Source organism: Archangium violaceum (assembly GCF_016887565.1).
GTDB lineage: Bacteria > Myxococcota > Myxococcia > Myxococcales > Myxococcaceae > Archangium > Archangium violaceum_B.
On sequence record NZ_CP069396.1, the window covers coordinates 12,292,044 to 12,349,714 of the forward strand.

At 68.4% G+C, this 57,671-nt stretch carries 43 protein-coding genes, 2 tRNA genes and 5 pseudogenes (2 of these 50 cut by a window edge); 21 read left to right on the forward strand and 29 right to left on the reverse strand.

All coding sequences use genetic code 11. The features are described 5' to 3' along the window. Together JRI60_RS49055 and JRI60_RS49060 are read left to right on the forward strand one after the other, a co-directional pair. Nucleotides 1-254: the 3' portion of a hypothetical protein gene (locus JRI60_RS49055; protein WP_204223005.1), read on the forward strand. 643 nt of this gene lie to the left of the window's left edge; only the last 254 of its 897 coding nucleotides appear in the window; its start codon lies off the left edge, out of view; the stop codon is at nt 252-254. A 17-nt stretch (nt 255-271) separates the two neighbouring features. Next, complete coding sequence (locus tag JRI60_RS49060) at nt 272-1,615, forward strand: ATP-binding protein (protein WP_204223007.1); 1,344 nt, start codon at nt 272-274, stop codon at nt 1,613-1,615. A 265-nt stretch (nt 1,616-1,880) separates the two neighbouring features. On the opposite strand, the gene JRI60_RS49065 is transcribed toward JRI60_RS49060, so the two are convergent. Together JRI60_RS49065 and JRI60_RS49070 are read right to left on the reverse strand one after the other, a co-directional pair. Next, nucleotides 1,881-2,153, reverse strand: coding sequence for a hypothetical protein (locus JRI60_RS49065; RefSeq protein WP_204223009.1), 273 nt, complete (start codon nt 2,151-2,153; stop codon nt 1,881-1,883). Nucleotides 2,154-2,332: 179 nt separating this feature from the next. Beyond that, the gene (locus JRI60_RS49070; protein ID WP_204223011.1) at nt 2,333-2,980 is read right to left on the reverse strand and encodes a TetR/AcrR family transcriptional regulator; all 648 of its coding nucleotides are present in this window, start codon (nt 2,978-2,980) and stop codon (nt 2,333-2,335) included. Between the two features lie 63 nt (nt 2,981-3,043). On the opposite strand from JRI60_RS49070, the gene JRI60_RS49075 reads away from it, so the two are divergent. Further along, nucleotides 3,044-3,646 (forward strand): DUF998 domain-containing protein, encoded by a 603-nt coding sequence (locus tag JRI60_RS49075; protein ID WP_204223013.1) that lies wholly within the window; start codon nt 3,044-3,046, stop codon nt 3,644-3,646. A gap of 19 nt (nt 3,647-3,665) precedes the next feature. On the opposite strand, the gene JRI60_RS49080 is transcribed toward JRI60_RS49075, so the two are convergent. From JRI60_RS49080 to JRI60_RS49100, 5 genes and pseudogenes are all read right to left on the reverse strand, one after another. After that, nucleotides 3,666-3,818: a hypothetical protein gene (locus tag JRI60_RS49080; protein WP_204223015.1), complete on the reverse strand. Its 153-nt coding sequence runs from the start codon at nt 3,816-3,818 to the stop codon at nt 3,666-3,668. A gap of 220 nt (nt 3,819-4,038) precedes the next feature. Then, on the reverse strand, nt 4,039-4,191 hold the full coding sequence (locus JRI60_RS49085) for a hypothetical protein (RefSeq protein WP_204223017.1): 153 nt from the start codon (nt 4,189-4,191) through the stop codon (nt 4,039-4,041). 38 nt (nt 4,192-4,229) lie between these two features. Further along, nucleotides 4,230-4,787: a dihydrofolate reductase family protein gene (locus JRI60_RS49090; RefSeq protein ID WP_204223019.1), complete on the reverse strand. Its 558-nt coding sequence runs from the start codon at nt 4,785-4,787 to the stop codon at nt 4,230-4,232. Nucleotides 4,788-4,898: 111 nt separating this feature from the next. Then, nucleotides 4,899-4,994 (reverse strand): annotated as a pseudogene (locus JRI60_RS55280) (hypothetical protein); the annotation flags it as partial. Nucleotides 4,995-5,292: 298 nt separating this feature from the next. Beyond that, a complete protein-coding gene (locus tag JRI60_RS49100; RefSeq protein ID WP_204223021.1) occupies nt 5,293-6,591 on the reverse strand; it encodes an alpha/beta fold hydrolase in 1,299 nt (432 codons plus the stop codon). Between the two features lie 423 nt (nt 6,592-7,014). On the opposite strand from JRI60_RS49100, the pseudogene JRI60_RS55005 reads away from it, so the two are divergent. From JRI60_RS55005 to JRI60_RS49125, 7 genes and pseudogenes are all read left to right on the forward strand, one after another. Further along, nucleotides 7,015-7,206: pseudogene (locus JRI60_RS55005) on the forward strand (transposase); the annotation flags it as partial. A 138-nt stretch (nt 7,207-7,344) separates the two neighbouring features. Further along, the gene (locus tag JRI60_RS54140) at nt 7,345-8,082 is read left to right on the forward strand and encodes a CHRD domain-containing protein (RefSeq protein WP_239470923.1); all 738 of its coding nucleotides are present in this window, start codon (nt 7,345-7,347) and stop codon (nt 8,080-8,082) included. Further along, nucleotides 8,070-8,164, forward strand: a tRNA-OTHER gene (locus tag JRI60_RS49110). The genes JRI60_RS54140 and JRI60_RS49110 overlap by 13 nt, the downstream gene beginning before the upstream one ends. A gap of 606 nt (nt 8,165-8,770) precedes the next feature. Beyond that, nucleotides 8,771-8,980, forward strand: a pseudogene (locus JRI60_RS55285) (PQQ-dependent sugar dehydrogenase); the annotation flags it as partial. Between the two features lie 83 nt (nt 8,981-9,063). After that, nucleotides 9,064-9,774: a PQQ-dependent sugar dehydrogenase gene (locus JRI60_RS49115; RefSeq protein WP_204223025.1), complete on the forward strand. Its 711-nt coding sequence runs from the start codon at nt 9,064-9,066 to the stop codon at nt 9,772-9,774. A 663-nt stretch (nt 9,775-10,437) separates the two neighbouring features. Next, nucleotides 10,438-11,424 (forward strand): peptidoglycan-binding protein, encoded by a 987-nt coding sequence (locus JRI60_RS49120; protein ID WP_204223026.1) that lies wholly within the window; start codon nt 10,438-10,440, stop codon nt 11,422-11,424. A 378-nt stretch (nt 11,425-11,802) separates the two neighbouring features. Next, complete coding sequence (locus JRI60_RS49125; RefSeq protein WP_239470185.1) at nt 11,803-12,738, forward strand: LysR family transcriptional regulator; 936 nt, start codon at nt 11,803-11,805, stop codon at nt 12,736-12,738. Between the two features lie 47 nt (nt 12,739-12,785). On the opposite strand, the gene JRI60_RS49130 is transcribed toward JRI60_RS49125, so the two are convergent. Continuing rightward, on the reverse strand, nt 12,786-13,664 hold the full coding sequence (locus JRI60_RS49130; RefSeq protein ID WP_239470186.1) for a protocatechuate 3,4-dioxygenase: 879 nt from the start codon (nt 13,662-13,664) through the stop codon (nt 12,786-12,788). A gap of 183 nt (nt 13,665-13,847) precedes the next feature. After that, nucleotides 13,848-14,750: a LysR family transcriptional regulator gene (locus JRI60_RS49135; RefSeq protein ID WP_204223029.1), complete on the reverse strand. Its 903-nt coding sequence runs from the start codon at nt 14,748-14,750 to the stop codon at nt 13,848-13,850. Nucleotides 14,751-14,849: 99 nt separating this feature from the next. Here JRI60_RS49135 and JRI60_RS49140 point away from each other — a divergent pair, with 99 nt between their 5' ends. Both JRI60_RS49140 and JRI60_RS49145 read left to right on the forward strand, forming a co-directional pair. Then, nucleotides 14,850-15,833 carry an SDR family NAD(P)-dependent oxidoreductase gene (locus JRI60_RS49140; protein ID WP_204223030.1) on the forward strand — a complete coding sequence of 328 codons (984 nt, stop codon included), beginning with the start codon at nt 14,850-14,852 and terminating at the stop codon, nt 15,831-15,833. Between the two features lie 52 nt (nt 15,834-15,885). Further along, nucleotides 15,886-16,419, forward strand: a complete 534-nt coding sequence (locus tag JRI60_RS49145) for an SRPBCC family protein (protein ID WP_204223031.1) — start codon at nt 15,886-15,888, stop codon at nt 16,417-16,419. A gap of 811 nt (nt 16,420-17,230) precedes the next feature. Here the strand turns inward: JRI60_RS49145 and JRI60_RS55010 are convergent. From JRI60_RS55010 to JRI60_RS49205, 10 genes and pseudogenes are all read right to left on the reverse strand, one after another. Continuing rightward, nucleotides 17,231-17,953, reverse strand: coding sequence for an immunity 52 family protein (locus JRI60_RS55010; RefSeq protein WP_204223032.1), 723 nt, complete (start codon nt 17,951-17,953; stop codon nt 17,231-17,233). Then, nucleotides 17,950-18,783, reverse strand: a pseudogene (locus JRI60_RS49165) (Tox-REase-5 domain-containing protein); the annotation flags it as partial. The gene JRI60_RS55010 and the pseudogene JRI60_RS49165, both read right to left, overlap by 4 nt. Before the next feature lie 271 nt (nt 18,784-19,054). Continuing rightward, nucleotides 19,055-19,672: pseudogene (gene sitA5 / locus JRI60_RS49170) on the reverse strand (SitA5 family polymorphic toxin); the annotation flags it as partial. A gap of 315 nt (nt 19,673-19,987) precedes the next feature. Beyond that, the gene (locus JRI60_RS49175; RefSeq protein ID WP_204223033.1) at nt 19,988-20,575 is read right to left on the reverse strand and encodes a thioredoxin family protein; all 588 of its coding nucleotides are present in this window, start codon (nt 20,573-20,575) and stop codon (nt 19,988-19,990) included. Between the two features lie 42 nt (nt 20,576-20,617). Next, nucleotides 20,618-22,885 (reverse strand): protein-disulfide reductase DsbD family protein, encoded by a 2,268-nt coding sequence (locus JRI60_RS49180; RefSeq protein WP_204223034.1) that lies wholly within the window; start codon nt 22,883-22,885, stop codon nt 20,618-20,620. A gap of 168 nt (nt 22,886-23,053) precedes the next feature. Continuing rightward, nucleotides 23,054-24,295: a vWA domain-containing protein gene (locus JRI60_RS49185; protein WP_204223036.1), complete on the reverse strand. Its 1,242-nt coding sequence runs from the start codon at nt 24,293-24,295 to the stop codon at nt 23,054-23,056. Nucleotides 24,296-24,348: 53 nt separating this feature from the next. Beyond that, entirely contained in the window at nt 24,349-25,992 is a 1,644-nt protein-coding gene (locus JRI60_RS49190) for an AAA family ATPase (protein ID WP_204223038.1), read from the reverse strand. Between the two features lie 132 nt (nt 25,993-26,124). Next, on the reverse strand, nt 26,125-26,286 hold the full coding sequence (locus JRI60_RS49195) for a hypothetical protein (protein WP_204223040.1): 162 nt from the start codon (nt 26,284-26,286) through the stop codon (nt 26,125-26,127). A 288-nt stretch (nt 26,287-26,574) separates the two neighbouring features. Continuing rightward, on the reverse strand, nt 26,575-30,612 hold the full coding sequence (locus tag JRI60_RS49200) for an ELWxxDGT repeat protein (protein WP_204223041.1): 4,038 nt from the start codon (nt 30,610-30,612) through the stop codon (nt 26,575-26,577). Nucleotides 30,613-30,753: 141 nt separating this feature from the next. Then, entirely contained in the window at nt 30,754-32,196 is a 1,443-nt protein-coding gene (locus JRI60_RS49205; RefSeq protein ID WP_204223043.1) for an ELWxxDGT repeat protein, read from the reverse strand. Between the two features lie 281 nt (nt 32,197-32,477). Between JRI60_RS49205 and JRI60_RS49210 the strand changes: the two genes are divergently transcribed. Beyond that, nucleotides 32,478-34,676 carry a (Fe-S)-binding protein gene (locus JRI60_RS49210; RefSeq protein ID WP_204223045.1) on the forward strand — a complete coding sequence of 733 codons (2,199 nt, stop codon included), beginning with the start codon at nt 32,478-32,480 and terminating at the stop codon, nt 34,674-34,676. 70 nt (nt 34,677-34,746) lie between these two features. Here JRI60_RS49210 and JRI60_RS49215 read toward each other — a convergent pair whose 3' ends face one another. From JRI60_RS49215 to JRI60_RS49230, 4 genes are all read right to left on the reverse strand, one after another. Further along, entirely contained in the window at nt 34,747-35,721 is a 975-nt protein-coding gene (locus tag JRI60_RS49215) for an LpqB family beta-propeller domain-containing protein (RefSeq protein ID WP_204223047.1), read from the reverse strand. Between the two features lie 131 nt (nt 35,722-35,852). Beyond that, on the reverse strand, nt 35,853-36,386 hold the full coding sequence (locus JRI60_RS49220; RefSeq protein WP_204223049.1) for a non-proteolytic archaemetzincin-like protein: 534 nt from the start codon (nt 36,384-36,386) through the stop codon (nt 35,853-35,855). Nucleotides 36,387-36,455: 69 nt separating this feature from the next. Next, nucleotides 36,456-36,529 (reverse strand) — tRNA-Gln (locus tag JRI60_RS49225). Between the two features lie 130 nt (nt 36,530-36,659). Further along, nucleotides 36,660-38,774: a sensor histidine kinase gene (locus tag JRI60_RS49230; protein WP_204223051.1), complete on the reverse strand. Its 2,115-nt coding sequence runs from the start codon at nt 38,772-38,774 to the stop codon at nt 36,660-36,662. Between the two features lie 102 nt (nt 38,775-38,876). Between JRI60_RS49230 and truB the strand changes: the two genes are divergently transcribed. Continuing rightward, nucleotides 38,877-39,776, forward strand: a complete 900-nt coding sequence (truB, locus tag JRI60_RS49235; RefSeq protein ID WP_204223053.1) for a tRNA pseudouridine(55) synthase TruB — start codon at nt 38,877-38,879, stop codon at nt 39,774-39,776. A gap of 12 nt (nt 39,777-39,788) precedes the next feature. On the opposite strand, the gene JRI60_RS49240 is transcribed toward truB, so the two are convergent. Further along, nucleotides 39,789-43,610 (reverse strand): serine/threonine-protein kinase PknK, encoded by a 3,822-nt coding sequence (locus JRI60_RS49240; RefSeq protein WP_204223055.1) that lies wholly within the window; start codon nt 43,608-43,610, stop codon nt 39,789-39,791. Between the two features lie 300 nt (nt 43,611-43,910). On the opposite strand from JRI60_RS49240, the gene JRI60_RS49245 reads away from it, so the two are divergent. The 6 genes from JRI60_RS49245 (at nt 43,911) to JRI60_RS49270 (ending at nt 50,728) form a co-directional block, all read left to right on the forward strand. After that, complete coding sequence (locus tag JRI60_RS49245) at nt 43,911-44,654, forward strand: energy transducer TonB (protein ID WP_204223057.1); 744 nt, start codon at nt 43,911-43,913, stop codon at nt 44,652-44,654. Between the two features lie 34 nt (nt 44,655-44,688). Then, on the forward strand, nt 44,689-45,444 hold the full coding sequence (locus JRI60_RS49250) for a MotA/TolQ/ExbB proton channel family protein (RefSeq protein ID WP_204223059.1): 756 nt from the start codon (nt 44,689-44,691) through the stop codon (nt 45,442-45,444). Next, nucleotides 45,428-45,838: an ExbD/TolR family protein gene (locus JRI60_RS49255; RefSeq protein WP_204223061.1), complete on the forward strand. Its 411-nt coding sequence runs from the start codon at nt 45,428-45,430 to the stop codon at nt 45,836-45,838. Before JRI60_RS49250 ends, JRI60_RS49255 begins: the two co-directional genes overlap by 17 nt. A gap of 12 nt (nt 45,839-45,850) precedes the next feature. After that, on the forward strand, nt 45,851-46,291 hold the full coding sequence (locus tag JRI60_RS49260; protein ID WP_204223063.1) for an ExbD/TolR family protein: 441 nt from the start codon (nt 45,851-45,853) through the stop codon (nt 46,289-46,291). A gap of 98 nt (nt 46,292-46,389) precedes the next feature. Then, entirely contained in the window at nt 46,390-49,320 is a 2,931-nt protein-coding gene (locus tag JRI60_RS49265) for a TonB-dependent receptor (RefSeq protein ID WP_204223065.1), read from the forward strand. A 34-nt stretch (nt 49,321-49,354) separates the two neighbouring features. Next, complete coding sequence (locus tag JRI60_RS49270) at nt 49,355-50,728, forward strand: hypothetical protein (RefSeq protein WP_204223067.1); 1,374 nt, start codon at nt 49,355-49,357, stop codon at nt 50,726-50,728. A 129-nt stretch (nt 50,729-50,857) separates the two neighbouring features. Here JRI60_RS49270 and JRI60_RS49275 read toward each other — a convergent pair whose 3' ends face one another. The 5 genes from JRI60_RS49275 to JRI60_RS49295 all read right to left on the reverse strand — a co-directional run bounded on the left by JRI60_RS49275 (nt 50,858) and on the right by JRI60_RS49295 (nt 55,787). Next, the gene (locus tag JRI60_RS49275) at nt 50,858-51,439 is read right to left on the reverse strand and encodes a hypothetical protein (protein WP_204223068.1); all 582 of its coding nucleotides are present in this window, start codon (nt 51,437-51,439) and stop codon (nt 50,858-50,860) included. Beyond that, nucleotides 51,436-52,683, reverse strand: coding sequence for an AAA family ATPase (locus JRI60_RS49280; RefSeq protein WP_204223070.1), 1,248 nt, complete (start codon nt 52,681-52,683; stop codon nt 51,436-51,438). Before JRI60_RS49280 ends, JRI60_RS49275 begins: the two co-directional genes overlap by 4 nt. A gap of 139 nt (nt 52,684-52,822) precedes the next feature. Next, nucleotides 52,823-53,341, reverse strand: coding sequence for a hypothetical protein (locus JRI60_RS49285; protein WP_204223072.1), 519 nt, complete (start codon nt 53,339-53,341; stop codon nt 52,823-52,825). A 200-nt stretch (nt 53,342-53,541) separates the two neighbouring features. After that, entirely contained in the window at nt 53,542-54,642 is a 1,101-nt protein-coding gene (locus JRI60_RS49290) for a metallophosphoesterase family protein (RefSeq protein WP_239470189.1), read from the reverse strand. Then, entirely contained in the window at nt 54,639-55,787 is a 1,149-nt protein-coding gene (locus tag JRI60_RS49295; protein WP_204223074.1) for a hypothetical protein, read from the reverse strand. The genes JRI60_RS49290 and JRI60_RS49295 overlap by 4 nt, the downstream gene beginning before the upstream one ends. A 202-nt stretch (nt 55,788-55,989) precedes the next feature. Here JRI60_RS49295 and JRI60_RS49300 point away from each other — a divergent pair, with 202 nt between their 5' ends. After that, nucleotides 55,990-57,671, forward strand: partial view of a protein kinase domain-containing protein gene (locus tag JRI60_RS49300; RefSeq protein ID WP_343213379.1) — the 5' portion only. Its footprint extends 961 nt past the window's final position; 1,682 of the gene's 2,643 nt are visible here — the first part of the coding sequence; the start codon lies at nt 55,990-55,992; its stop codon lies beyond the right edge, outside the window.

The window sequence follows — 57,671 nt, forward strand, 5'->3', positions numbered from 1 at the left end:
GGCTAGCGATCGAACTCGATGGTGCTCACCCGGAGACCAAAGCAGAGGAAGACGCCCAGCGCAACGCTGATCTGGCTGCATACGGCTACAGCGTTTTCCCTGTGCGGCCAACAGAGCGGGGCTACATGGAAGAAGTGCGCCGACTCGTAGAGCGTGTGGAGGCCGAGATGGAACTGGCCGAAACGGACCTGTGGAAAGTGGCCGTGGAGGCCAAGGTCACACGCACCACACCCCCTAGCGACATTCCTTTCTAGTTCATGGATATAGTCAAATGTTCTTCGACAACATCAAGATATCCAACTTTGGACCGTTTCCTGAACTAACTCTTCACTTCAACCCCAAAGGCGTCAACGCAATAATAGGCCCCAATGCTTCTGGGAAGACCCAGTTGATTGGAGCCATCGCAATTTCGCTGTTCGGGAAGGGAGCCAAAGCAACTTCAGAACGCACTGGAGAATCGACATTGCGTCTTGAAATAAGAAATGGAGAAAACCATGAGACGATCAATACCAAGATTGAAAAAAATTCACATCCCCTGAAGCTTAGCAGATCTGTTGACGCGTCCCTGCAACAACAGGTCTCCACAGGTTTCAGTCAGCAACTATTGAAGATGCTGGCAGACATTGATGGTCCGAATCTATTTCTCAGTCGCGAATCCATGTCGCATCCAGCCCCCATGGCCGACGATGACATTGAGCGCATCGACCAGATTTTCGAAGGCGACCAGTCACTAATAACTTTAAGGCCCCAGATCAGGGATGCCTTAAAGAGCCGGTCAAAGCGGAATCATTCGATCGGCATGTCGTGGCTCTTGACTCTCATCAATGAATACCTGTTGCGCGAACGCTCGGGAATCTCAATTCCCCTGATTGTTGATGATGCGGGCTCGGTCTTTGATACGCCAGCTTGGGTGATGGCACTCAGAATGATCAGCAGGGTAGGACAAAGGGATCAAGTCATTCTAACTACGGCACGTCCATTGGCCTCAGGTTTTGAGGCGAAGACCCATGAACTGAGCATCCCAAGAGCCTCACCAGGATCAGCAATTTACTTTGACTATTCTTTCCTGAGCAAAATGGAAAAGTCAAGGCGAGCGCGCGTCAAGCAACTTGCCGTCCGTCCGTTTTTATTGGGAAAGCAATTCACGCACGAAGAGAGCAGGTATTGCGAATTCAAAGAGGTAAAAGGAAACAACCCAATCGGATCAATCCATAGTTTGGCAGATCAGTATGTGGTTGCGTATTTGAACGCAGAAGGTCGCGGGAAAGTGGGGCGGATTTTATGGGGCATAAAAGATGATGGGGTTGTTGTCGGTGTGAAGCTGACGCAGGGCATGCGCGATGAACTGCGTAGAGTCATAACCGAAAACCTGCTCAAGATAGAACCCCCTTTGGCGCCTACCGAATATCGGATCGATCTTCATGCCGTTTACGAACAAGACAGAAGAATTCAGGACCTGTTTGTTGTGGAGATAGTCGTCCCAATTGCGACGCACAAGTACTTGTACTCAACAGGAAATGGAGAGGTCTACATCAAGACCGATGCAGGCAAAAAGAGGCTAAGGCCAATCGAAATCCAGGAAGAAATCCTCAAGCGCCACAAAGTAAAGTCGTAGTGCAAGCATCGAGATGAAGATGAGCCCCGAACCGCAGAACTCGAGCCGGCTATAGGCCGGAGTTCTGGGGGAAATACCTATTTCTCCCGCGCGCGGTTGCGCCCTTCTTCCTCCGCGTGTGACGCCGCTGCCGTCACAGCATCGTCATCGACGGATTACGCAGAAGCTTCCATGGGTTCGGGCTCGCGCGAGTCCGACCCTTCCCGCTTCTGCGTCCTGCCTCGGCGATCTGGGTGCTCACGAAGGGCGTAGTTCGTCAGGAAGTTCAGTACGCGATCTTCGCCTTGTCCTGTGAGTCCGGCCTCTTCAGCACCGAGTTCGGCTGCAATCCAGCACGCGATGTTTCCTGCCGCCTCCAGAGCATCTGGCTCATCTTCGCCAGTGAGGAATGCTGGAGCGTCTCGTAGAAGTTCGAGGCGCTGCTCAGCGCGTCGTCGGCCCCGCGCTGCGCGCAGACGCGGTGCATGGACAGGGCGCGCGCCTGCGAGCCCAGTGCCGAGAGGCTGTTGCAGTCCGGGTGCAGGCCCCTGCCGCGCACCTCATGGGAGGGCGGCCTGGGCCAGCGTGTACCCCAAGGGGCAACGCGGCTTCTCCTCCCGCCTGGCTCACTGCTCGGGCGGGCCCCCGTCAGCGGCCCTCCTCGCCACCTGTCGTCATGATTGGCTCGTCCTTCCTCGCGAGCCGCTTCATGGAAGGGCGGAATCGGGGCGAACCCACTCACGCGCGGGAGCGGCCCGGGAGGGGTGCGACGAGCGCGGCGAGCAGTGTCTGGGCGAGCCAGGTCTCGTACTCCTCGGGGGTAAAGCCGCCTTCGAGCACGAGGAGCCGGTAGACGTCGCGGCTCGTGTACATCCACAAGAGACGGCGGGCCTTCTCGAGCGAGAGGTCTTCCCTCGCCCTGCCCGCCTCGAAGAGGCGACGGACGCGCGTTTCCTGGAGCGCGAAGCGCTTCTCCTCCAGCGTGGCTTCCAGACGCCGGAGCGCGAGTGAGAAGCTGGAAGCCCCCCGAAGCAGTCCGAGCTCGGTGGCCTCGCTCTCGTAGATGCTTCGCGCCACGGAGGCCGTCATTCGAATCTGCTCCACAGGATCCGCTTCCGCGTCGAGTCGCGCGCTCGCGGCTCGGTAGCCCCGCCCGAAGAGCGCCTCCTGGGTCAGGGCCAGCAGGAGCCCTTCCTTCGATTTGAACAACGCGTAGACGGACGAGCTCGAGACGCCCGCGCGCTCGGCGATCTGGGAGATGGTCACCGCATCGATTCCGCGGCGCGCGAAGAGCGTCCTGGCCGCGTCGAGGACGCGAGACCGGGTGACGGCCGCGGCCTCGTCCCGCCTGGGCGATGCATAGGTGCGTTTGCGTCGGGTTGCCATATTCGGTGTAGTAGACTATACCGAATTCAAGATATGACCACCCCATCCGCTCGAGTCGCCGTCGTGGCAGCCTCCGTCGCGCTTCTGGCCCTTCTGCTGCTGCATGTGCTGCGGCCGGATCTCGCGCCGACGTCCCACATGATCAGTGAGTACGCGATCGGCCCTTACGGTGTCGTGATGGGGATCTCGTTCGGAGCCTTCGCGTTGGCCAGCCTGGCGCTCCTCGTGGCGCTCGTGGGCCCGGCACGGGGTTGGCTCGGCCGGCTGGGGCTCGTCTGCCTCTTCCTGACGGCCGTCGGGCTCGCGATGGGAGGCGCCTTCCCCATGGACCCGACGACGGCGGATCAGTCCAAGATGTCCTTCTCTGGAAGGATGCACGGCGTGGGGTTCATGATCGGCGTGCCGGGTGAACTGCTGGCCGTGCTCCTCGTGTCGCTCGCGCTGCGGCGACAGGCGCCCTGGTCCGGGGCGCGCCTGCTCCCCTGGGCCGCCGCCGTCTGGTTGAGCATCGCGATCATGGTCCCCCTGCTCATGCAGATGCGCTACTTCGGGATTCCCAACCGGACGTTCATGCTGGCGTACGGCATCTGGGTGATTCTCGTCGCGCGGCCACTGACACGAACGTCCCAGGTGGCGGCCCGCTCGAGCGGCCTCATCGCGAGCTGAGAAGCCGTCGCGGCTGTGCTCAGGCCGCCACCGCGGACACGAGCAGGTACTCCGCCTCCAACCGGACCGCTCCGCCGTCTGGCGCCGCCACGCGCTCGAGGGCCGTGAACAGCTCCCCAGCAAGGCCGCGCGCCGCGCCGGTGCACGGGACGGTGCAACCCCTTGGGAGCACACCCCTGCCCTGGCCGCCCTCGCTCGAGCAGAGAGGCAGGCAGTTGGGGCGTGTGGACAGCGGCTACGCCAGGGTAAGCACCACGCCCGCTGGAGTGGTCCCCGGGCCGGGGCCCGCTTCAGGGCCTGCGTGGCAAGTCCCAGGTGCTCCCCTATCGAGCGCACCCCAGCGCGGGCCGTCACATACCCCTGCACCTTTCGCCTGGCTCCACAGCCGGCGGTCACTTGGCGGCTTGCCGTCCCGCGCGCAGGACGGCCAGCCGCTTCGTACCGTCGAACACGACCGACACGCCCGGGAGGGTCCGGCCGAGCTCGCGCGCGAGCGTGGTCTTGCCCGCGCCCGCCTTGCCGCAGATGAAGTGGAGAGTCGCCATCGGGGGCGTCCTCTTTCCGTGGGTCTGAACGTACTGCTCTACTTTGCGTCGACCCGGCGGTGATGCAGCGCCATCGCGCCGGATGCGAGGCGCTTCGTCGAGAGGAGCTCGAGGCGCCGCGAGCGCTCGAGGCCCTGAAACAAGGTCGGGCCATGGCCGGCGAGAACCGGGTGGACGACGAAGCGATACTCATCGATGAGCCCCAGCCGCTCGAGCTCGGTCGCGAGCATGGGGCTGCCCACGAGGACGCCGCGCGGGGTCTTCTCCTTGAGCTGCGTCACGGCCTCGTGCAAATCCCCCGCGATGCGGAAGGTGTTGTTCCACGGAAAGTCGTGTCGCGAGGCCGAGACGACATACTTCGGCTTGGCATCCAGCTTCTGCGCCCACTCCCGCATCGCTCGGGGGGCCTTCTCGTCGCGCGCCACCGCCGGCCAGTAGCTCTCCATCATCTCGTAGGTGGTGCGCCCCCACAGCATCGCCCCGGCCGCGTCCATGAGCTGCGTGAAGTAGTCGTGCAGCTCGTCGTCCGCGATCCCCTCCCGATGGTCGCAGCACCCGTCCAAGGTCACGTTGAGCGCGAAGGTCAAGACCCCCATGGGATTCCTCCAGTCGTGATTGCAAACCGCAACCAGTTGCAAAATACTATCGGTAGACCTGTCGAGCAAGCCGGCACTTCGGCTCGGCTGCCCGGCGCAGGGTACGGGAGGTCAGAGGTCCTCGATAGCCCTGCGCGCGACCGCATTCGCCGCGGCGATCCTCCTCTTCGCGGTCGCGAGGGAGCAGTTGCACCTCGCCGCGACCTCCTGGAGAGATCTCTCCTCGACGTACCGGAGGACCCATGCGGTCCTCTCCTTCGCGGATCTCGATCTCCCGCCGGGTCAGCTGGCTGGACTCCTCACCCCCCTGTGGGAGACCTTCCTCGCCAGGCGCGCCACCGTGCGTGACCAGGAGGCGGCGCGGGAGCTGCGGTGGGCCTTCGAGGAGCTCCGCGACGCCCGTGTCGGTGACGGTGGCGAAGGTCGGCGCGGCCCTCGCGGCGCTGCGCTAGAAAGCACCGTACGCCCCTGGTGCTGTCTCCAATTTGCCGCGGTCAATGCGTCCCTATCGCCCTGCCGACACAAAGGCGTTCCGATCGGATGCCGTCGGCTCATCGGGCAGCGGACCCGGCTGCTGCGCCACGAAGCGCACGATCGCCTCGCGTGTCAGGCGTTGCCCACGCTCGTTGCCCCAGGGGATATGTCCAACACCCGGAATCAGGTGACTGCGGGCGATCCGGTAGACATCGAAGTACTCCATCGCCCGGCCGCGCGGGATATAGCTGCATTCGCCGAGCAGCAACAACACGGGAGAGGACATCCCCGTGAGGTCGGGCGTCGGGCTCCCCTGCGCCTCCCGGCTGATGCGGAAATTGGCCAACAGGTTGAATCGCTCTGGCTCGAATGCCTCGAGCAGCCCGGTATCGCCCTTGCAGAACGCGTTGGCTACCAACGCACGTTGCACGTCCGGCGTGTAATGGTTGATGAGCTCTTCCTGCGACACATAGCGCTGATCCGCCGGCAGCGCCAAGGCCAGCAACGCGCGCGGAGCCACGAGCCTGGTCAGCACCGCGGCGCTGGGCGGCCGCGCACCATCCGGCGCGCGCGTGGTCTTTTCCGCCATCATGGGGCTGGAGGAGAACGCCGCTCCGGGAATCTTGCCGGGCTCGGTCAACACGACGTACTTCACGCGATCGCGCACCTCGGCCCGCATCAGCGCGGAGGTGACCAACGTCGCGCCATACGATTGCCCCACCAGCACCACGGGTTTGTTGACGCGCTCGAGCACCGCCACGAGGTCGTTGACGTTGTTCTGGTGCGTGTAGGTGCGCGCATCGCCCAGGGGCGATCGGCCGGCGCCGAATTGGTCGTAGAGCACCACGTCGAAACCGTCGCGGGCGAATTCCGCGAAGAAGCGGCGCTCGAAGTCGCGCACGTAGGCGCCGGGCCCGCCGTGCACGAACACCAGCGCCAGGCCGTTGGCGGAAGCAGCATCGGCGGGCGGATACCGATAGACCGCCACCTTGCGAGCTGGCCCGGTCGGCCAAAGCTGCACCGTCGCGTCCGCCGGCAAGGAAGGCAGCACGGACGACGCCAGCGGGATCATCAGGTATCCCAAGGGCACCAGCGCCAGCAGCATCACCACGGCGCGCCTGACGCTTGTGCCACGCGACCGCTGCCGCCACCCGCGCCACCACAGCGCACCGGCCAGCACGATCGCGCACCCCAAGGCGACATAACCGCCACCTGCCCCTCGGCTGGCCCACATCGCCACGAAGAATGCGAGCCATACCGCGAGGATCCGCGGCAAGCCACCCAATGCGCGAACGAGCTTTTGAAAGATTCCCTTGATGCCGATACGCATGGACCTTCCCGACCGGATGTACAGCAGGATGTCTTCGAAACGCAGGTGCTCTGGGCTTGGACAAAGGCAGTGGCTGCGCCAGGGTTCATATCCCGTCACCCCGAGAGGGTGTCAAAGAACTCGAGCGACACGATTCGGCACGACACGTGGCGGGAAGGAGAAGAGAGGAAAGCGGGCCGAGAAGTCCCCCTGCCGCCAGCGCGCTGCTGCTTCTCGGAATGTCGAGACGAAAGCACGGTACTGCTCGCGCAACTCCCGCAGGGCCTGGCGCGTTGATGTGAGGTGGAGCGACTGCTGCGGGTGGTGCGTCACCGGGTGCTGCGCCTTCTGGACAAAAGAGGGACCCTCCCCGCACAAGGGCCCGAGGACGCGCTGCTGGCATACCAGGCGCACTCGCTACAGCAGCGGCTGCGCTGGCCGGAGGTGGACGTCCGGCCTCCTCCCAGCAAGCAACCCCGGTGTGCCTTCCTGGAGGGATTCTCCCTGCATGCCAACACGCACCTTCACGCGAACGACAGGCAGGGGCTGGAGCGGCTGTGCCGCCATGGAGCACGCGGAGCGTTGGCGCTGGAGCGTTTGTCACGAGCGGAGGACGGCCGCATCGCCTATCGGATGAAGCGCCCGCTGCCGAACGGAACCACGCACTTGCTCTTCACCGGGTTGGAGCTTTTACGGTGCGGAGGAAGCTACTTTCGGCGGTGTTTCCGCACTGATAGGGTCGGAGCTCAGCAACGAAGCGGACAGGGGGGGTCCATGCGTATCGTGCGAGATGCATTCCTGTGTGCGGTGCTGATCGGGGGCGGAGGCGTGGCTTGGGCGAAGGAGCCGCCGGAGTCGGCCAAGACGACCAGGCCAGCTGCCACCCCGACCTCGCCGGTGCTCGACCCATCGAAGGGGACGGAGGTGGGGATGGTGTTCGAGTCGTGGCTGACGCCGCACCAGGAAGGCGACGAGGAGGCGAACACGCCGTCGTCGGTGCCGAAGCAGTTCCGCTCGCAGACGCCGTCGCTGAGCCGGGCGGAGCGCGAGGCGGCGGGCCATCGCGGCCACGGTCAGCTCCGATTCAGCAAGGACCTGAGCCGCGCCTGGGTCGACGTGAAGATCGAAGGCGTCAACACGGCCGAGATCAACATGTTCCACATCCATTGCGGCAAGCCGGGCATCCTCGGGCCGATCCTCGTCGACTTCGCCGTCGCCACCGACCTCAAGAGCAACATCGCCGACGGCATGTTCTCGGTCGAGATCCGCAACGAGCACATCGTCAAGACGACGGAGCACGGCCACGGCAGCGTGATCGGCGCCTTCACCATGGGCTGCATCATCCCGAGCCCGTCGCTGTCCGGCGCGAAGCCGACCAAAGTGCTGACGGTGGCGGGGATGGCCCAGATGGCCCAGTCGGGCGACCTGTACTTCAACCTCCACACGACGGGGCAGACCTACTACGGCGACATCCGCGGCCAGCTCCTCCCGGCCGAAAAGGCCACCCGCTAGCTCGCCCGCGATGAGACTGGAGTGGCCCCTGTCTCCAAAATGTCTCCAAAACAGGAGGCGGGTTCGAATCCCGTCGGGGCCAACCTGGGAAGCCTGGCAATCTCAACGGAGGGCGGCTGGCAGGGGCCGCCCGAGCAGTGAGCCCCGTCGGTGGAGAGGCCGCGCAGCCCGCCCCGCTCCCCCAAGCGGGAGCGGAGGAGGCGAGCGTGGCGCCCCAGGCAGCGGCCAGCAAGGAGCGGATGAAGGAGAGGACGCCGCGAGTAGACTTTCGCCGAGTTGCTCAGGAGGATGTTCGACTTCGACGTGTTGGCCTGCGTGAGGTGTGGAGGCAGGCGGCGAGTGCTGGGGTACGTGAACGAGGCGGGAGGGGTGGGAGCGATTGTGGAGCACCTGGGCCTGCCCACGGCAGGTGCGAGGCTGGCCCCGGCGCACGGGCCCCTCCACGCCTCGTGGTGTTGAAGCTCAAGCCGCCAGCGCCAACAGAGCCAGGCCCCTGCCGCGCACCTCATGGGAGGGCGGCCTGGGCCAGCGTGTACCCCAAGGGGCAACGCGGCTTCTCCTCCCGCCTGGCTCACTGCTCGGGCGGGCCCCCGTCAGCGGCCCTCCTCGCCACCTCCGCTCCTGGCCGCCACCTCTCTACAGGGCTCCTATCCGTCCTATACTTGTGGCGTTCCTCCCCGACGGGCGCATGCTCGTGACGGAGAAGGCCGGACGGTTGCGTGTGGTGGAGAAGGGCCGCCTCCTGCCCGAGCCCATCCGCGGCACCCCGCAGGTCTGGTCCCGGGGGCAGGGCGGCCTGCTCGACGTCGCCGTGCATCCCGACTACGCGAAGAACGGGTGGATCTACCTCTCCTACAGTGACCCGGGCGCGAATGGCTCGGCCATGACGGCCATCGTCCGGGGCAAGCTGCGCGAGGGCCGGTTCGTGGAGCAGCAGTCGATCTTCCGCGCGCCCCCCCCAGGCTGTATCGCACCGCGGGTGTGCACTTCGGCTCGCGCTTCGTCTTCGACGGCAAGGGCCACCTGTTCTTCTCCATCGGCGAGCGGGGCCACAAGGAGGACGCGCAGGACCTGTCGAGGCCCAACGGCAAGGTGCACCGCCTCCACGAGGATGGGAGCATCCCGAAGGACAACCCGTTCGTCGGCCGCGAGGGCGCCCTGCCGAGCATCTGGAGCTATGGCAACCGCAACCCGCAGGGACTGGCGCGGCCCCCGGTGACCGGGGAGCTGTGGGAGACGGAGCATGGCCCCCGGGGCGGCGACGAGCTCAACCGCATCGAGCCCGGACTCAACTACGGCTGGCCGGTCATCACCTACGGCATGAACTACGACGGCACGCCGATGACGGACCGCACCGCGCAGGAGGGCATGCAGCAGCCCGTGCTGCACTGGACGCCTTCCATCGCCGTGTGCGCGGTGGACTTCTACACGGGCAGCCACTTCCCCCAGTGGAAGAACGAGCTGTTCGTGGGCGCGCTCGCGCAGCAGGAGGTGCGGCGCTTGAGGCTCAAGGGCGGCAAGGTGGTGCACCAGGAGGTGCTGTTCAAGGACGTGGGCCGGGTGCGCGACGTGGTGAGCGGTCCGGATGGCTACCTCTACGTCGCCTTCAACGGACCGGATCGCATCGCGCGGCTGGTGCCGGCGCCCGCGGTCGAGCCCGCCTCCGGCAAGGCCCCGGGCGCGAAGCCTTGAGCGGACGCACCATCAGGTGCTTCGGGGCCTTCTTTTTCGGCCGTCGCAGCGCGAGGCAATCTCCCATTTGAAGGCCACCGGTGCATCGGCCGCATACGTTTGCAGTAGTTATTGTCAAAGAGTCGTGAGAGCCTTGCGAAGCTTCACAACCTGGAGGGCACATGCGAGGAATCATCAGGGTCGTGTTGTCTGCGTGCTTGCTGGTGGGCTGTGGTGGTGTCGAAGCAGACATGGATGCCGAGCCGCTCGGTATAGAGCAGCCGGGTGCCCATGAGACAGGCGAGGTCCGTGCCGCGGTGTTGCTCTACTGCCACGAATTGGAGGGTAGCGCCTGCCCAGCGGCTGGAGCCAACCCACGGACGTGCAAGATCGGGGATGTCGGTCACCAAGTGTGCTATTGCGACGAGGGTGTCTCGTATTGGCGTTGTTACTGAGCACCCCGCCCTGAGCTCAGCGGAAGCTGACGCCCACGGAGCTGACCACGTCGTTCCAGGGGCCGCTTGCCCCATTCAAAAGCCCAGCAATCTCCACGGGTTGCTGGGCTTTTTCTCGGCTTTCGTATCGGGGACGCAACCTCGGTCCCCCAAAGTCCGAGAATTCTTCATGTCCAATAGGATTGGTCCCAGAGCTGTCATCCTGAAGGCCGGTTCTCACGGTCCGGCGGTGCGCAAACTCGAGAACGAGCTGAAGGAGCGCGGGCTGCTCAAAGGTCCCGTCGACGGTCACTACGATCAGCGGACGACCGAAGCGGTGAAGCGCTTCGAGCGCCACAACGACCGCAAGGTGGACGGGAAGGTCGGCAGCTGGATCTGGAACAAGCTCAACCTCAGCGATCGCTTCGACGGGCCCAAGGGAAACCCGGACGGCGGCCAGGTGGACGGCGGCAATTCGGGCAATGGAACCAGCGCGCCGAACAACGCGGGTGACACCGGCAAGACCGGGACGTTCCGGACGGTGACCGCCAACATCAAGTCCAACCCGGAGATGCCGCAGCACCAGGTCCTCCACGACGTGCGCAAGGCCGCGGCGCAGGGAGATCTGATCGGCTGGCAGGAGATCTCTCCCCCCCGGTACTTCGACGCCATCAAGAGCCTCGGCAAGGAGTGGGGCCACTACATGCCGAAGGATGGCAACCTCCGCATCCCGAATCCCATCTCCTGGAAGAAGTCCGAGTGGGACCTCCAGGACGCGGGCTTCAAGCGCACCCACAACGGCAAGGCCAAGGTGTCGCCGCACCGGTACATCACCTGGGCGAAGCTGAAGAACAAGGAGACCGGTGAAGAGGTCGTGCGGATCAACACCCACCTCGTCTCCGGCGCCTGGACGAAGTCCAAGTTGGGCCGCCCGACCACCCCCTGGCGGCAGGAGATGTGGAAGAAGCACATGGCGCAGCTCGACGCGATGGTCGAGCGCTTCGAGAAGCAGGGGTGCAAGGTCGTGGTGGGCGGTGACTTCAACCGCAACCACTACAAGGTGCTCGGCAACGACGTGGTCTACGACAACAAGCTCCACGTCGGGACCCACGGCAGCAGCACGCTCGATTACCTGATGCACACCCGGGACCGGGAGTTGAAGCACGTCCGGACGCAGTACGAGCGCGGCCTCCACTCCGACCACGACGCGGTCGTGGCGACCTACCGGCTCAAGTAGTCCGAGGAGAGGCAGGTCATCGAGCCGCCGAGAGGGTGTCAAAGGACTCGACACGCGGGACTCAAGCCCCGGAACGAGACTGGGTATCCCTACGAATCCCCAAGTCTTTCCAAGGACTTGAAGCTGGCTCACCGAATGCATTGGGCCTGGCGACTCGTTCGGCCACTTCGCCGCCTGGATGCGCGGCTCGCCATTCGGCGACGAAGCGGCGGGTCATGTTGCGCGAGATGGACTGGTCACCGCGCGGCCTGGTCTCGACGATGAGAAGCTTGGACATTAGAGGTTTCCTGTCGGTTGCATTTCGTCAACCTAAACGCCGCCTCTCCCTTGCGGGAGTGATTAAATCATGATGATCTCCATCGGCGTGGATGATGGAGCATGATTGGTAACCTCACTCTGGATCAACTGCGTGTCCTCGTGACGATTGCCGACACGGGCAGCTTTTCCGCTGCTGGCCGCAAGCTCCGCCGTGCGCAATCGGCGATCAGCCAGGCCGTGGCGACGCTCGAGGACATGCAGGGGGTGTTGCTCTTCGACCGGAGCGGTCACCGACCGCAGCTGACCGAGATCGGGCGCGTGCTCGTCGAGCAGGCGCGGCTGGTGCTGGCGAGCGCGACCCGGTTCGAAGCGGTGGCGGCAAGCACGCGCGCGGGGCTGGAGCCCGAACTCGCGCTCGCGATCGATCCCCTGGTGCCGACGGCGCCGCTGATCGAAAGTCTGCGCGCGCTCAGCGGCACCTTTCCCGCTCTTCCGGTCAGCTTCTCGACGGAGGGGCTCGGCGGTTCGTTGCGGCGCCTGCGCAACGGCTCGGCCGCCTTGGCGATCTGCCTGCTCCTACCTGCCGTTCCCGACGATATCGTCGCCTACCCGCTGCTCCGGATCGGGTTGCTGCCCGTGGCGGCGCCCGCGCATCCGCTCGCTTCGCTCGGGCGGTCGGCTACGCGGGCTGACCTGGAGCCGCACGTCCAGCTCGTGCTCACGGATCCAGTCGAGCCCGGCGGCGAGAATTATGGGCTTCTAAGCGCGAGACTATGGCGCTTCGTCGATCTTGGACGGCGTCTCGACTTCCTGCTTGCCGGCTTCGGGTGGTGTCGCATGCCCGAGCATCTCGTCGCCGAACCGATCGCTGCCGGCCGGCTGACGCTGCTCCACATCGATCAGGATACGACTCCGCGCGACGGGCTGACGATCTATGCGGCCCACAGACGTGATCGAATGCTCGGTCCCGCCGGGCGCTGGCTGCTCGAGGACCTGAGACGCCGCCTTGAGATCGAGCGAGCCCCTGGCGCTCGACCTGAAGCTCGCCATCGGTAATGGGGGTCGCTCATCCGGGAGGGTGCCGCGCCATGCTCCTATACGCCTCAATTCTCCGGGGAGAGCATTTCGGAGGGGAAGGTGTTTGGGTCCGCAGGATTGACGCCCGACTTCATCAACGCCTTGACGTGTTCGCTGCTGGCATCGCACAAGGGAATGCCCGTCGAGGAGCGGACGATGAATGTCTTCCAGGCCAGCAGCGCACCATCCGACATCTTCCGGGCTTGGAGCACGAAGTCACCCTGTTTGTCGGGTGCCGCCGTCTTGTCGGTTGAGTTGCGCGTGTCGCGTACGCCACGCGTGTTGTAGAGCGCCTGGGTGCTCAGGATGTCGTCGTTGAGCGAGTCCTCGAAGTAGAGTTGAGACGTCACGCTCTCGGTGCCCGCGATCCTGATGGTGAAATGGATATGCACGGTCCGGCTCTTGTACCAGCCAGGAAAGCAGGTATTGAAATCCACCCGGCCCTCGTCGTTCGTTGTCTGCACACCCCGGAACCAATGCGCGGCTCGCGCCTTCTCGTCATGGGGATTGCAGAGCGGGTGCTGATCGTCGCCTGAATAGACGCCCTCGGGTCCAGCATGCCAGATGTCCACGCTCGCCCCCGGAACGGGCTTGCAGGTCTCATCCAATATCCGGAACGCGAGCCGCACGGGCAGCCCCGCGTGACCCTCGCTGATGTCCTTGCGCACCTTCGTGCTCCCATAGCAGGGGCCCACGACCTGCTCGCACGTCAGCTTGCACGCCGCTCCCACCTGGGAAGTGAAGGGATTGGGGTAGGCACTGGCGCCGGTCATCGCGGCGGTTCCTCCGGTGGCCCAGCCCTTCCCCACCTGCTTCGCGGGTTGCTTCGCCCACGCCAGGAAGCGGGTAAGGGGAAGCGCCACCACCGCCAGACCCATCGCGCCGAGCAGCCCCCGGCGCGTCATGCTTTTTGTTTTCGTGCTCATCTGCATTTCGTCAATCTAAACGCCGCCTCTCCCCCACGGGAGTGATTAAATCATGATGATCTCCATCGGCGTGGATGATGGAGCATGATGGGCAACCTCACTCTGGATCAACTGCGCGTCCTCGTGACGATTGCCGACACGGGCAGCTTTCTTCCTACGGAGCTAGCCTCTTGGTTTTCGGTTCTGCATCCGATTGAAGGCAGCAGCGAGGTGATCGAATACCGCTCTCACGCGTGGCACCCGTGACAGGTTCTCATGCGTCACGATCCAGGTTTCCAGCACGTGGACGACAAAATCAGGCAGCACTCGGATCAGGCGCGGATCGGCATTGCCCAGCGGCACATGGCAGACCGCGATCCCAACGCCGGCACGCGCCGCCGCCAGCTGCGACGGGTGACTATCGGTGCGCAGAACGTACCGGTTCGGCTTGAATTGGGGACCGAGGCTTGCAGCGAGGGCCAGATCAACTTGATTGCGGTCCGGCCCGATCAGATCGTGGTGCTCAAGGTCATCGACGTTTTCCGGCACGCCGCGCCGGGCGACGTAATCGGGCGAGGCGAAAAGGCCGAGTGGAATCGCCGCGACCTTCCGGGCCACGAGCGCGTTCTGCTTGGGCGTCACCGTTCTCACCGCCAGATCGACTTCATGCGCCAGGATATCCGCTTGGGCGTTGCTGAGCGATAGTTCGATCCGCAGCGCCGGATGTTGCTCGCGCAGCGTCTGCAACATGGCAGGGATCACTTCGACCCCCATGATATCGGGCACGCTGATGCGAACGGTTCCGGCGATCGTGCCGTGAGGCGCCGATGCCTGGCGCACGAAGAGGTCGGACGCCATGGCCATTGTGCGGGCAGCGTCCCGCAGCGCCTCAGCTGTTTCCGTCGGGGTCAGCCCATTGACCGAGCGGGTAAACAGGACTGTGCCCAGATCGTGCTCCAACGCCTCGAGCCGCGCCCGCACTGTCGGGTGCGAAAGGCCGAGACTGCGTGCCGCACCGGACAGGCTGCCGGTCTCCAACACGGCGAGAAAGACGCGTTGATCGTCCCACGAGATCGTTGTGCTCATAAAAAACCTTACAGCTGCTGTAGGTTGAGTGCAATTCCGTTTCAGCCCGTCGTGGCCCATCTTCGTCTCATCGCAATGCAAACGCGATGGAGCGCGATCATGGAAACCAACAAAACAGCCCTTGTTCTTGGCGCAACCGGCGGAATAGGCGGAGCCATTGCCGGCGCGCTACTGCGCCATGGGTGGAAGGTTCGCGGCATGGCCCGCGACGCCGCGGCGGCTCACAAGCAGAACCAACAGATAGAGTGGCTCAAGGGCGATGCGATGCGCCGCGCGGACGTGGTCGATCATGCCCGTGGCGTTTCGGTGATCGTCCATGCGGTCAACCCGCCGAACTATGCCAACTGGGACAAGCTCGTGCTGCCGATGATCGACAACACGATTGCCGCCGCCCAGGTGGCTGGTGGCGCGCGCATTCTCCTGCCGGGTACGATCTACAATTTCGATCCTGCCCGGACGCCGGTGATCGATGCAAGCACGCCGCAGCAGCCATGCAGCCGCAAGGGAGCCATCCGTGTGGAGCTGGAACGCCGGTTGGAACAGGCCGCCCCTGAGGTCCCCTCGCTGATCCTGCGGGCTGGCGACTTCTTTGGTCCCGGCGCACGCGCGAGTTGGTTCGCCCAGGCCATGGTGACGCCTGGAAAGCCGGTGCACCGGCTCACCGAGCTTACCCGCGGTGGTGGCCATAGCTGGGCCTATCTCCCGGACCTGGCAGAGGCCGCAGCGCGTCTGCTCGATGAAAGCGAAAAGCTTCAACCCTTCGAGCGGGTGCAATTCGAAGGGTATTACGACCAGAGTGGCACCGGCCTCGTCGAGGCCGTCTCCCGTGTCGTCGGACGAAAGGTTGCCACGCGGCACTTCCCGTGGTGGGTGATGGCGCTGCTTTCGCCGTTCCGTGGCTTCCCGCGCGAAGCGGCCGAGATCGCCCAGTATTGGCGCTATCCGATCCGACTGGACAATCGCCGCCTCACCGAGCTGATCGGACCCGAGCCGCGCACGGGCCTCGACGCCGCCGTGCGGACAAGCCTGGTCCATCTCGGCTGCCTGCCGGAGAACGCCGTCAACGTACTTTCCGTGGCCTGACCGTCTCGCCCAAGACTTCCGAGCTTCAACCCGCAGTACAACGGAGATATCGATGAACAGAATAGCTGGCCTTGCCAAGATCCTACTTCTCGCCATCCTCGCGATTTGTCATGTCCAATGCCAGGACCAGGACGTGTCCAGCATCCGAACGGAAATCAATCCGAACGCAGCAACCCTCGCGCGCACCGAACTGCTCATCGACGCACCGCCGAAGGCTGTTTGGTCGGTGTTGACCGATATCGACCGCTGGACCGAGTGGATGCCCGAATTTGCTTCGGCGCGGCTCGAAGGACCCCTCGCACCCGGTTCGGTGATCTTTTGGGAACCTCAGGGCCAGGTGGTGGAGTCTCGTCTCGTTGTAGTGGAAGCCGAGCGCCGGTTGATCTGGAATGGCACGGATGGCGCCGTTCATGTGTGGAAGCTGGTCCCGACGGGCAACGGCACGCTTCTGCGCAACGAAGAATCCATCGACGAATGGAAGCTTGCCGGACAGGGCGACGGAAGCGCAATTCTCACCGAGTCCCTCAATGTATGGAACAGTCGCATTGCCGAGCGGGTGACCCAGCAAATCGATAAAAATCTTTGATCAATCCCAGGTGCTCTGGAGACCAAGTCAGTTGAAGCAGGGGCGGTTGGCCGGACCGTCCCAGGACATTGGAGCAGATCACCTCAGCGCTCGCGCGTGCGGTGTCCCGGCTGTGCGGCGTGGACCTGCCCGAGGAGTCCCTCCGGGCGGATGCCGTGGCGCCGTACCTGCGCATCACGCTCCGGGTGCTCGACGAGCGGGGAAAGGAGCTCGCGCACCTGGTGCTGCTCGAGACATCCTCCGCCGCCGACGCGGTGACGCGCACCGGGGTCCGCCGGCTCCTGATGCTCGCCGCGCGTGGACACGTGGCCGTCAGCGCCGCGCGCATGCCGCTGCCCTTCCCGTCCCTGGACGGTGCTCCGCCCGCGCGGGGCCAGGCCGACGCCTTCCGGGCGCTCGTCCTCGCACGCGGCGTCGACGATGCGTTCAAGCTCGCACCGGGCGCGCCGCTCGCGCTGTTCTATTTCTTCCCTGGGCAACTCGTCTGCCTTCTGGGCCGTGCGCTCCTTCCAGGTGGCATTGGGTTGCTTGCGCCGGTAGCTCCAGCGGTACAGCGTCACTCCGGGCTCTGGCGTGCGCCAGGACAACTGCCAGAGTGCTCCACCGTTCTCGAATTCAAGGAAGAGCGACCCCTCGAAGCCGGTGCCTCCCGTGAGCTTCTTGTCCGGCTCGACAACCTCATTGAGCGCCGCCAGGTAACGCCCCGCCTGTTCTCTCCCCTCCCCGCTAGTGACATGCGGCTTCGTCCGTCCCGTCGGCTTGCCAGCCCACCCGAGCCCGTGTCGTGCGAGGGAGCAACCTACAGTCGCAGTCAACCTGCCGGCCAGGGCTGCAGTGGCCGCAGCAACCCGGCCCGGTCCAGCAACTCGTGGACGCGAGCGGCCAGCGCGACGTGCTCCGGGTTGGAGGCGGTGAACCGCTCGGGAGTGAGGATGACGAGGGTGCCCTTGTCCTCCACAGGCTCGATGCGCACGGGGGCAGGCAGTGGGGGCACCGTGCCTCGCAGCCGCGAGAAGTACATCACCCACCCCACGAAGGTGCCTGGATGTGGGAATCCCTTCACCGCCATCTGACGGTGCGCGTTGGACGTAGCGCTCCCCCATTCCGGCTCCCAGGCCAGGGCCATGGCACGCAACACCTCGGTCATCACGGAAGCAGTCAGGATCCGTTCCCCGACAGGACCTTCATCGAAGGGCTCGAGCAAGCAGTTGGATGGAAGTAGGGTTTCAGCTGAACCGCACGCCGCTCCAGCGGAGGAGGTTTCCTCCTGGCTGTCGCCCGTCCACAGCCGGAACCTGAAGCCATCACCGCTCCGGTGCTTCTCCTGTGCGAACAGCTCTTGGAATCTCGCGGCGTTCGGCGTGAACTGGCGTTTGCGTGCCTCCTCGAAGGAGTCATCCGGCTGATACCAGTGGTTCCACGCCGGATCGCATTGACACAGGAGGTGGAAGAAATGCTCTGCCCGTCGTGCGCAAACCGCGACCGATTCGGACCGGGCGAGCCAGTAGGAGCCCGCGTAATAGGTTTCGATCATTGAACGGCTACTCCTCGTGGAGCCGGAGGAATATGGATGACCTCAATCGGGAGGCCTTCTTTCTCGAAGAGCAGTCTGAGTGCACCCGCGAGTTTCTCTTCAGCGACAATCCATCGGATGGGTGTTCCATTGGCGGCTTTGAACTGGCGCATCGCCTGATCAAGCAGCTGGTCGCGCCCCTGGAAGTTCCCGAAAAATTCCAGCTTCTTATTGATCCACTGCGTGTAGCCAGGGCCCTTGGCCTCGAGGAGAACCCCCTGGTCGAAGCCATCGAAGTCCACTTCCTTGTCACCCGATTTGACGCGGTAGGCGTAGCCCTTGGGCGTCCCGTCCTCTGGGCTTGATAGGCCCGGGCGCTCTCGGACATGTACTCGTCCGTCTGGACCCATTGACCCGGGCCACCGGAGCGGGGCGGCTGAACCGGCGCGCCAGCATCGCTGCCTCCGCTCCCCCGCGCTGCCATGGCCAAGGCGTTTGGGGGCCAGCGCGATGGTGACGCCCTCGGCGCTGAGGGCGACCGACTCCACCTGAGCCAGAGCTGGGGCTGTGAAGCGGATGTTCAGCTGCGTCTCGGCCACCACCGCCGCCTGCCCGGCTCCTGGCAACTTCGGCAGCGTCGCCGCCATCCCCGAAGCCGTGTTCCCCATCGCCACCATCGCCAGCATGACGAACGCTCGGGCCGCCTTCTCCCCCATCACATTCCCGAACTTCTCTCCGGCCGCATGGAGTTCGTCGAAGGAGGTGGCCCCATCCACCTCCTTCATCAACACCAGCCACCCATCAATCAGACGCCACACCGTGTCCCAGCCCAGGTACGCCATGGCCCCTAGTGGAGTGGCCGACAAGTTTTTCAACATAGTCGGGAGAGACATCGGCGCAGCACCACATCGAGGAGAACGCCGGCTGCTCGGCGGCCTACCCAACTCGCGGAGACGATACCGAAGGTAGTGCGCCTTCGAGCCAGAAACCGCCCCAGAGGCACCTTCCGATCGCGCGCTGCTCGAACTGGTCTGACCATCGGACCAGTTGCTTGAACTCGCGCCCGGAGACCGCCTCGTTCTCGCTCCGCGACTATGTTGAAAGACTTGTCGGACACTCCACTAGCGTCAGCAGCGTGGCCACACCCTTGCTCACGGGCTCGGGCAGCGCCAACAGAATGGCGTACATGGTCAGGCCACCGACGACCATGGCCACTACCGCCTGGGGGCTCACCGTCCGCGCGAGCTCTTCCTTCATGGCCCCCAACACCTTGCTCTGAGCGATGGCCATGGCCAGCGCGTACCTGGCATCCCCATCCAGGAAGGGCCTGCCCACCAGCAGACGCAGGCAATCCCCGGCTCCCCACGTCCGCTCGCACCACAGCAGGTAGCAGCGCTTCAGCTCCTCGTCCTCGGGCAGCAGGCGCAGGTTGTGGTGGCTACCCGGCTCCGAGGCCATGAGCCGCTGGCTCCGGCCCTCGTACCAGAACCAGCCGCTTCGCTCGGGCACTCCGAACAGCCTCCCGACGTATTCCAGGGGCCGCTCCACGACGGGCACTGAGGGCGCGTGCTTCGCTACGGCTTGCTTGAACTCCTCTTGGCTCACCTCCACCGGCTCCACGTGGCGGCGCGGGACGTGGACGCTCGGCTTGCCTTGGCCTGTGTCGAGGCGGACGACCTTCGTTGGGGTGCTACACGCCGCGAGGGAGGCGACCAGCAGAAGAACGACCCAGCGCCGCATGTGGAGCCTCCTGGCCATGGCCCCCGCGCGCAGGGAGCACCACCCGAGATTACAGGGGCGCCATGACAGGCTCGTCAATCACGGGGGCATGAGGACACCAGGACCGGATGAAACGCCATCCCATCAAGGGTCACGGTGCGCGTGCCGTCTCTGTCCCAGATACGGAGTAAAACAGTGGAGGCGGCGGGAATCGAACCCGCCGCCTGGCCGCAGCTACTCCTTTCGCTGCCCGGTGAGGCAGACCCCAGGCTCCTGATACACGAAGGCCCCCGCGCCCGACTCGGGACACGAGGGCCTCACCACCACGGCACGGACTCAGCTCTTGTACTTCACCGAGCAGCCGTACGGCTCGCTGCTGGTGGCCGGCACCGGCTTGCCAGAGAGGAGCGCGTCCACCGCCGTCTTCACGTAGTTGGTGGTGCCCTCCTTCTTGTTGCCGCGCGGGTCGTCGTCGATGGCGCCCGCGTAGCGCAGCACGCCCTGCTCATCGATGACGTACATGTGCGGCGTCGTCTTGGCGCCGTAGGACTTGCCCACCGTGCCGCTCGCGTCCTGCAGCACGGAGTAGGTGAAGCCCTTCTCCTTCTTCCAGGCCGCGACCTTGTCCGGCGTGTGGCTCGCCGTGGAGTCCACCGCCAGCCACACCACCTTCTTCGCGTCGAAGCCCGCCAGCGTCTTCTGCATGGTGTTCGCCGTGTAGTGGCGCTGCACAAAGGGGCAGTCCGAGTTCGTCCACTCCAGGACCACGATCTTCCCCTTGTACTGCGCCAGCGAGTGCTCCTTGCCGGCCTCGTCCTTGAGGGTGAAGGCCGGGGCGGGCTTGCCCACCTGGGCGGTGTCGGCGGCGAGCGCCACCACGGGCAACATCACGGCGAGGGCGACTGCACTGATGAGCGTCTTCATCCGGTCAGCTCTCCTTGTGGGGGTACAGCGGAAGCAATCTCGCTACGTCGCGTCCGCCACGCGCTCGGCCGCGCGGCGCACGGCCTCGATGACGGAGTCGGTGGTGAGCAGCTCGGGCAGCACCTCGGGCTTGTCGGGCGCCGCGGGGCTCACCACCAGGTACATGGGCACGCCGGCCCGGCCGAACTCGGCCAGCTTCGCGCTGATGCGCTCGTCCCGACGCGTCCAGTCCGCCACGAAGAAGGCCACCTTGTGCTGCGCGAACGCGGCCCGCACCTCCTCGCGCGTCAGCACCGTGCGCTCGTTGAACTTGCACGTGAGGCACCAGTCCGCCGTGAAGTCGACGAACACCGGCTGGCCCGCCTCCAGCGCAGCGGCCACCGCCGCCTCGTCCCACGGCTGCGCCTCGGCCACCGCCGATGCCTTGCGCAGCGCCGGTCCCGTCTCCTCGAAGCGCAGCGACAGCACGCCGCCCACGGCCAGCACCGCCACCACCGCCACCACGCCCGCGACCTTGCGCCCGCCCTCGGCCCCCTGCGCCAGTCCGTACATCCACGCGCCCAGGCCCACCACCGCGAGGAAGGCCAGCAGCCGCGCCATGCCGTCCACGCCCGTGAGGCCGCCCATCACCCACACCAGCCACACCGTGGTGCCCAGCAGCGCGAAGCCCAGCAGCTGCTTGCCGCGCTCCATCCACGCGCCCGGCTTGGGCAACAGCTTCGTCAGCCCGGGCACCAGCACCAGCAGGCAGAAGGGCAGCGCCAGGCCGAGGCCCAGCATGAAGAAGGTGGCCAGCACCGTGGCCGGGCCCGCCGCGAGCGCGAAGCCCACCGCGGTGCCCAACAGCGGCGCCGAGCAGGGCGTGGCCAGCACCACCGCCAGCACGCCCTCGCCCGCGCTGCGCGCCAGGCCGTGGCTCGAGTCCACCTTCTCCACCAGGGCGGTGCCGTCCGTGCCCACCGTGAAGACGCCGAAGAGGTTGAGGGCGAAGGCCACCAGCACCGCGGCCACCGCCGCGACGAAGAGCGGCTCCTGGAACTGGAAGCCCCAGCCCACGCTGCTCCCACCGGCGCGCAGGGCCAGCACCACCAGCGCCAGCGCCAGCAGCGAGCCGATGATTCCCCCCGCGTACGCCAGCGCGTGCAGCGCCACCTTGCCGCGCTCGGCGTGCACCGTGCGGGTGAAGCCGTACGCCTTGAGGGCCAGCACCGGGAAGACGCACGGCATGAGATTGAGCAGCGCGCCCCCGAGGAAGGCGAAGAGAAGCACCAGCCCCAGCGACAGCGAGGACTCGGACGCCACGGCCGTGCCCACCGTGGGAGGCTTCACCACGGGCGCCGCCTTCACCACCGGAGCGGCCGGGGCGGTCCCGGGCGGTGCGGCCACCACGGGCGCGAGCGCCAGGTCCAACGTCAGCGCGCGGTAGCCCGAGGCCGCCGTGCCCAGCCGCAGCACACCCGCCAGCCGGGGCTCCTGCGCGGGCACATCCTGAGCGACCGTGCCCTCCAGCTTGAAGGTGCCGGGCTTGCCGGCCACGGGCGCGAGCTCCACGCGCGCGATGCCCTTGATGCGATCAGGAATGAAGAAGTCCTTCTCCACCACGGGTGCCGGCTGCCCCTGGGGAGCCGTCACGGTGAAGGTGCCGGTGAAGGGCTGGCCGGCGGTGAGCGGCTTCGTGTCGAGCGCGAGCGACACCACGTGGCCGGCGCTCTCGGGCGTCACCGGCACGCTCGCGCGGGCCGCGTCGAAGGCGGCGGCGAACTCCGGGTCCTTCCGCGTCTCGGGGCCCACCGGGATGTGCCGGGTGAGCATGAGCTGCGCGGGCAGGCAGCGCTGCTCGCACACCAGGATGTCCGACGCGGCCGACAGCTGCAGCGAGCCCGTCATCTGCTCGGACGCGCGGGCCTCGGCGAAGAGGAGCACCTCCTCCGCGTACCCATAGGAGGTGATGAAGCCGTCCGGGCTGCGGAAGGTGATGGGCAGGGGCCACTGCAGCTCGCCCACGGTGGTGCCCGGCGTGTCCCAGACGATCTCCGAGGCCAGGCCCGACTCTCCTGGATTCTTCCAGTAGATGTGCCAGCCCGGGTCCATGCGGAAGCGCACGCCCACCCGGAAGGAGTCACCCGGCTTCACCTGGGAGACATCCGTCAGGAGGGCCGCCTCCACGCGAGGGTTGCCCTGATCCGGAGCGCCCGTCGACACCGCGGTGGCCGGCAGCTCCGCCCGTGCCACACCCGTGCCGAGGACGAGCCCCAGCACCGCGACGAAAAGACCACCCCAGCTCGAACGTCGTACCCGCTGCTGCGTCATGCGCCTCCCGTTAACCCACCGGCTCGCCGTCCGCCAGCCTCATGCCCCTGGAGTGGCGCCCATCAACCCTCCGGGCAGGCGGGCATTCCCGGGTGGAAGTCCCGGTGGTACCAGAGATACGCAGCGGCCCGCCCGTGGGTTACAGCGTGTGGGAGAGCGAGGGGGTGCTCAGTTCCTCGCCTTGCGGACGATGGGGAGCGCGGGCTGGACGATGCTCAGCCCGGTGTGCGCGTCCGCGGCCCTTGCCCGGCGCACCCCGAGCGCCGGCACGTCTCCCGACCGGCGCTCCACCGCCAGCCGCAGGTCCGCCAGCCGATCCACGTGGCGCTTGGCCGGAACCTGCTCCACCGACAGCCGCACCAGCTCGCGCAGGAACTCCTCGGCATGGGCCAGGGCATGCTCGGCCGCCGTCGGGTTGCGCCGCAGCAGCGCCTTCCACGCCGAGGCCTCCGCCGCCACCAGGTCCAGCTCCGCGCCCACCGCGCGCACGAAGCGGCCCTCCGGGCTGTCCGGCAGCACGCGCTGCACCGGCACCGTCACGCGCCGCGTGTCGCCCCGCTCCGCCCAGGACGTCGTCACCTGCAGCGACCACTCGGCCAGCTCCAACTGCCCCGTGAAGAGCGCCCGGCGCGGGAACGCGCTCGACAGCGCGCCCAGCCCCACGCTCATCGAGTCCCCCTCCACGCGCGCCGGGTAGCGGTGGCGGCAGAGCAGCTCGGTGAAGCCAATGGGGCGCACGTGCAGGCGCGCCTCGGTGCCCACCTCGCCGAAGAGCTCGGCCACCAGCGCCGCGGTGGCCACGGGCAGACCCTCGGCGTCGTCCACGTGCGTGAAGCCCGTGCCCGCGGGCCCGGTGAGCGCCTCGAGGATCTCCGGCAGGTAGTGCCGCCCCAGTCCCATCGCGTGCAACGTGATGCCCGACTCGGCCACCTTGCTGCCCAGCGCGCGGAAGTCCGCCAGCGAGCGCCGGCCCACCGACGGCTCTCCATCCGTGAGCACCAGCATCTTCGGGCGCGCCCCGGGGATGAACATCCGGCGCACCGCCGCGGCACCGGATTCCACCGCCTCGTGCAGCGCGGTGCCCTCGCCCGCGTCCAGCGCGGAGAGGCTCTCGGAGAGCTCCGCTCGCGCCTCGGCGTCCATGAGCCGCAGGGGCACGAGCTGCTCGGGGACGCCGTCGAAGGCGAGCAACCCGAGGTAGTCCTTCGGCCCCGCGCGCTCGACGAGCAGTTGCGCGGCCTCCACGGCGGCGCTCAGCGGCGCGCCGCGCATCGAGGCGCTCCGGTCCAGCACCAGGTTCATCGCCACGGGCGCACGGGGCGCGTCCGACTCGGCCTCCACGGTGACGAGCAGGTGAACATCCCGGCCGCGCTCACCGTCGCGCTCGACCGCCCAGGCCGTCAACTTCATTGCTTCAACCTCCGCGCGTGCGCCCCGATGGTGCCGCGTCGCCTCAGTATCGCCTACATGGCCCGTGCAGGCACAGCCCCGTCCACCCCGGCGAACACCACGCGCCCGTCCACCTTTTCCAGTAGGGCCATCTCACCCCCCGAGAATTCCGCGAGCAGCTCGGAAGACCCGGTGGCCACCAGCACCTGGGTCTCGGTGGAGGCCCGCCGCAGCAGCCCCGCGAGCACCGGCAGCACGCGCGGGTGGAGGCCCACCTCGGGACCGTCGAGGCCCACGAGCGGCGGCTTCCGGGGCGACAGGCACAGCGCCGCCAGACAGAGGAAGCGGAGCGTCCCGTCCGACAGGTCCGCCAGCGTCAGCTCGTCCCTCACGCCGGCCTCGCGCCAGACGCCGATGACCGTGCCCGGCCCGCCCCGGGGTTTGACCGAGAGTGAGTGGAAGGAGGGAATGGCCGAGCGCAGGTGCGCCTCGAGCTCGCGCCAGCGCTCGGGGTGCTCCACCATCAGGTGGAAGAGCACGGCGCTCAGGTTGGAGCCATCCAGCGCCAGCAGGGGCTCCGGCTCGGAGGGGACGGGCCGACGCACCGCCGAGCCCCTCCCGACCTCGAAGCCCGGATGGCAGCGCCAGCCGGAGAGGAACTCCCGGAAGCTGGCCACGACGCGCAGGGCGGGGTCGAGCTCCCCGCGCAGCGCGAGCTCGTCCGGAGGCACCGTGCGAGGCACCGGGAGCACGCGGGGCCGGGGCGGCTCCCACATCACGGTGCGAACCGTCCCCTTCCCTCCCTTGAAGTCGAGGAACGTGAACGGCTCCGATTCCCGACCGCTCGCGTCACGCTCCACCGAGGCGAGCCGCTCCGAGGTGACGCGGGGAGCCTCCAGGGGCCCGCCGAGGCTCACCGCGTATCGCAGGCTCCGGCCGGTGCCACTCGTGACGCACAAGGACAGGTGGATGCGCTCGGGTGCACCTGCGTGGAACAGCCGCTGGCCCGTGCCGCGAGGGTCCAGCCCGGGTGGGAGCGGGTGTGCCGCGGCGAAGGAGAGCAGGGCCAGACAGTCGAGGAGCGAGGACTTGCCCGACCCCTGCGCGCCGGAGAGGACGGTGAGCGCACCGAACCGCGCCTCGAAGCCCTCCAGGGCCCGGTACCCATCCACCCGCAGCCCGGTGAGGCGGAGGGGCGGCGCCAGCGGGCCCTGGGCGCCGAGCCGAGCACGGACGGCCGCGAAGGGCTCCAGCTCCATCACCACGGGAGAGAGCTGGATGGCACCGACGAGGCCCGCGTCGTCTCCGAAGAGCGCGTCCGCGATGTCCAGCTCCGAGGCGAACAGCTCCAGGACCTGGGCCACCTCGGCGGTCGGAAGACCGGACAGCGCCCCGAGCTCCTCGGCGCTCCACGCCTGGGCGCGGTTGCGCCGCCAGGCATCCTTCAACGAGGGCAGCAGCCGATCGAAGCCCGCCAGCTCCGCCTCGGGACCGAAGCGCAGGAGCGCGCCGAGCGAGGGCCGGCAGTGCTCGGAGTGCACCCGCAGCAGGCCCATGTCCAGGAGCGCATCGAGCGTCTCCCGCGCCTCCACGTGCTCGAGACGGAGCGCCTCCACCGGGGGCCACGCGCCGTTCCGCCGCCAGGACAGGAGGATGTCCGCGACGAGCCGCCCTTCCGGCGTCGCTTCACGGGTGTTCGATTCGCTCGGGGACTCCACGCGGTGCGGGAGGATACACGGAGCCGCGGATTCCATCCCCGGAACGGGTGCCAGGCACCGGCTCGACAGGGGGCTGCGTCCTTCCGTGTGACTTCGCGCCCCCGCGTCATGCCCGACGCGGGGGCCGTGGTGCTACTCGGCGTCGTATCCGCCGTAGGCCTCGTCGGCGCCCCAGAGACGGCCACCGGTGGTGACTCGCACTGGCACGATGTAGCCGGACTCCTCGTCCTGGCCACCCAGCTCGACGTACTCCATCCCCTCGTCATCCATGTAGGTCGTCTCGTCGTGCACCATGGCTTCTCCTGGACGCGCCTCGTCTGCCTCGGGTCGCCGGCCGTCTCCGGCTCGCCGCCCCGCGAGGGCGCCCCCCCATCGGTCTCCTGGGGCCCACCCCATGTGGTGCCCCTCCGAACGTCATTGACCGATTTACCGAACAGGGTGACCACTGTGGGCCGCCTTGTAAAGCCCTTGGGCAATGGACCAGCCGGCTACGTCGCGTAGTGCACGCCTGCTTGAATTTACACAGAATCTTGTGGCAGCCCGCCCGGAACCCGTTCCTGGCGTACCGGGCGGTGCCCGCGCTCAGCCGCGCCGGGTCCGGGCCCGCCCGAGGGCCAGCCAGGAGAGCAGCGCCAGGGCGCCCCCGAGTCCGGCCGCCGGAGAGCCCCCGGCCGCGCCGCAGCCCAGGCCCTCGTCCACCTTCACCGAGTACTCCGGCGTGCGCTTCACGGTGACGCGGAAGGAGCACGAGGCCGTATTGCCCGCGGCGTCCGTGGCGGTGGCGTCGATGGTGGTGGTGCCCACGGGGAAGAGGCCGCCCGAGGCCTGGCTGTAGGCCACCCGGGGCGCGGCCGTCACGGTGTCACTCGCCGTGGCGGACGGGTACTCCACCGCGAGCCCCTGGGCCTCCCGCGTCTCCACCTCCCTATCCGCCGGGCAGGTGATGACCGGGGCGGTGGTGTCGCGCACCGTCACGGAGAAGGCGCAGGAGGCCGCGTTGCCCGCCGCGTCCTTCGCCTCCACCGTCACGCCCGTCTCGCCCAGGGCGAAGGTGGTGCCCGAGACGTGGCTGTAGGTCACCTCCGGGCTGGCCGTGACGGCATCGTGCACCGTGGCCGCGAAGTCCACCTTCGCCCCGTCCGGACCCGCCGCCTCGACCGTCCGGCTCTCCGGGCAGGTCAGCGCTGGAGCGGCGGAGTCACGAACCCGCACATCGAAGGAGCACGTGGCCGTGTTGTTCGCGGCGTCCTTCGCGCTCACCGTCACCGGGGTGGTCCCCAGCGGGAACTCCGACCCCGAGACCTGGCTGTAGCTCACCGACACCGGGGACACGGAGTCCGAGGACTCCGCCGCGTCATACGTCACGAGGGCGCCGGAAGCCGAGGTGGCCTCCGCCACGACGAGCGCCGGGCACGTCAGCGAGGGCCGGGTGCTGTCCTTCACGGTGACGCGGAAGGAGCACGTCCCGGTGTTGCCGGCCGAGTCCTTCGCCTTCACCGTCACCTCCGTCTCGCCCAGGGAGAAGGTGCTGCCCGAGGCGTGGCTGTACGTCACCGCCGGCATGGCCGTCACCGCATCACTCGCCGTGGCCTCCGCGAAGGTGACCGCGGCGCCCATGGGGCTCACGGCCTCCGCCTCGACGTCCGAGGGACACGTCACCCCCGGCGCGATGGAGTCCACCACCGACACGTCGAAGGAGCACGTGGCCGTGTTGCCCGTCGTGTCCTTCGCCTTCACCGTCACCGGCGTCGTCCCCAGCGGAAACTGCGTCCCCGGGCGGCGGCTGTACGTCACCCAGGGCGGAGAGGTGACGTCATCCTCCGCCGTGGCGCCCGGCCAGGAGGCGAGGGCTCCGGAGGCCGAGGAGGCCTCGACCGTCACCGCCGCCGGGCACGCCAGCACGGGCGCGGTGATGTCGGGGGGCGGCAGCTTCCAACGCCACAGCTCGGAGCCGTGCGTCCCGTCGTCGGCACCGAAGAACACATGATCCCCGTTCCCGATGCGCACGTAGTCGGCGGGATTGCTGGAACGAGGCCCTGGGTTGATGTCCCCGATGGGGCGCGTCCCCGCCTCGGTACCATCCGACATCCACAGCTCCAGGCCACTCACTCCATCCGAGGCGCTGAAGAGCACCACGCCCCGGTCCGCGATTCCCTGGAGGGTGAAAACGTCGCCCATTCCGGTCGTGTAGCCCTCGCGAATCTGCTTCACCCTGCGCGTCCCCTCGAGAGTCCCATCGGAGCGCCACAGCTCGGTGCCATCATCGAAGGTGTCGGCGCCGAAGTAGATGGCCCCGCCCACGGCCACCGCGGTGTAGGAGCTCCTGAACAGGTCCCGGGCGACCAGGGTCGCGTTCGCGGACGTCCCGTCATACGTCCACAGCTCGAGCTTCGCGTTCTGGTTGGCGAAGAAGAAGAGCGTGCCATCGGCGACGACCGTCTCGTACACCGCGTCTCCCACCGCCCCGGGCGCGGTGACGGCGATCTTCCGCTGCTGCCCCCGCTCGTCCACCTCCCAGAGCACCGCCCCCTCCGCGGGGACGTCGTTCCTGCCGCTGAAGACGAGGCGCCCGTTGAGCTCCACCAGATGCCTGGGTTGGGAGTACGCCGGGCCCGGAATGATGTCCTTGATGACCGTGCCCTCGGTCGTCCCATCGGTCTGCCACAGCTCGTAGCCGTTCACGCCATCAATGGCGGCGAAGTAGACGGTGTCGCCCACGGTCACCAGGTACGAGGGCTCCGACGACGACTTGCCCGGGCGCACGTCCTTCAAGAGCCGGGTGCCCTCGGGCGTCCCGTCACTCACCCACGGCTCCCATCCCTCGGCGGTGGTGATGGCGGTGAAGATGAGCTTGCCCCGGAGCTCCACCCCGAGCGGCACGAACGTGTTGTAGGTGTGGAGGTTGATGTCCTTGACGAGCCAGGTGCCCTCCGGCGTCCCATTCGTCCGCCAGAGCTGGGAGGTGGAGGTGGTGGTGGACACCTTGAAGAACACCGCGTCTCCCACGCGCACACTCCACCGGTCGATGCTCTGGAAGCCATCGCGCACCAGGCGGGTGCCCGCATCCGTTCCATCGCTCACCCACAGCGCCCGGCCCGTGTCGCTCCTGGCCGAGAAGAGGAACCTGCCCCCGCCCAGCTCCATCACGGCCCGGGGGGTACCGCCATGCAGCCCCACGTCGAGGTCGCCCAGCGGCACGGTGCCTCCGGGGGTTCCATCCGTCATCCACGGCTCGAGGCCGTGCGAGCCATCATCCGCCCCGAAGAAGAGGGTGCTTCCCGCGGCGCCGAAGGAGCGCATGTACCCCATGAACCCCTCGCTCCAGGAGCCCCTGAGGAAGCCCAGCCGGGTCGTCCCGTCCGCGGTCCCATCGCTCGTCCACAGTTGGTTGCCAGAGAGGAAGTACACGCGGGGGCCGGCCACGGCGAGGGGGCCGGACACGGAGCCGAGCGTCGGCTGGAGGTCCCGGAGTCGCACGGTGCCCTCGTCCGTCCCATCGCTCTTCCACAGCTCGTTGGCGGCGAGGAAGAAGAGGACGCCGCCGGCGTCGCGCGGGTTGGACGGATTGGAGGACCCGTTACCGGGAATGAGGTCCTTCACCCGCAGGGTGCCCTGGGGTGTCCCGTCCGTCTTCCACAGCTCGCGCCCGGCCGCGGTGTCCCAGGCGGCGAAGAAGAGCGTGTTGCCCACGCCCACCAGCCCCGCGACATCCGAGACCGCGAGGCCCGGCGGCACGTTCGTGAGGCGCACGGTGCCCGTGTCCGTCCCATCGCTCTTCCACAGCTCGCGCACGAAGGTCGCGCTCGTGACGGTGAAGTAGAGCGTGTCCCCCACCGCCACCAGCTCGTCGAAAGAGGTGCTCGCGGTCCCCGGAGTGACGTCCTTCACCAACACGGTGCCCGCTTCCGTCCCGTCGCTCTTCCACAGCTCGCGCCCGGTCAGTCCGTCGTCCACGGTGAAGTAGAGCACCCCGTTCACGTTGCGCAGCTTCTCGGGAGCGCGCCCACCCCACGGGTTGGAGGGCGTCACGAGCCGGGTGCCCTCGGGCGTCCCGTCCGTCTTCCACAGTTGGAAGCCACCCGCGTCGGCGACCCCGGGGAAGAAGAGCGTGCCGCCGACGGCCTCCAACTCCGAGATGTAGATGAAACCGTACGGGCTACCACTGGGGATGGAACGGGTGCCCTCGGGCGTCCCATCGCTGCGCCAGAGCTTGTTGGAGGGCGAGTTGTCGTCCGCGATGAAGTAGAGCACCCCGTTCACGTCCGCGAAGTCGCGGGGGGTGGACTCCGACGAGCCGGTCCGGATGTCCTGGACGAGCCGGGCGCTCCCGGGCGTCCCGTCGCTGGCCCACAGCTCACGCCCGTGCAGGGAGTCCGTCGCGGTGAAGAAGAGGGTGTTGCCCACCTGGATGAAGTCCCGAGGGTCGCTCCCCACGGACGACGGGGCGGGGGTGGGCCGCAGGTCCTTCACCAGCTCGGGCGTGCTCGGGGTGAGCGCGCTCCGTTGCTGGCCGGGCGCCCGCGGGGCGGCCTCGGGGGCCCGGGGGTTCGAGTCCGCACAACCCCCCATCGCCGCCAGCCCCAGGGCCAGGCAGCTCACTGCTCCTCGAATGCGTCTCATCTGTCCGGGTTCCCCGGGCGGACGGCATCCCCTTCTGAGAGCGCGTCGCCGGGTCCTTCGAGAGAGCACAGTCGGTGAGAGCGGTCCGGACTGTCAACGTCATCCCAGGCATCGAGAGCCCGGACCGCGAGCGAAGCCCGCTCAGCGGAGCGTCATCCCCGACGTTACGTCCCAGAAGGGCACGGTGCCCTCGGGCGTCCCATCCGTCGTCCACGGCTCCAGTCCGGTTCCGTCGTCCGCATGGAAGAAGAAGGTGTCACCGATGGAGACGGACATGCCCGGCACGCCAGAAATCCCCAGGCCCTCCTGGAAGGACCGCAGCGGCACCGTGCCTTGCGCCGTCCCGTCCGTCCGCCACAACTGCGCCTGCGAGGACCAGAGCTGGGACACACCGAAGTACACCCAGGGAGCACCGCCCCCCACCATGAAGCACTCGGAACCCTCCGATCCTCCCGGGAAGTCCGTGATGCGCACGGTCCCCTCGGCAGTCCCGTCACTCTTCCACAGCTCGCGCCCGGTCTCGTAGCTCCACGCGGTGAAGTAGAGGGTGCCGTTGACGACCCGCAGACCTCGCGGCTCGGACCAGCCCGTGGGGTAGATGTCCGTCACCATCCCGGTGCCCTCGGCCGTCCCATCGCTCTTCCACAGCTCGACGCCGGGCCCGCCCGTATAGCTGGCGAAGAAGAGCGTGTCGCCCATGGCCGTCATCTGGAAGGAGTCTTCGGACCAGGGGAAGGGGTTGCGCAAGACGTCCGTGACATGCACGGTGCCCTCGGGTGTCCCATCCGTCTTCCAAAGGGCGCGCGTGGAGCTGTCCGCGCCGTTGGTGAGGAAGTAGAGCAACCCGCCAACGGCCGCCTTGTCGTAGATGGGGCTGTCCAGGTACTCGGAGATGCGCTTCACCGGCACGGTGCCCTCGGGCGTCCCGTCGCTCTTCCACAGCGCGCGCCCCCCCTCGCCATCGTTCGCGATGAAGAAGAGCGTCCCGTTCACGGCATCCACCATCTGGATGTCGGCGATGTCCCAAGGGAGGATGTCCTTCACCAGCACGGTGCCTTCGGCCGTCCCGTCGCTCTTCCACAACTCGAAGTCGTTGAAGCTGTCGGTACTCGCGGAGAGGAAGAGCGTCCCCCCAGCGGATACGAACTCCTTCACATTGAAGCCCGTGGAGGGTGCCGTGCTCGCGGAATAGAGGGGCCAGGTCCCCCCGGCCGTCCCATCGCTGCGCCAGAGTTGGGAGCTCGTGTAGTAGCCATTGCCGAGGACGAAGAACAGAACCCCGTTCGCCGCCGTGAGCTTCTGGGGGAAGTCGCCCTCGCTGCCAGCAACCAGGTCCCGGACGAGCCGGGTGCCCCCGGCCGTCCCATCGCTCACCCACAGCTCGCGCCCATGGAGGGAGTCCTCCGCGGTGAAGAAGAGCTTGTCGCCCGTCCAGGTGAACTCCCGCGGGAAGCTGCCCCCCTCCCCCGCCAACCGCCCCTCGTGGCGCGCGCTCCGCTCCTCGCGAGCCTGACCCGAGTCCCCGCAGCCCACCGCCGCCAGCCCCAGGGCCAGGCAGCCCACTGCGCCTCGAACGAGTCTCATCTGTCTCGATTTCCCCGGGCGCCGGATGGCCTCCCCCTTTGGAAGCGCACCGCTTCCGGGTCCCACGGGGCTCGCACCGTGCGTGAACAGGGTTGGACCGTCAACGTTTTCGCGCTTGGGCTACGTGCAGGCACCGACTGAGGTAGAAACTCCCCGGACCGCGCCCTGGAAGCGTGCTTGATTCGTGAATCAACCTTGTTAGGGTTGCAGCATTACAGCATTGCCGCAGCGCGGCATCCGGCCCCGGCCGCGCGGGCCTTCGCGAGGTTCACCGAACCGCCATGAGTCCCATCATCACAGGCCTCCTCCTCACCATCGGACTCTCCATCTTCGCCATCACCATGGGAGGGCGCATCGGCGCCCTGCTGGCGATGAAGAAGGAGAACCGGCTGGACAACATCCCCCAGCGCGTCTCGACGCTCCTGCGCTTCGGCCTCGGGCAGAAGCGCATGGTGGACCCGGAGGAGTTCACGCCGGGACTGATGCACGTGCTCATCTTCGCGGCGTTCATGGTGCTGGCGCTGCGCACCATCATGATGTTCGCGATGGGCTTCTCCGAGACGGCGCTCTCGGTGCTCACAGACCTGACGGACCCGTTCTGGGCGGACAAGCAGGCGCTGCTCACGGTGTACCGGGTGTACCTGCTGGCCAAGGACGTGGTGGCGGTGGGGGCGCTGCTGGGCGTGCTCTACTTCGCCTACCTGCGAGCCAGCGTGAAGCCGGACCGCATGAGCCCCTCGTGGGAGGCCTACCTCATCCTGGGCTTCATCGGCGGGCTGATGGTGACCGAGTTCATGTTCGGCGGCAGCCACATGGTGCCCCGCGAGCAGACGATGCCGCTGGCCACGGGCAACTTCGTGTGGTGGGAGCCGGCCACCAGCGTGATGGGCATGGCGATGAAGCCGCTCGGCTACACGGTGGCCCACGTGCTGGGCGCGGCGGGCTTCTGGATCCACCTGACCATCATCCTGGCGTTCCTCAACTTCCTGCCGTGGGGCAAGCACTTCCACGTGATTACGGGCCTGTTCAACGTCTTCTTCCTGCGCATCTCGCCGGAGCAGCGCAACACGCAGAGCTCGAAGCTGCCCACGCCGAACCTGGAGAAGGAGGAGTTCGGCACCGCGACGGTGAGGGACCTGACGTGGAAGCAGGGCCTGGACCTGTACTCATGCACCGAGTGCGGCCGTTGCCAGACGCACTGCCCCACGTACATCACGGGCAAGCCGCTCACGCACAAGGGCGTGAACCAGGACCTGAAGCACTGGGTCTGGGAGAACCAGATGTGGGTGGAGGAGGGCCGAGGCCCGTCCGGCACCACCGAGCCGCTGCCGGAGATCATCGGCAGCGCGCTGAAGGCGGAGACGGTGTGGGCCTGTACGAGCTGCGGCTGGTGCGAGACGGCCTGTCCGGTGTTCATCGAGAACGTGCCGCGGCTCATCGACATGCGGCGCTACCAGGTGCAGGTGAAGGCGGAGTTCCCGGCCGAAATCCAGCGCGTGTTCGAGGGCATGGAGCGCCAGGGCAACCCCTGGGGCCTGGGCCAGGACAAGCGCGACGACTGGGCGGCGGACCTCGCGCTGCCGACCTGGGGTGATGGCGGTGGCCCGTACGAGTACCTGTTCTTCGTGGGCTGCGCGGGCAGCTACGACGACAAGCAGAAGAAGGTGAGCCGGGCGCTGGTGAAGATCCTGCGCGAGGCGGGGGTGAGCTTCGCCACGCTGAGCAAGCAGGAGATGTGCAACGGGGACTCGGCGCGCCGGATGGGCAACGAGTACCTGTACCAGACGCTGGCGAAGACGAACGTGGAGACGTGGAACTCGATGGGGGTGAAGGCGGTCATCACCCAGTGCCCGCACTGCTTCAACACCATCAAGAACGAGTACCCGGAGTTCGGAGGCGAGTACCGGGTCATCAACCACACGCAGCTCATCAATGACCTGCTGAAGGAGAAGCGCATCAAGCTCTCGCAGGTGATGAACGAGAAGCTGACGTACCACGACCCGTGCTACCTGGGCCGGCACAACGGGGTGTACGACGCGCCGCGCGAGGTGCTGAAGGCGATTCCGGGGCTCGAGGTGGTGGAGATGCAGCGCAGCAAGCGAGAAGGCTTCTGCTGCGGCGCGGGTGGCGGGCGGATGTGGATGGAGGAGCACATCGGCACGCGCATCAACCACAACCGGTTGAACGAGGCGGCGCTGACGCTCAAGCACGCGGAGGATCCGAACACGCCGTACCCGTCGGCGACGGACAAGCACAAGCCGGGCCTGGTGGGCGACTACAAGGAGCCGGGAGGCAAGGGCGTGGTGGCGGTGGCGTGTCCGTTCTGCTCGACGATGCTGAAGGACGCGGTGAACGACACGGGCCGCGAGGAGCTCATCAAGGTGAAGGACATCACCGAGCTGGTGGCGGACGCGATGGAAGTGAAGACGGGAGCGGGGACGGTGGCACCGAGCGTCGCGGTGAACGCCAAGCCCGAGTAAGCCCGAGTCACATGAAAAAGGCCCGGAGACCCGCCGTCAGGGTCCCCGGGCCTTCGTCCATCCAGGAGGCCTACGGACCGCCGTAAGCGGGCTCGAGGGCCACGGGAACGACGAGCTGGAGGGCGCCGGAGCCGCGGACGGAGGTAGCGCTCACGCGGTAGACGTTGTCGTTGCCGCCGGCATCGGAGAGGAAGGCGATCTCCGCGAGGCCGCGCCAGCTGGGATAGGTGTCCTCGGAGCCGAGCTTCTCGGTGACCTGGGTGACGTCATAGACCTGGGACTGGGCATCGAGCTGGCCCACGAAGATGCGCGAGCCGCTGCTGGTGCTGGCGTCGAAGGCGACCTTGGTCCCATCGGGCGACACGGCGACGCGAGACATGACGAGCTGAGCGCCCGCGTTGCCCAGACCCGGGGAGATGACGTTGGCGAGACCGGTCGTCAGATTCACCTGGACGAGGTCCCGGTACTGGTTGAGGGCGGAGCCGCGGGCGGCGATGACGCTCCTGCCATCCGCCATGAAGGAGGAGGGCCCGTAGAAGTAGCCGCTGTTGGTGAGCTGCTGGAAGACGCGGCCGTCGGTGCTCACGCGGGCCAGCAGGGAGTAGCCGCCCTTGTCCAGGGTGAAGACGATGTTCTGCCCGTCCGGGCTGAAGGTGGGGTAGCGGAAGTTGCCGCAGCCTGCGCAGTTGGTGTTGGTGCTGGAGAACACGGTGGAAGGCTGACCCGTGCCGGTGGTGGGGACGGTGCGCAGCTCGAAGGTGGAGCCCACCCGCTGAACGAAGGCCACCAGCCGGCCGTTGCGCGACACGGCGGGGAAGTAGGCTCCGCCCTGGGTGGTCAGCTGCAGCGGGAAGTTCGGGTCCCCGGCATCGTCCACCGCGTACAGGTTGCGGCCGCCGCTGCCATCGCGCACGAAGACGAACCCGCGGCTGAAGGCCGTACCGCCGCCGGCGCCACCACCCAGGTCGATGTCATCGAACGGCTCGCAGGCCGACAGTCCCACCGCCGCTACCGCCAGTCCCAGAATCCTCCACAACGACTTCATACGCTCGTGCTCCTGTCTCCGGCCCGGAAGAGGCACCCCGGGTGTCCGGGGTCGCCGCGCATGGAGACGCCCCTGCGCGCGGGGCATTCAAGCACGAGTGGAGGGAGGGTGCGCGCCTGTGGCCGGCGCGCCTACCGGTTGAGCTTGTTCAGTTCATTGCGGCAGTTGTTGCACAGTGACTGTTGCTTGCGGTCACAGTCCTGCTGGGACTGGGCGAAGAACATGACGCACCGGGGGTCCTCGCAGTAGGAGAGCCCCAGCAGGTGCCCGGCCTGGTGGACGGCCTCCACCTGCAGGCGGCGCCGGAGCAGCTCGCCATCGGCGCCCTGGCGCAGCCGGGCCAGGCTCAGCACGGCGCTCTTGGACTCGCGGTCCGCCTCGCCCAGCACGAAGGGCGAGTCCGGCACGAAGAGGTCCACGTCCGTGACGCCCAGCACCATGGAGTGCCCCGGCTCCAGCAGGGTCACCAGGCGGCGCATGATGGCGTTGCAGTGGTACTGGCCCCGGTCCTTGTTGAAGGCGTAGGTGGGCGTCGGCAGGGCGGTCTTGCTCACCACCGTGGCCAGGCCCAGCTGCAGCGAAATGGGCTCCTCCACTTCCCGGAGAAGCACCGGAGGCGGATGACCCACGGACACCAGAAGGAGCACCTTCTGCGGCTGCGTCATGGGCCCACCGTCCTTAGTGCATCACGGGCGCGCAAGGGCTCGCGCCACCCGGCGAGAGAAGAAGAAGGGTGGCTGGGGCGCAAGGATTCGAACCTTGATAATCAGATTCAAAGTCTGACGTCCTGCCATTAGACGACGCCCCAGCAAGGTCGCACGGCTACGGCTTGCTTCCAGAGTGTATGCCATCCAGCGGGGCACGGAAACATTTACGTACAGAGGTCGGCTGGTCGACAACGGGGAGAGCTGGCAGGTAGGTGTCCGCCGCCCTGCCCATCACGTTGGATGGGAGTCGGCGGGCGCGGTGGGCCAGGGAGAGGGGGCGAGCCCGGGCACGTAGGAGGAGGAGCGGGGCGAGGCGGGCAGCTCCAGGACGAAGGTGGCCCCCTGCCCCGGCTGGCTGGTGACGCGGATATGGCCCTCGTGGGCCTCGACGATGCGCTGGGTGAGGAAGAGGCCCAGCCCCAGGCCTCCGTACTCCCGGGAGGACACCGCCCGCTCGAAGCGGCCGAAGATGCGCTCCAGCGCCTCGGGGGCCAGGCCGATGCCCTGGTCCCTCACGGTGAGGTACGCCCGGTCCTCCCGCTGCTCCACCCGGAGCTCGATGGGGTGGCCGGCGCCGAACTTCGCCGCGTTGCCCAGCAGGTGGTTGAGGGCCTGCTCCAACCGGGTCCGGTCCCACAGGCCGCGGACGCACGGCTGGAGGACGAGGGACACCTCGCACCCGGCGCGCTCCAGCTCGCCGGAGAGCTGCTCCACCACGTCGTGCACCAGCTCGCCCAGGTCCAACAGCTCGCGCTCCAGGTACAACCGGCCGGTGTTGATGCGCCCCACGTCCAGCAGCCCCTCCACCAACCTCCCCAGGCGCTCCACCTGCCGGGACATGGAGTGGAAGCGCGGGCGCACCGCCTCGGGCGCCGCGGTGGCGGGCTGCTGCAGCAGGCGCCCGAAGCTCCGCATCTGGAGCTTGAGCGAGGTGAGCGGGGTGCGCAGCTCGTGGGCGGCGACGGTGATGAACTCGTCGCGGACGTGGATGGCGGCCTGGTAGTCCGCCAGGAGCCGGGCGTTCTCCAACGCGAGCGCGCAGTGGTGGGCCAGGTCCTCGGCGAAGGCCGCCGCCCGGAGCCGCGGCAGGTGCGTGAAACCGAGCCGCACCAGGGCCATGCCGCCCAGCACGCGCCCCTGGTGTTGGATGCGCGCCAGCACCGCCGCCCCCTCCGGGCGGACACACCGTCGCGAGGGCTCGGACAGCTGGCGCACGTCCTCGCGCAGCCGCGCCTCCTGCTCCGGCGTCAGCCCCACGCACACCGCCGGCACCCACCTCCCCTGCTCGTCCACCAGCCACACGGCGAAGCCGGAGACCAGCTCCGGCACGAGCAGCCGGGCCACGCGCGGCAGGGTGTCGCGGGGCTCCATCGACGCGGCGAACACCGCGCCGGCCTCCGCCAGCACCCGCTGACTCCGCTCCACCCGCCAGCGATCCCTCGCCATCGCCGCCAGGAAGAGCGAGGACATGCTCGCCACCGACAGGAAGACCTGGACCGAGAGCACACGCTCCGAGACGGTGGCGGGCAGCACCCCGAAAGGCCCACGCCCCAGGGCGGTATGCCAGACGGCGATCGACCCCAACACCCCGGTGGCGGTGGCCGCGCCGCGTGGACCCAGGCGCAGCGCCGACCAGAGGATGAAGGGCAGGCACGCGTAGGGCAGGGACAGGAGGATGCCCCAGGGTGAGAGCATTCCGAAGGTGACGTGGGCCACGAGCCCCAGCAGCACCAGGGCCCCCACCAGCTCGGCCCGCTCCCAGGGGCGCCGGGGAAGGGAACGCTCGCCGCTCCAGGTGAGCAGCAGGGGGGCCACCAGCAGCGCGCCCAGCCCATCGGAGAGGTACCAGTTGAGCCAACCCTCCCAAAGCTCCGCGGGGCTCAGCGGCAGGGTGAACAGCGTCACCGCGCCCACCCCCAGCGTGGCACTCGGCAGGGGGCTGAGCAGTCCGCCAGCGAGGATGAGGGCGATCACCTCCCGGGGCCGGGAGAAGGTCACCGGAGCGTTCAACCAGCGCCGCATCAGCCCCGCGCCCACCACCGTCCTCAGACAGTTGCCCAACGACCAGGAGAGGGCCAGCTCCCACGCGTCTCCATAGAAGAGCACCAGGAAGTACTCCGTGAGGAAGACGGTGGCCAGGTACACGGGCCAGCGGCGCCTGCTCGCGCGCAGGAAGACGGCGAGCGTCAGTCCGCTGGGAAGCCAGACCGCGGCGTTCTCCTGGGGTGGGAAGACGAACAGGGAGCTGAGCGCCTTCAGCCCGCAGTAGGCCCCGCAGAGCAGCACGGCGCGCCCCAGCACCTCCCCCCACGGCCCGCGCGGCACGCTCTGTTTGTCGGAAGCCATCCAGTACCCTCGAGAATAAAGGTATGCCTGGGCATCCAGCGGCTCACGAAGCCCGCGCACCGGCGGGCGGGAAGTCGGAGTCAGCGCGAGGAGACCCGACGCATGAAGCCCGGCATCTATCTGGAGCACAAACCGGCGGGAGGGACGAGCTTTTCCCTGGTCCGTGCATTCATGGAAGAGGTGGATGCAGCGGGCTTCTCGCGCAAACAACTCCCCGTGTGTCACGGCGGCACGCTCGACCCCTTCGCCGAGGGTCTGTTGCTGCTGCTGGCGGGCCCCGCCACGCACCTCATGGAGTTGCTGCACGCAGTGCCCAAGACGTACGACGCCGAGGTCGTCTGGGGAAGGGAGACGGACAACGGAGACCTGCTCGGCCGGGTCGTCCACGAGGGTGATGCCACGGCCCTCACGCCGGAGGCGCTGGACACGGCGCTCGCTCCCTTCCTCGGCTGGACGGAGCAGGTGCCCCCCGCCACCAGCGCGAAGAAGGTGGATGGCGAGCCCGCCTACAAGAAGGCCCACCGGGGCGAGGCCGTGGAGCTGCCGCCCTCGCGCGTCTACCTCCACGAGGCCCGCTGGCTCTCCCATGAGCTGCCCGCGCGCAGCCGCCTGCGCATCACCTGCCGGGGTGGTTACTACGTGCGCGCCCTGGCCAGGGATCTCGGCCGGGCGCTCGGGTGCGGCGCCCACCTCTCCCGGCTGCACCGCACCGCCATCGGCCCCTGGAAGGACCCGGGCCCGGGCCAGCGCGTCTGGCTGCATGGCGCCGAGCTGCTGCCCTGGTGCCCCTCGCGCGCCATCGCGGGCGACGAGGTGAACGATCTCAAGCACGGGCGCGGCATTCCCCCGGGCGAGCTGCGGCCTCCGGAGTGGCGCCTGCCCGAGGGCTTCCCCGACCCCCAGGCTCCCGTGCGCGCCCTGCAGCGCGGCCGACTGGTGGCGCTGCTGCGCGAGCAGGACGGGAGGCTGCGCGCCGTCACCCACCTGTGGTCCGGACTGTGAGCCCGCGCGGGCCTACGGGGCCCGGAGCGCCTCGGCCTCTCGCAGGTGACCCGCGCAGCCCAGGCGCGTGAAGCCCTCCACCGCGTGCCGCAGGGCCTCCTCGCGCTCCGGGCTCCCGGGCGTCGCGGTGCGCGCCAGCTCGAGCCAGGCCAGCGCCTCGTCGTAGGGCAGGTGGAGCTCACGGGCGAGCCGCGCGCCGCGCTTCCACGCCCTGCGCGCCCGCCACGTCCGGCCCTCCAACCAGAGCCTCTGCCCGGTGCAGCGCAGCGCCGCGGGGCGGGCCAGGGGGAAACGGGTGGCGAACGACGACAACCGCTCGCATGCGCTCCGGGCCTCGTCGGCCACCGGCGGAGGAGGCTGGCCGGGGACTCGCTCGCGCTCCCACAGCGCCAGGTACACCCGCGCGGCGCCCTCGTAACCGTGGCACTCGGTGAAGAGCATGGGCGGGTAGCGCCGCGCCAGTTCCATCACCCCGTCCGCCCGCGCGCGCGCCTGCTCCCACTCACCGCGTTGCAGATGCGCCACCGCCAGCAGCCCGCCGGTGATGATGAACGACAGCGGGTCGTGCTTGCCCTCGAGCAGCTGACTCGACTCGCGCAGCAGCGGCATGGCCTCGTCCAGACGCCCGAGCGCCATGAGGCTGCGCGCCATGGTGTACGCGCTCCACACCTCGTGCTGGAAGTGACCGCGCCGCCGGGCCGACTCGCGCACCTCGGCGAAGCGCTCCAGCGCCGCCTGGAAGCCACCCGTGTAGTACTCCACGTGCGCCTGGAGCACCTGCGCCAGCTCGAACTCGCCCCGGTCCCCGAGCCGCAGCAACACCCGCTGGGCCTCGCACGCCTTGCTCGTGGCCGGCTCCCACCGCGCGAAGCCCGCGTGGTACATGGACTCCACGATGAGCCCGAAGGCCGTCGCGCTCGGGTCCTCCACCAACTGCCCCTCGCCCTGGGCCCGGCGGAAGTAGGAGCGCGCCAGCGAGTCCAGGCGCCCGAAGCCGGTGATGGAGCCGAGCTGCCCGTACAGCCGCAACACCTCCGCGTCGCGGCCCGCGCGCTCGGCCAGGTTCGCCGCCAGCAGGGCGGTGCCCACCATGCGCAACGGGTCGTAGCGCCAGTAGTAGCACTCGGCCAGCCGCACGGCCGCGAGCGCCGAGGCCCCCAGCGACTCACGCGCCTGCCGGTCCTCCACCCTCACCCAGCGCCGGGGCAGCACCAGGTGCAGCACCTGCCGCACCGCCTGCATCAGGATGAAGCGGCCCCAGCCGCCCTCGGTGTCGGGCAACGGCCGTCCCAGCTCCTCCATCGCCCGGAGACAGTGCGAGATGCAGGCCTCGAAGTCGGCCAGGCCGTGCATGGCCTCGCCCAGCAGCCGCTCCCAGCGCGCGCGCCGCAGCGCGTCCAGGCGCACGCCCGTGTCACGCCCGCGCCGCTCCTCCAGCTCCAGCGCCCGGCGCAGGTACCCCGAGGCCTCCACGTTCGAGCCCGCCTTCAGCGCGTGCCGGCCCGCCTTCTCCAGGTACTCGAAGGTCCACACGTCGTCCCGGGCCAGCTCCCAGTGGTGCGCGAGGATGGGGTAGAGCGCGGGCGGCACCTCGCTCTCGGCGTAGCGCGCCTCCAGGGCCATGGCCGCCGCGCCGTGCAGCACGAGGCGCCGCTCGGGGAGGATGCCCTCGTAGGAAATCTCCCGCAGCTTGTCGTGGACGAAGCGCAGCCGCCCGCCGCCCGCGTCCTCCAGCACGTGGCGCGCGCGCAGCTCCTCCAGGGCCTCCAACTCCTGGATGTCGCCCAGCCCGGCGGCGCCCGCCAGCACGTCGGCATCCACCTCGCGGCCCAGCACCGCCGCCACCTCGAGCAGGCCGCGCGCCTGCGCGCTCAGCCCCTCCAGCCGGCGGCCCACCAGGTCGTGCAGCGCCCCGGGCAGCGGCAGCGCCTCGTGCAGACGCTCCAGCGCGGCGTCGCTCGCGGACACCTGCCACCGGCCGAAGAGGTCGCGGAAGAGCAACCGCTCGTCGATGGCCGTGCGCAGGTACTCCGCCACGAAGAAGGGATTGCCCGCCGAGCGCGTGGTGAGGAAGCGCACGAAGGACTCCGGCGGCGAGGGCAGCGCCAGCATGTCCTCCACCATCCGCGCCACCATGGGCTCGTCGAGCTGCCCCAGCACCCGGTGCGTCACCCCCGGGGCGGCGAGCAGCAGGCGCAGCGCCGCGTCCAGCTCCTCGGTGCGGTAGGTGCCCACCACCAGCACGTTCGAGCCATGGAGGAAATTGGCCTGGAGGTAGTCCAGCACGCCCAGGGACAGCTCGTCGGCCCACTGCAGGTCGTCCAGAACCACCAGGACCGGCGCCTGGGCGGAGAAGGCGGCGAGCGTCTCGACGAGGCAGAGCATGACGCGCTCGCGCGCGGCCTGCGGAGGGAGCCGGGGAGGCTCGGGCCAGGCGTCCTGTCCCGGCAGGTCCGCCAGCGCGGGCTCGTAGAGGGCCAGCACCTGCCCGCGGCCTCCCAACAGCCGCTCCGTCTCCTCCAGGCCCTTCTGCCGGCACTCGTCGGCGATGGCCTGCAGCAGCGGCTTGAAGGCGTGCAGCGGCGAGCCATGGACCGGGTCTCCCACGCTCCCGCCGGACAGCGGCATGCAGCCCCCGGTGACGACCTGGAAGGCGGTGCGCACGGCGGACACCGTGCACTCCATCACCACGCGCGTCTTGCCCGAGCCACTCTCCCCGCCGATGAGCAGACACCCACCGCTGCCATCCCGGGCGAGCGCCAGCCGCTGCTCCATCTCCACGAGGAGCTGGTGGCGCCCGACGAAGCCGGGCCGGTAGAGGTAGGGACGCGGCGGCCGCGAGGGGGGAAGGGGCAGGTCCTCCGCCCCGAGCTCGGCGAGCACGGCGCCCACGTCGGCGGCATAGCCGATGCGCTCGCGAGCCACCTTGGCCAGCATCCGCAACACCAGCGCGTCCAGCTCCGGGCGCACGCCGAGCACCCACTGAGAGAGCGGATAGGGCGTGTCCTGCAGGTGCCGCCGCAACACCTCCCAGCCCGAGCCGGGAAAGGGCGGCTGCCCCACCACCATCTCATGGAGCATGCAGCCCAGCGCGTAGAGGTCGGCGCGCGCGTCCACGAGCCCGGCCTTGATCTGCTCGGGGGCCATGTAGACGAAGGAGCCCTCCATGCTGCCGGAGACCTCGAGCGACTCGCGGCCCAGGGGCCCGCCGAAGACGGAGGCCAGCCCGAAGTCCACCAGCACCGGCGTGCCGTCGGGACGGACGAAGACGTTCTCCGGCTTGAGGTCGCGGTGGACGATGCCCTCGCCGTGGAGGAAGGCCAGTGTGGAGCACAGGCGGCGCACGAGGGTGAGCACCTCGTGCAGACGCTCCATGGCGGCGGCGCGCCGCAGCTCCTCGGGCGGAGGGGCGATCGGACGCGCGGAGGCGGGGGTCGGGCTGTCCGCCTTCTGGGTCTCGGGCACGGAGACGACCTGGGTCACCGTCTCCTGCACGGAGCGCGGGTCGCGCATCCACAGGTTGTCGATGTAGCGCCGCAGGGTGTGCCCCTCGAGCAGCTCCATCGCGTACCAGGGCAGGCCGTCCTGCACGCCCTCGGCGAGCACCCGCACCACGCCCGGGTGGTGGATGCGCCGCAGCGCGTGGATTTCCCGGCGGATGCCGCGCAGCATGACCGCTTCTGGCACGCGCACCGTCTTGAGGGCGACCAGCTCCCCCGTCTCCGCGTGGCGGGCCCGGTACACGACTCCCATTCCCCCTGAGCTCAGCTTCCCCAGGAGGCGGTAGGGACCGATCCTTCCCAGCTCCTCCTCGAGGAGCTCCGCGGCCGACATGGTGGGTACCAGACTCGCACGGTTCGGTGTCCCCCTCCAAGTCCAGGCCCTCCCGAGAGGCGGGAGCGGCTGCTCGCCCGCTCGGAAAACGAGACCGGGCAGGCAACCTGGCAGGTCAAGTCCACCGGCCCGCCGTGACAGCTCCGTTGCATCGAACGCGGCCGTGAGCGGGCCGTCACGGGCCGTCACCTCGTGACCCATCCGTCAGGGAGCCGCCAGGAAACGGTGACACACCGCGTGACGAAGTGTTGCGGGGGCTGGACGTGACCGAGACATGGCCCCGCTATACGGCGGTGCGTCATGTTCGAGACCTTCGACAGCGCCACCGATGTGCAGACGGCTCGCCGGTTCGCGCTCTCCACCGTGGCGTCCCTCGGCGTGTGCGCGCTGATCGGCCTCGGCGCGGTGGTGGTGGGCAGTCAGGTGAAGGAGGTCATCAAGGAGAAGCGGGTGGACGTGGTGTTCCGTCCGCCGCCGCCTCCGGTTCCGGTGGCCGAGGTGAAGCCGCCGCCACCGCCCCCTCCACCGCCGCCCAAGCCCAAGGCGAAGCCGCCTCCGCCAGCGCCCACCGTCGCCGCGCCCGCGGCCATGGTGGCGCCCAAGGAGATTCCGGTGGAGAAGCCGCCCGAGGCCGATGCCGCCAACGCCGTGGCCGCCGCCCCCATCGCCGTGGGAGGCACGGGCCAGCTGGTGGCGGGCGCCATCGTCACGGGCGTGGACACCCCGGGCGTGGCCGGTGGCATCCGCCGCGCCGCCCCCATCAACCTCCCCGAGGCCGCCACGCCTCCCCGGGAGCTGGACTCCAACGTCCTGCCCGACTTCCCCGCCGACATGCGCGCGAAGGGACAGGAGGGCCTGGTCATCCTCAAGGTCGTCATCGAGGTGGATGGCCGGGTGGGCGCCGTGAAGGTGATGCGCGGCGAGGAGCCCTTCGTCAGCGCCGCCCTCGCCGCGGTGAAGACGTGGCGCTACGAGCCCGCGCTCGTCGAGGGCCAGCCCACCGCCGTCTTCCGCATCGTGAAGGTGCCGTTCCGTCTCAAGTAGTGCCGTCTCACCCACCGTCCCGGAGCCCCCCGAGATGAACTTCAACCTGCTGGAAATCTACGCGCACATGGGCTTCTTCGCCCGGTGCATCGCCTACACGCTGGTCGCCTTCGCGCTGGCGTCGTTGATCGTCTTCTTCGAGCGGCTCCTGTTCGTCTTCCGCTCGAAGGCGGCGGACCGGAAGTTCGCCTCGCGCGCGGGCCGGCTGCTGGAGTCGCAGCAGCACGCGCAGTTCGTCACCGAGGCCACGGCGGCCAAGGGGAGCAGCCTGGCGAAGCTGCTGGGCGGCGGAGTGAAGACGTACGTGTCCAAGAAGGCGGCGCCGCAGGGCAAGCTGGGCGCGGTGGAGCTCACGCGGCGCGAGCTGGAGCGCCTCTACGAGCGCGTCACCGCCGACGTGCGCCGGGGCATGAGCGTGCTGGCCACGGTGGGCTCGGTGGCCCCCTTCGTCGGACTGCTGGGCACGGTGGTGGGCATCATCGAGTCCTTCGCCGGCATCGCGAAGACGGGCTCGGGCGGCCTGGGTGCCGTGTCCGCGGGCATCTCCGAGGCGCTCGTCGTCACGGCGCTCGGCCTGCTGGTGGCCATCCCCGCGGTGATGATGTTCAACCTGCTCTCCACCCGCGCGGACGCGCTGCTGCTGTCGCTGGACCTGGCGCGCAAGGAGTTCATGGACCACCTGGAGGACGTGCACGGTGTCCCCGGTCCGGCGGTGCGCGGCGAGGGCGCGGTGGCGCTGGACGTGGAGCGGGCCACGCGCACGGAGGCGCACGATGTCCGCCCGGCGTAGCCCTCTGACGCCGGAGATGAACGTGACGCCGCTGGTGGACGTGGTGCTCGTCCTCCTCATCATCTTCATGGTCGTCACGCCCCAGCTCGAGGCCGGTGCCGCGGTGGAGCTGCCCGCGGTGCTCAACCCGGACAAGGGCGAGGAGAACTCGCTCACCCCCATCACCGTGAGCCTCACCGCCCAGGGCGCCCTCTTCCTGGACCGCAAGGAGCTGCCCCGGGCCCAGCTCGTCGAGCAGCTCCGGGCCGCCCACGAGAAGGACTCCGAGGCGCGCGTGGTGCTCAAGGCGGACCGCGCCGTGCGCTACGCCGAGGTGCGCGGTGTCTTCAAGACGCTGCAGGACATCGGCTTTCCGGGCATCTCGTTGCAGGTCGTCGACCTGAAGAAGAACTAGGAGCACGCTGCCATGGCTTTTGATCTCGGTGGTGGCAAGGGCGGCATCCGCCCGGCGATGAACGTGACCCCCCTGGTCGACGTGGTGCTCGTCCTCCTCATCATCTTCATGGTCGTCACTCCGTTGATGACGAAGCAGATGTGGCAGGACGTGCCGGGCAAGGCGGACGAGCAGGCGGAGATCGCTCCGCCTCCTCCGGGTGCGCTCCCTCCCGTGGTGCTCACCGTCACGAAGTCCGGCGCGGTGCAGATCAACCGCGAGGACGTGCCGCGAGATCAGCTCGTGGCCCGGCTCCAGCGGATGCTCAACGCGCGTCCGGACAAGATTGTGTTCTTCGACGCGGAGAACGACGTGCCGTACGGCAGCGCGATGGATGTCCTGGACCTCGCACGCGGCGGGAACATCACCGTCGCGGTGGTCCCGGACGCCGTCGCCGAGCCCGCGGCTCCGTGACCTGAAGTCTTCGTCTCGTTCTCCAACTCTTCACATCCCATCCATTTCGTTGCCACGGGCCTCGCGTTTCGTACGCGCGCCCGTCGGTGAGGAGTCCCGTGTTGTCTCTTCGTCTCGATTCCATTCGCGCCGCGCTCGCGGCGCTCGCACTGCTGGCCGCGCCCGTCATGGCGCAGGCCCCCGTCGAGGGCACCTCCCCCGCGACGGCTCCCACCGAGCCCGCTGCTCCCGTCGAGGCCCCGGCTCCCGTCGAAGCCACCGCTCCCACCGAAGACCCTCACCCCAGCCCTCTCCCAGAGGGAGAGGGGGCGGACACGGGCAGCGAGGACGAGATGATGGCGGAGTCCGCCACGCCTCCTCCGGGTTTCACCGGCGTCTATGGCCAGGTCACCGACGCCCAGACGAAGGAGACGCTCATCGAGGCCACGGTGAAGGTCGTCGCCGGCGCGCAGAAGAGCGTCCTCACCGACGTGGACGGCAACTACCGGCTGGCGCTGCCTCCCGGGAAGTACGACCTGCGCGTCTTCTATGACGTCTACGAGGGCCGCCGCATCACCGGCGTCGTCGTGGAGGAGGGCAAGGCCACCCGGCTGGACGTGCAGCTGAGCGCCGACGCGGGCGCCGTACAGGAAGTGGTCGTCGAGGCCCGCGCGGACCGCCGCGCCGAGGGCGCGCTGCTGCAGGAGCGCAAGAAGGCCGCCGCCGTCTCCGACGCCATCAGCTCCCAGGAGATGTCGCGCACACCGGACTCGAGCGCCTCGGACGCGGTGAAGCGCGTGGTGAGTGCCACGGTGGTCGGTGGTCGCTACGTGCTGCTGCGCGGCCTGGGGGGCCGCTACTCCACCACGCTGCTCAACGGCGCCATCCTCCCCAGCCCCGAGCCGGACGAGCAGGCCGTCCCGCTCGACATCTTCCCCACGAGCCTCCTGGCCAACCTCAACATCCTGAAGAGCTACACCGCCGACCTGCCGGGCACCTTCGCTGGCGGCGTGCTGCTCATCGAGACCAACAACTATCCGTCCCAGTTCGAGTTCAAGCCGCGCATCAGCTTCTCGGGCGACACGGCGAGCACGTTCCGCGACCGCTTCACCTACAACGGTGGCGGGCTGAACTGGCTGGGCTTCGACGATGGCACGCGCAAGCTGCCGGACTCCGTGCCGCGCACGGGTCCGCTGCTCCCCGGACAGAACGGGATGACGGTGGATGACGTGAACCGGGTGGGCCGGGACTTCCCCAACATCTGGACCCTGGAGACCGCGCGCGCCCTTCCCAACCTCGGCATCGGCGCGTCCATTGGCGACACGCTGCGCTTCGACAACAAGCGCCTGGGCTACCTGGCCATGGTGAACTACGGCCACAAGGAGAGCGTCCAGCTCACGGACGTCACGGGCACCCAGGCCGCGCAGGGGGGCGGTGTCACCATCGAGGACACCTCCCGCAACGTGCTGGGCACCGAGAGCGCCAGCCTCAGCGGTCTCGTCAGCGCGGGCTTCCAGCCGAGCCGCGACTTCGAGCTGTCCCTCTTCTCGCTCTTCACCCGCACGGGCGAGAGCCGGGCGCGCTCCATCGCCGGCGCCGACGCCCAGGGCCAACAGTTCAGCAAGACCGCCTCCGAGTTCACCAGCCGCGCCCTCACCTTCAACCAGCTCCGCGGCTTCCACCGGCTGAACGTGCTCGGGGACATGGAGGTCGACTGGCAGGCCAACTACTCCTACGTCGACCGCTCCGAGCCGGACACGCGCAGCCTGCCCTACGGCTACACAGAGTCGGGCACGCGCCGGTACAACAACGACCCGGGCGCCGAGCGCTGGTACAGCGAGCTCGGGGAGAGCTCCTTCGGTGGCAGCGCCAACGCCACCCTGCCGCTGTCCGGCGTGCGCCTGCGTGTGGGCGGTATGGCCCAGGGCTCGATGCGCGCGCTCGACATGCGCCGCTTCCGCTACCAGTACGTGGGGGGCAACCTGCCCGTGTTGAACCAGGGGCCGGAGGACATCTTCGCCTCGGACAACATCGGCAACGGCATCCGCGTGATGGAGAACACCCTGTCGGACGATGCCTACGAGGCCACGCTCGGCCTGTTCGCCGGCTACGCCACCGCCGACGTGTCCCTCTGGGAGCCGCTGCGCCTGGTGGCGGGCCTGCGCTACGAGGCCAGCATCCAGCGGCTCACCAGTGGCAGCGACTTCGGTGGCCGCGCGGACCCCAAGGAAGCCAACCAGGACTACAGGGACTTCCTGCCGACGCTCAACGTCATCTACGCGCTCAACCCCCAGCTCAACCTGCGCGCCGGCTACAGCTACACGCTGGCCCGCCCCACCTTCCGCGAGCTGGCGCCCGTCCTCTACTACGACTTCGTCCGCAACCGCTCCGTGTCGGGCGACCCGACGCTGGTGCAGACGCGCATCCACAACGTGGACGCGCGCGCCGAGTGGTTCCCGGGTGAGAACGACGTGCTCGCCGCGAGCGTCTTCTACAAGCGCTTCCAGCAGCCCATCGAGCGCATCATCGTCTCGTCCTTCCAGCAGGACGTCAGCTTCGACAACGCCCCGGGCGCCACCAGCTACGGCGTGGAGTTGGAGGCGCGCACCTCGCTGGGGCGCCTCACGCCCACCCTGGCGCCGCTGCGCGTGGGAGCCAACCTGACCCTCACCCGCTCGGAGATCGACCTCGGGGACTCCGCGCCCCTGCAGACGAATCAGCAGCGTCCGCTGCAGGGCCAGTCGCCCTATGTGGTCAACCTCAACCTCGGCTACGCGCGGACGGAGAGCGGGACGGAGATCTCCCTGCTCTACAACGTGGTCGGCGCCCGCATCTCCGAGGTCGGCATCGAGGGTCTGCCGGACGTGTACGAGCAGCCGTTCCACCGCGTTGACCTGACGGTGGGGCAGAAACTGAGCGACAGCCTGCAGCTCAAGCTCGCCGCCACCAACATCCTCAACCAGCCCGTGGTGTTCCGGCAGGGCGACGTCGACGTCCTGAAATACCGGCCCGGCGTGGCGTTCTCCGCGTCGCTCGGCTGGAGCCTGTAGGTCCTTGCAGTTGCCTTCGAAAGGAAGCCCCACCATGAAGTTGTCCTGGAAGACCTCACTCCTCGGTGGCCTGGTGGCCGCCAACCTCCTGGCCTGTGGCGAGGAGCAGAAGCCCACGCCGGACGACAAGCCGGCCGGCCAGCGCATCGAGGTGACCGAGAAGATCACCACCGACACCACGTGGAAGGCCGAGAACGTCTACGTCCTCAAGGGGCACGTCTTCGTGGAGAGCGGCACCCTGAAGATCGAGGCGGGCACCCGCATCGAGGGTGAGGGTCTCAGCTCGCTGGTCGTCACCACGGGTGGCCGCATCGACGCGGTGGGCACCCAGGACAAGCCCATCGTCTTCACCAGCACCAAGGCGGAGGGCACGCGTGCTCCGGCCGATTGGGGTGGCGTGGTGCTGCTGGGCAAGGCGCCCATCAACGTGCAGGGCGGCACGACCCTCATCGAGGGCTTCCCCGCCACCCAGCCGGGCATCACCTACGGCGGCACCGACGAGGCGCACGACTGCGGCAAGCTGAAGTACGTCCGCATCGAGTTCGCCGGCTTCAAGCTCACCGCGAACAACGAGCTCAACGGCCTGACCCTGGGTGGCTGCGGCAACAAGACCGAGGTCGACTACCTCCAGGTCCACAAGGGCGCGGATGACGGCGTGGAGATGTTCGGCGGCACCGCCAACCTCAAGCACATCGTCGTCACCCAGCCGGACGACGACGGGCTGGACTGGGACATCGGCTACCGGGGCAAGGTGCAGTTCCTCATCGTCCAGCAGAACCCGGACGTGGGCAACTTCGCCTTCGAGGGTGACAACAGCCCGAACAACCCGGGCGTGGCCACGCCGGTCTCCACGCCGGAGATCTGGAACGCGACGCTCATCGGCTCCAACCAGGAGCCGGGCAAGGCGGGCAAGCTCCAGGGCGGCATGCACCTGAAGAACGGCACCGCCGGCACGCTGCGCAACATCATCGTCGCCAACTTCACGGACATCGCGGTGGACATCGACGGCACGCCCACGGTCGCCCGCCTGAGCGACACCGCCAACACGCTGTCCCTGCAGAACATCCTGTACTGGGACAACAAGAACGTGAGCGACACCGTCCCGCCCGCTCCGCAGGTGGTGAAGGACGCCAGCGGCAACGTCACGGATCCGGACAAGACCAGGTACGACGAGTCGGCCCTGGCGGCGAGTGGCAACCGCGCCCTCCTCAACAATGACCCGAAGCTGACCGGAGCGCTCAACCTGCTCGCGCCGGACTTCAAGCCGCAGGCCGGGTCGCCGGCGCTCGTCTCGGACTACGCCGCGGTGCCTGAGAACAAGGGCTTCTTCGACACCAACGCCCGGTTCATAGGTGCCATCGGCACCGAGGACTGGACCAAGGGCTGGACGGCCTTCCCGCGGGACTAGCCGTCACCTGAACACGATTCGGTACGCCGCCCCCTGACTGTCCGCAGAGGGCGGCCCATCGCCCGGGGGTACGTTCTTCCGACGGAGGGGGCTCCGGGAGAAGACGTGCCTCCGGGCGGTGATTTTTCGTCACCCGTCTTCCTGGACGAGGCCCTGGCGGAGCAGCTCCTTCGCCAGGAAGGGGCAGTGCTTGACGAAGAAACCAAAGTGCAAGGAGCGCTCTTGCCATAGCTTGAAATACTCCTCTCGTTGCTGGGTGAACTCACTATCGTTCAAGCGCAGGCGATCGATCGTGGCCTGAACTCGCGTACGGAGTTCCTCATCAAGCCCTTCACCAGGAGCGACGTGGAGGGTGGAGAGCTCAAGCGTGAACCACCCATCCTGTACTTCAAACGGATCCAGCACGTCCTCGAAGTTGTTCTTCCGCGCGTTCATCAGGTCGCAAGCGAGTCGATAGTTCCTCCACTCGTAAGCCAAATCGCGACGTTTCGACTTGGGCAGGAAGTGATCCACCGAGCGCGCGCCCGTACCAGGTGGAATATAGGTCGCGGAGTACGCGCAGACGCCGCGGTATGCCTTCCAAAGCTGCGTCAAGCACTGCCGCCAATGCGGCCGCAACTCGCCCTCTGGTGAAGCCAAGTCGGCACAGCCCGGCTGGCGGACCCTGGCATCGAAGTCCGGGGGCTCGGGTTGGGGCTCGACGTGAATCAAGGCTCGATCTCCGCTGCTTCGGCACGCGCGAGCCAGCGTGGCCAGAACGGATCCGTATCCTTGAGGAGCCGGTACAGCTCGTTGTGGATCCGCTTCACCTCCTCGATGGGGAGGTGGGGGTCCTTGAGCGCGGCCCGGGCGCGGGTGATGGCGTCCTCGGCTTCCTTGGAACGGGGCTCCTTGAGGTCGAAGACCTCCGAGGTGAGCCACGCGTTGGCATCGCCACGGGGCCGCCATTCCGCCTTGGTGACCTGTACCTCATGGCCCACGAGGTCGAACATGAAGAGGGCATCCTGGGCCGGGTCGAACAAGGGCTCCACCGAAGCGAGGACCAGGGGCGCGTGGGTGACGGCAATCACCTGGACCTTCACGTCCGGGCGGAGCTCGCGGACGACGGCCAGCACCGAGGGAAGAATGAGCCGCTGCCAGCGGGGATGGAGGTGCGCCTCCACCTCGTCGATGAGGAGTACGACATGCTCAGTCGCCTTCCGCTGAAACAGTTCGGCGGCCCGCCTGTGCTCTTCCCACGCCCAGACGAGAAGATAAGCGAGACCGACAATGCGCCGGATACCGGCGGATGCGTGGGTGAGGGGAACGACGCCATACGGCATCTCCAGCGTCGGAATATCCCGAGCGTCATCGATCCCCAGACGGGTGGGCTCACCAGGCGTCAACGGCTCTTTGGCATCTGGCGAGAGGACCGCCAGTACCTTGCGCAAGCGCTCGAAGGATTCCGAGTGCTTCAACTGCCAGTAGACCCAGTCTCGAATGAGTCCGTTGCAGAGCACACGCCCATCCGCCATCAAGCCGTTCCAAAGCGTCTCTTGCGAGAAGTCGTAAAACCTCGGGCTGCCCACTCCTTCATGAGTGCGCGCGAGGGGATTTCGCACGGGGTCCCATACGCGGAATCCCCCATCGATGCGTGCGTACAGGGTCAATCCAGGGTTCGGCTCCCAGGCAAAGTACTCATCGCCTTTGACACGCGTATCCCAGCGCACCGCGCGCTCGAACTCCATCTTATGACCAGTCTCTGTAACAACCGACGCGGAGACATTCCCCCGTCGGCCAGGACTGGGCAGCGCGGGCACTGGTTCACCGTTCTGGGTCAGCGCCCACCACGCCAGGTCGAGAACGAAGGTCTTCCCCAGACCGTTGTCGCCGGTCAGCAGGTTCAGGCGCGGTCCGAACGAGAACGAAAGCCGGGGGCTCGGCCCGACCTCCTCCAGCTTCAGCTCACCGAGCATCCGGGTTCTCTCCTCCTCGCGAGGCCAGCAAGCGACTCCTCTTATGTGAGTTCCCGCGCGCCCATCAAAAATAAAGCCGGCCTGGAGCCCCAGAGGAGTTCCAGGCCGGACGGAGCCGGTGCAACCGGATGCCTGGGGCTCAAGCCGCCGCGGGGCGGGCCGCCATGGGCGCCTCGGAGGCCTCCGCGGCGACGACGGCCTCGGGCGCGCTGCCGTCGGCGAACAGCGGAGCGCTCGGGCGGGACTTCGGCGGACGGCCCCGGCGCTTCGGCGCGGACTCGTCGTTCTGCGCGGGGGCCTCGGCGGCCACCGTGCCGTCCGGACGCACCAGCTTGCGCGCCGCCTTCGGCAGGCTGATGGCCTCCAGCTTCGTGCTCAGCGCCGCGTCCTCCTCGGCGAACACCCGCGCGTACGACAGCGCCCGCTGGCCCTTCTGCAGCAGCGCCTCCTGGCCCTCGGCCAGCGCCTGGCGCGCCGCCTCCAGCGCCGCCTGCGCCTTCGCCACCGCCTCGGCCTGCGCCTTCACCCGAGCCGCGGCCTCGTCCAACACCTCCGCGTCCACGTCCGGGAACTTCACCTCGGACAGTTCCGTGGAGAACACCTCGAGCAGCGCCCGCATGGCGGGCGAGATGGGATCGTTTTCGTTCGCGTCGAACATGGGCCTGGGCCTCCCCTCCAACGTGCGGCGTGGTGCCGGGCAACGTGGGGCCCCCATGTGCACAGATGTTCAGTGCCAATTCAAGGGGGTCCGCTCCGGAGCCGATTTACCGGCCTCGCGCCGCGTTCAGGCTCCGCCCCGCCAGCGGCGAGGCGCCCGAATGACCCCCCACATGTGGGCGGAAGACCCTACATTTCCGGTCAGTCCACGCGTACCAGGGACACGGTGCGCACGCCCACGGCCGGGTCCACATCCACGGACAGGAAGTGGCGCCCGATGCCGTCGAACTGCTCGGGGATGGCCCCGCCACCGCCGGAGATGAAGGCCGGAATCCCCGCGTTGGAGAACGAATAGTACGAGTGCACGTGGCCGTAGAGCGTGAGGTCCAGATTGGCTCGCGTCAGCTTGCCCAGCAGGGCCGCCGCCTCGTTGCGGCTGGCGAAGGCGCCGTTGCGCACGCCGATGGGGTCCACCAGCGGGATGTGCGTGCCCAGGATGTGCACCGCGTCGCGCCCCGCCTCCAGCCACCCGCCCAGAGACTCCTCGGCCCTCGGGTCCAGCGTGCCGTTGCCCGAGTCGATCATCGTGAAGTGCACCCCGTGGAAGGTGAAGTGCAGGTTCCCCCGTCCGAAGTACTCGTGGTAGCGCGGGTCGGGGGTGATGAGCTCGTGGTTGCCCAGCGTGGCGAAGAGGGGAATCCGCGACTCCTGCAGGCGGGACTGGAACTCCTCCAGTTGCTCCACGGTGCCCCGCTGCGTCAGGTCCCCCGAGAAGAAGATGAAGCGCAGCGAGGGGTCCGCGTTGATGCGCCTGTAGATGTCACCCACGCGCGGCAGGGCCTCCTGAACGTCCGCCAGCGCCACGAAGCGGAAGGGCATCGGCTGGTTCCACATCGGAGGCGCCACCGTGAGCCGGACCTCCGAGCCCGCCGGCACGTGCACGCGCCACACCTTCTCCGTGGGCAGAGGAGAGGGCAGGGACTCCACCTCCAGGGGCTCGTCTCCCCTCTGGGCCGACAGCTCCGCGTCCGGCATGGCGTTGCGCACCCGAAGCGTCCAGGACTCGGTGGCCCCGGCCGAGGCCACCGCGCGCACGTGGAAGGCCGGTGCCGAGCCCCACAGCGTCAGCGCCCCCGGCTCCATCTGGCGCACCACGGCCAGCCCGTCCTCCACGGTGAAGGCCACGCCGCTGATCTCCACCCGGCCGATCTCCTGCTCCTTCAGCGCGCGCTCCTCGGCCGGCCGCGTGCAGCCCGCGGCCCCCAGCGCGAGCGCGAGGATTCCCAGACGCACCTGCCTCACGGCTCACCTCCCAACGCGTAGACGAGTGACAGCCGGCCCACCAGGGCCGAGCCCGCCTGCAGGTCCGCGGACATGCCCCACCGCTCGGTGAGCAGCACGCGCCCGCGCAGCCCGACGTACCCCGGCACGCCGCCTCCCGCCTTGATGCCGCCCGGGAAGTCGTCCTTGCGGTGGTCGTAGTAGAGCATCGCCTCGCCCCGGAAGGGCCCGCCGCGCCCCAGGTACACGCCATAGCCGAAGGTGAAGAGGAGCTGCTCGAAGAGCATGTCGTCCGTGGGGCCCGCGTAGACGTAGCGCTGCACCGTCATCCCCACGCCCATCTCCGCGAAGGAGCCGGCCATGCGCGGGCTGAAGCGCGCCATGTCGTAGCGGCCTCGCAGGAAGGCCTCGCCGCCCGCCAGGGTGAAGCGCTCGGTGGGGTAGCGGTGGGCGAGCGCTCCGAGCTCCAGATCCAGCGCAGAGCCATCCGCGCCGCCCCGGGCGCCGTCGGGCCCGCCCAGCAGCCGGTACGCGCCGCCCAGGCGCACGCGCAGGTTGCCGTCATCCGGCGACAGGCGCGCCCCGGCCTCCAGGCGCACGCGCTCCAGCCGGGCCATCGCTCCCAGCGAGACGAAGTGCCGGTAGCTGAAGGAGGGATCGTCCGCGTACTGGTAGCCCAGCTCCAGCTCGAGCGGGGGCAGTCGCTGGGCGACCATGCCCGGAGAGAACGCGGGAGACACCGCCGCGTAGAGGTTGGCCAGCGTGGAGATGGAGATGAGGCCCGCTCCCGTCAGCGCCACCGCGTACAGCGGGCCGATGACCCGGCGCGACGCTCCGGACATGGCGATGGGCACCCCGCTCACGGCCAGCAGCCCGAAGCCCGCGCCCTCCAGGAGGAAGAGTCGCTTCGCCGTCCCCGTGTCCCCCGCGACGAGCGGCCCCAGTCCGTGCAGCACCAGGCCGGGCACCACCGCCACGACCGCGGGCAGCACGGCGAAGGGAGGCCGCACCTCCTCCAGGGGCGCGGACCCGGCCAGGGTGGGCACATCCACAGGCCCCGCCGCCGGCACCCCGGACGTCTGTCCCCAGGCTCCGCCCGGCAGCACCGCCAGGGCGAGCACCATCAGCCCGCCCAGCACGGGCGAGCCCCTCCGCTGTCGCACCATATGACCATCCATTCTAACGAGCGGACCCGGCCTTCCGCCCGGCCCGGGGCTCCCACCGGGCTCGGATCCAGGATAAAGCGTTGGCGGGTGGATTCGCAGCCCACCTCCAAAGGTAGGTAAGACGTCCACCCGGCCCCCCCTTCGGGATTTTTGGAGGAGCGGGGTATGCTCCAATTCCCCCTCTCCACCTCGACGCGCATCCGTGGCAGCCAACGAAGCCGGGCAGTTTGGCAAATACGAACTGGTATCGAAGCTCGCCGCGGGCGGGATGGCGGTCACCTACCGCGCGCGGATGAACGGCGCGGCGGGGGTGACCAAGCCAGTCGTCATCAAGCAGATCCTCCCCCACTTCGCCGACGACCCCGGGTTCGTGGAGATGTTCGTCAGCGAGGCGCGCGTGGCGGCGGGCCTCACCCACGGCAACATCGCCCAGGTCTTCGACTTCGGAGAGATCGACGGCCAGTTCTTCCTGGCCATGGAGTTCGTGCACGGCCAGCCGCTGTCCAAGGTGCTGCGCCGTGCGCAGCGCACGGGGCTGCCGAGCCTGCCGCTGCCCCTGGCGCTGCACGTCGCCATCCAGATGTGCGATGGGCTGGACTACGCGCACCGGCACGTGAGCGAGGATGGACAGCCCATGGGGCTGGTCCACCGGGACGTGTCCCCGGACAACGTGCTCATCTCCTACGAGGGCCAGGTCAAGGTCATCGACTTCGGCATCGCCAAGGCGACGAGCGTGGTGGAGTCGCGCACCTCGCCCGGCACGCTCAAGGGCAAGTACCCGTACTTCTCCACCGAGCAGGCCCGGGGCCAGCAGGATCTGGACGCGCGCTCGGACATCTTCGCCGTGGGCGTGGTGCTCTACGAGATGGTGTGCGGCCGGCGCCCCTATGAGGGCGAGCTCGTCGCCGTGCTGCCGCGCATCCTCTCGGGAGACTACGCGGCGCCCTCCGCGCTCAACCCGGCCATCACCCCGGAGCTGGAGTCGGTGATGGCCACCGCGATGGCGCTGGACCGGGACACGCGCTACCCCACCGCGCAGGCCTTCTCCGAGGCGCTGCGCGAGCAGCTCTACTCGGCCAACGCGCGCTTCTCACCCGCGATGCTGTCGCAGCTGATGGGCCACCTCTTCTCCGAGGAGCTCGCCGCCGAGGGACGCCGGGTGGAGGTGCCACCGAGCTTCCTGGAGCAGCTCTCCGTGTGGCAGGCGCAGGCGCAGCCCACGGGCGAGCCCACCGGCGTCCTGCCGCGGCAGTCGGGCACGGGCGGTGGCCGCACCAGCACCGGCTCCGGCGTGCGCGCCGTGCGGCCCGGCAGTGACAGTGGCCGTCCGGCGAGCGGCCCGGGCATCCGCTCCGGCGCGTCCGGTGCGCAGAAGCCCCCCTCCAACGGCACCGGCGGACGGCCCTCCAGCAACGCCAGCGGGCGGGCCGTCAGCTCGGCCTCGGTGCGCCGGGTGACCTCGAGCGCCGTGCCTCGCACTCCGGCCTCCCCCACCCTGGCGGAACCGCCAGACCTGGCGGCCGAGCCCTCCACGGCCGTGTCGCAGCAGGCCACCGCGGCGACGGACTCCGTCGAGGAGCCGCGCGACACCCCCGTCGACATGCCGGCCGTCACCGTGCCGGCGGCCAGGCTGGATCCCCTCGGCTCGTTCCGCCAGGCGCAGGAGCGCGACGCCCAGGAGCGTGCCGACCGGCGCCAGCGGCTGGTGATGCTCATCAGCCTTCCCCTCATCGGACTCGCGCTGTTCCTGGGAGCCATCAACTACTTCCTCTCCGGCAGGGGCGACGGATCGCCCACGGGCTCGCTGTGGCTCACCTCCACACCGTCCGGGGCCTCGGTGAAGCTCAACGGCAAGGATGTGCCCGGCGTCACGCCGCTCGTCGT

Coding starts and splice junctions, on each gene's coding strand:
- JRI60_RS49180 (WP_204223034.1), bottom strand. CDS start 22,885: ATGACGCAGCAGCGGGTACGACGTTCGAGCTGGGGTGGTCTTTTCGTC.
- JRI60_RS49255 (WP_204223061.1), top strand. CDS start 45,428: ATGTCCGCCCGGCGTAGCCCTCTGACGCCGGAGATGAACGTGACGCCG.
- JRI60_RS55010 (WP_204223032.1), bottom strand. CDS start 17,953: ATGATCGAAACCTATTACGCGGGCTCCTACTGGCTCGCCCGGTCCGAA.
- JRI60_RS49260 (WP_204223063.1), top strand. CDS start 45,851: ATGGCTTTTGATCTCGGTGGTGGCAAGGGCGGCATCCGCCCGGCGATG.
- JRI60_RS49200 (WP_204223041.1), bottom strand. CDS start 30,612: ATGAGACGCATTCGAGGAGCAGTGAGCTGCCTGGCCCTGGGGCTGGCG.
- JRI60_RS49240 (WP_204223055.1), bottom strand. CDS start 43,610: ATGTCGGCCGCGGAGCTCCTCGAGGAGGAGCTGGGAAGGATCGGTCCC.
- JRI60_RS49100 (WP_204223021.1), bottom strand. CDS start 6,591: ATGCGTATCGGCATCAAGGGAATCTTTCAAAAGCTCGTTCGCGCATTG.
- JRI60_RS49230 (WP_204223051.1), bottom strand. CDS start 38,774: ATGGCTTCCGACAAACAGAGCGTGCCGCGCGGGCCGTGGGGGGAGGTG.
- JRI60_RS49245 (WP_204223057.1), top strand. CDS start 43,911: ATGTTCGAGACCTTCGACAGCGCCACCGATGTGCAGACGGCTCGCCGG.
- JRI60_RS49085 (WP_204223017.1), bottom strand. CDS start 4,191: ATGGCGACTCTCCACTTCATCTGCGGCAAGGCGGGCGCGGGCAAGACC.
- JRI60_RS49175 (WP_204223033.1), bottom strand. CDS start 20,575: ATGAAGACGCTCATCAGTGCAGTCGCCCTCGCCGTGATGTTGCCCGTG.
- JRI60_RS49130 (WP_239470186.1), bottom strand. CDS start 13,664: ATGACGCGCCGGGGGCTGCTCGGCGCGATGGGTCTGGCGGTGGTGGCG.
- JRI60_RS49090 (WP_204223019.1), bottom strand. CDS start 4,787: ATGGGGGTCTTGACCTTCGCGCTCAACGTGACCTTGGACGGGTGCTGC.
- JRI60_RS49285 (WP_204223072.1), bottom strand. CDS start 53,341: ATGTTCGACGCGAACGAAAACGATCCCATCTCGCCCGCCATGCGGGCG.
- JRI60_RS49250 (WP_204223059.1), top strand. CDS start 44,689: ATGAACTTCAACCTGCTGGAAATCTACGCGCACATGGGCTTCTTCGCC.
- JRI60_RS49280 (WP_204223070.1), bottom strand. CDS start 52,683: ATGCTCGGTGAGCTGAAGCTGGAGGAGGTCGGGCCGAGCCCCCGGCTT.
- JRI60_RS49210 (WP_204223045.1), top strand. CDS start 32,478: ATGAGTCCCATCATCACAGGCCTCCTCCTCACCATCGGACTCTCCATC.
- JRI60_RS54140 (WP_239470923.1), top strand. CDS start 7,345: ATGCGTATCGTGCGAGATGCATTCCTGTGTGCGGTGCTGATCGGGGGC.
- JRI60_RS49060 (WP_204223007.1), top strand. CDS start 272: ATGTTCTTCGACAACATCAAGATATCCAACTTTGGACCGTTTCCTGAA.
- truB (WP_204223053.1), top strand. CDS start 38,877: ATGAAGCCCGGCATCTATCTGGAGCACAAACCGGCGGGAGGGACGAGC.
- JRI60_RS49270 (WP_204223067.1), top strand. CDS start 49,355: ATGAAGTTGTCCTGGAAGACCTCACTCCTCGGTGGCCTGGTGGCCGCC.
- JRI60_RS49145 (WP_204223031.1), top strand. CDS start 15,886: ATGAACAGAATAGCTGGCCTTGCCAAGATCCTACTTCTCGCCATCCTC.
- JRI60_RS49195 (WP_204223040.1), bottom strand. CDS start 26,286: ATGGTGCACGACGAGACGACCTACATGGATGACGAGGGGATGGAGTAC.
- JRI60_RS49185 (WP_204223036.1), bottom strand. CDS start 24,295: ATGAAGTTGACGGCCTGGGCGGTCGAGCGCGACGGTGAGCGCGGCCGG.
- JRI60_RS49295 (WP_204223074.1), bottom strand. CDS start 55,787: ATGGTGCGACAGCGGAGGGGCTCGCCCGTGCTGGGCGGGCTGATGGTG.
- JRI60_RS49140 (WP_204223030.1), top strand. CDS start 14,850: ATGGAAACCAACAAAACAGCCCTTGTTCTTGGCGCAACCGGCGGAATA.
- JRI60_RS49070 (WP_204223011.1), bottom strand. CDS start 2,980: ATGGCAACCCGACGCAAACGCACCTATGCATCGCCCAGGCGGGACGAG.
- JRI60_RS49125 (WP_239470185.1), top strand. CDS start 11,803: ATGATTGGTAACCTCACTCTGGATCAACTGCGTGTCCTCGTGACGATT.
- JRI60_RS49220 (WP_204223049.1), bottom strand. CDS start 36,386: ATGACGCAGCCGCAGAAGGTGCTCCTTCTGGTGTCCGTGGGTCATCCG.
- JRI60_RS49215 (WP_204223047.1), bottom strand. CDS start 35,721: ATGAAGTCGTTGTGGAGGATTCTGGGACTGGCGGTAGCGGCGGTGGGA.
- JRI60_RS49205 (WP_204223043.1), bottom strand. CDS start 32,196: ATGAGACTCGTTCGAGGCGCAGTGGGCTGCCTGGCCCTGGGGCTGGCG.
- JRI60_RS49135 (WP_204223029.1), bottom strand. CDS start 14,750: ATGAGCACAACGATCTCGTGGGACGATCAACGCGTCTTTCTCGCCGTG.